We start from the raw sequence: 57,671 nt of genomic DNA, 5'->3' as shown, positions 1-57,671 counted from the left end.
ATATTATAAGACGTTTAACAAGGAAATGCTTGGAATGACCGGAAAATTTCATAAGATGTGGGGAGATTTCGGAAGTTTGAAAAATCAAGCAGCATTAGAATATGAATGCTTTTCTATGCTTGCAAATGGAGCCAAATGTAGTATAGGCGACCAATTACACCCAAGAGGTAAACTAGATGAAAAAGCGTATGACCTAATAGGGAATGTGTATAAACAAATAGAAGAAAAAGAAGAATGGTGTGATGATGTAGTATCAATTGATGAAATAGGAATACTCACATCGATTGATTCAAAAGGGATAGCACATAATAATGATACAGAAGCAAACTTTAGCGATGAAGGTGCAATGAGGATGATGTTAGAATTACAACGTCCATTCAGAGTTTTAGATGAAGAATCAGATTTTTCAAAATTAGCATTAATAATTGTTCCTGATCACATCATTTTTGATGAAAAATTAACAAATAAAATCAATAATTATTTAGCACAAGGTGGTAAATTAATATTATCCCATCGCTCCGGATTGAATGAAAATGGTCAATTTTCTATTAATTTTGGTGCTGATTATCAAGGAGATTTAGATTATTCGCCAGATTTCATTACATTAAAAGATTCAAATACTGATTTTGTCGTTTATGAGAAAGGAAGTAAGGTCACTCAAAATAATCATTTTAATGGAAAACTAGATATTGTAGGGAATGTATCAAATCCTTATTTCAATAGAAGTTGGGAACATTATATTTCACATTTCCATACGCCAGTAGATAAAGAATCTAACTATCCTTCCATAATAAAAACAGAAAATATTGTATATTTAGCTCACCCATTGTTTAAAGCCTATCGAATTCATGGGAACAGAATTTACAAAGAAATTGTAGATGAGGGTATTAACAGTCTTATAAAAGAGCCAATGATTATTACGGATTTACCTTCTACAGCACAACTATCAATTATGGAACAACCTAATGAAAATAGGAGAATCATTCATATTTTACATTATATACATCAAAGAAGAGCTGAAAATTTAGATATAATAGAGGATATTATTCCATTGCATGATCATTCTATTAAAATTAAAACAGAGAATATTCCTGAAAGTGTATATTTAGCGCCATCTAAAGAAAAGTTAAGCTTTTCAAAGGAAGATGATTATATAAATGTGAAAATACCTAAAATAGATGGTCATGAAATGGTGGTAATTCAAGATTAACAACATAATATAGTGAAAGAAAAGGAGACAGAAGTTCTCTTTTTCTTTTACTAAAAAATTAATGTTCTTTACATGGAATAATCAGTGTAAAGAAAAAGTATCGATAAATTTTCATTAGAAAATTTAATTTGAGTAGATAAAAACTTTTATTTCAATTCTCACGTTATGATTATAAGATGTTATTGTTTTAAGAATGAATTAAGAAGTATTCATGACAATAACTATCTATGTAGTAAACATCAGAATACAGAAATTATTTATGTATTTATATAAAGAATTGTCTTAATCTTTTGCAATATCTAAATGATATCGGTATCATAATAATTGTTAAAAGTTTACTTAAAAAAGAGGGACTAAAATGGTTACAATTTATGATATTGCAAAGAAAGCAAATGTATCACCAATGACTGTATCAAGAGTTATTAACAACTCTGGAAACATTCGATTGACGACTAGAAAAAAAGTAGAAAAAGCAATTAAGGAGTTAGGATATGTACCTAATTCAGCTGCTAGAAGTTTAACATCCAATAAAACGAAAACATTAGGGTTGATTTTAACGGATATAGCCAACCCATTTTTTTCTAAAATTGCAAGAGGTGCAGAAGATGCGGCTTTGGATTTGGGGTATCGTGTTTTAATGAGTAATACCGATGAAGATAGTGAAAAAGAAATTAATTATATTGATATGATGATTTCTGCAAGAGTTGATGGTGTATTACTTGCACCTACAAGTGATAGAACAAGTTCCCAAATAGACCGTCTAAGGAAACATGATATACCTGTAGTATTGATAGACCGAACAATTGAACAATTTGAAGGTGATTATGTCGTAGGGGATAGCTATGATGGTAGTAGAAAATTAATTGAACATTTAATAATGTATGGTCATCAAAATATAGCACTTATTAATGGGCCCTCTAATGTATCTACAGCTCGAGATCGACAGCGTGGCTACCTAGAGACTTTAAAGTTGAATGATTTGCCTATATATGAACATTATATTTCAGAAATCGACTATAAAAATGTTCAAATTGGAAATACAAAGAATATAGTTCAACAACTATTACAACTTGAAGGAACTAAGCGTCCTACAGCTATATTTGCTGCTAATAACTTTATTGCTATTAGTGTTATCAGGGCTTTAAAAGAACTTGGTCTTAATGTTCCAAAAGATATTTCCGTAGTTTGTTTTGATGAAGTAGAGCCTGTGGTTTATTTTGATCCATTCTTTACAGTAGCTGCTCAACCGGCTAGTGAGTTAGGAAAAATCGGTGTGCAGTTTCTTGTGGAGAGAGTTGAACATAAAAATGTTGAAAAAGAAAGAAAGATAATATTGCCTCCAGATATTCTAATACGAAAATCAACAAGAAAAATATAAATGGTTAATAGGAGTGAATGGATTTGCTGAAAAATATACCTAGTATTTTACCTCCGGATTTACTGAAAACGCTTCAAGAAATGGGGCATGGTGACGAAATTGTGATAGGAGATGGTAATTTTCCTGCCGCAAATTATGCTAATCGTTTAATTCGGTGTGATGGGCATAATATACCTGATTTATTAGACGCAATATTGGAATTGTTTCCAGTAGATACTTTTGTGGAACATCCTGTTACATTGATGCAAGTAGTAGATGAAGAAAATGAAGATAAACCAAAAATATGGCAAACATATAAGGACTTGTTAAATAAACATCAAATAGCAAGAGATAAAATTCATCACGATGAACGGTTTGCTTTTTATGAGCGATCTAAGAAGGCTTATGCCATTATAGCTACTGGCGAAAAAGCCTTGTATGCCAATATTATATTGAAAAAGGGAGTTATTTCTTAATCACGGTTCTAAACGTTTTTAAGACCCTAACTTCAAATTTTAGTACCACAAGGAAACTAAGTGGGGATAAACAGACGATAGCACCCTGATAATTTTTGTTAATGATTAGTGTGATCAAAAACACGATTGATCATAGTCTCACTTTATATGAGGAGGTTAGATAGTGTTGAATGTTAGAAGGCAATTAAAAGAGTATGCTACAAAATTAGTTACTTCAGGATTAGTGGTTGGTGCTGGAGGTAATTTAAGTATGAGAGATGGGGCTTATATGTATATTTCTCCAAGTGGCTTTGACCTGCAAGAAATTGAAGAAGAACAATGGGTGAAAGTTGATATTGAAACAGGGAAGGTTTTAAGTGATTTGAAACCATCTTCAGAATTACTTATGCACCTCGAATGTTTTAGAAGAAGGTCAGATATTGATTCCGTATTACATGCGCATCCAAGTTATTCGGTTGGTGTCTCATCCGCGAGTAAGGATATCCCTAGTATGTTTCCAGACTTTCCAGCAATGATAAAAAACGTAAAATATTTAGATTATATGATTCCTACAACGCATGTATTAGCAGATGCTGTAGCAGAAGTAATTGAAGAGACCGATGTTGTGGTAATGCGTAATCATGGAGTATTAACAGTAGGTAAGACAATGAAAGAAGCTTACTTTTTTATGCAGTTAACAGAAGAGGCTGCAAAGGTATATACCATATCAAGTTCAGTAGGTATACCAAGACTACTAACAGAAGAAGAGTGTCAAGATCTGAAAAATCTGTCTAGTGAAAAATATCGAGCAAAACTATTAAAAAATTCACAATAAATAGATTTATTCTTTTATTGGGAGGGATTCAATGAAGAATGTTTTGGCATTTGATATAGGGGCGTCAAATGGAAGGTTAATGTTAAATAGCTTCGACGGAGAAAAGATGTACTTAAAAGAAATCTATCGCTTTCCTAACCAGCCAGTTCATGTCACAGGAAATTACTATTGGGACATTTTAAATCTATTTTCTGAAATGAAAAAAGCAATGCAATCTAGCATTCAACAAGGGCATACCAAAGTGGAGAGCATGGGGATTGATACGTGGGGAGTTGACTTTGGCTTACTTTCCAAAACAGGAGAGCTTTTAGCAAATCCTTATAGTTATCGAAATCCTCAAAATGCGAAAGGCATGGAGGATGCATTAAAAAAAGTCACTTCAGAGGAACTATTTACATTAACCGGAGTGGAGACAGCATCTATTAATACTATTTTTCAATTATATACCATAAAACAACTTAACCCAGAACTATTAGAAAGAGCAGAAACATTATTGCTTACGCCCAATTTATTAGCTTATTTTTTTAGTGGGGTAAAAAGAAATGAATTTACGATTAGCTCCACAACGCAAATGCTTGCTGCAGGCAAAAAAGAATGGGAAAGCAGCATACTAGATAGGTTAGACATATCGAGTGACTTATTGGCGCCTATCACTAATCCGCTTACGATTGCTGGTGATACATTGCCAGAGATAAATAAAGAGTTGCAGATGGATCCAGTTAAGGTAGTGCATGTTGCTGGGCATGATACAGCCAATGCATTAGCTGCACTTCCGTTAGAAGATGACCAATCCGTATTTATGAGTTGTGGTACATGGGTGTTGATCGGTGTACCAGTAGGTCAACCCGTAACGGCAAGTAATGCGATGAATTGGGGCTTCACAAATGAAGGTACGATGGAAGGTAAGTATCGCTTGCAGAAAAATAATATGGGAATGTGGTTACTACAACAATGCCGGGTCATTTGGGAAAGGGAAGGTATTGAAACTAATTTTGAGGAGGAAAATAATCTCTTTGAAAAGGCGGAACCCTTCCGTTCATTTATTAACCCTGATGATAGTAGGTTCTTTAACCCAGATAATATGGTGAGCGAGATTCAGAAGTATTGTCAAGAAACATCTCAACCGATCCCTGAATCTAGAGGAGAAATCATTAGGTGTATCCTTGAAAGTCTAGCATTGAAATACTATTGGGTGATTAATAGATTAGAAAGTTTGACAGGTGTAAACTTAAAACGCATTCATATGGGTGGTGGTGCAATACGTAATAAGATATTATGCCAGCTAACAGCAAATGCCACCAACCGAGAGGTAATAGCAGGTCCGATTGAAGCTAGTTCGATTGGAAATGCAATTGGTCAATGGATTGCATTAGGTGAGATAAAAAATATTAAAGAAGCAAGAGACATAGTGAACCGATCCTTTTCAGTCCAACATTATGAGCCTACAAATCGTTCTGGCTGGAAAGAAGCTTATGAACGTTTTGTACAATATATAGAATAATCTTAAATATTCATTAGAGGAGGAATTATGATGACAGCAAAGCAAAGGTTAATTGGGGATATGCCAAAGATTGGAATACGTCCAACAATAGATGGAAGAAGAAAAGGAGTACGCGAATCTCTAGAAGAAAAAACAATGAATATGGCAAAGTCTGTCGCAACGTTTCTATCAGAACAACTACACTATAACAATGGAGCACCTGTAGAGACTGTAATTGCAGATACATGTATTGGAGGAGTTGCTGAGGCAGCTCAGACAAAGGCAAAATTTGATAAAGAAAATGTAGGAGTGACGATTACGGTTACTCCGTGTTGGTGCTATGGATCTGAGACAATGGATATGGATCCAAATAGACCAAATGCGATTTGGGGATTCAATGGTACAGGGCGTCCGGGAGCTGTGTATTTAGCAGCTGTTTTAGCGGCACATAATCAAAAAGGAATCCCTGCATTTGGCATTTACGGTAGAGATGTACAGGATATCGATGATCATTCGATTCCAGATGATGTACAAGAAAAAATTCTTCGATTCGCAAAGTCAGGTCTAGCTGTAGCAATGCTTAAAGATAAGTCCTATTTATCCATAGGTTCTGTATCTATGGGTATTGCTGGCAGTATGGTTGATGAAGATTTTTTCCAAGATTATTTAGGTATGCGTAATGAGTACGTGGATATGACCGAGTTAACACGTCGTATTAATGAAGAAATTTATGATAAAGAAGAATTCGAGCAAGCTTATGCTTGGGTGAAAGAGAATTGTGCCATGGGATCTGATACAAATGCTCAGGATAATCAGCGTACAGATGAGCAAAAAGAAGAAGACCTTAAAATGAATATCAAGATGACAATGATTACAAGAGATTTAATGGAAGGAAATCCAAAGCTAAAAGAATTAGGTTATGAAGAAGAAGCAATGGGGCACAATGCGATTGCATCAGGTTTCCAAGGTCAAAGACAATGGACGGATCATTTACCAAATGGTGACTTTATGGAAGCGATTCTTAATTCTTCATTTGATTGGAATGGTATCCGTACTCCTTATATGGTGGCAACAGAGAATGATACGTTGAACGCTGCAACAATGCTATTTGGTCATTTATTGACGAATACAGCACAAGTCTTTGCAGATGTTCGAACTTATTGGAGCCCAAGTGCTGTAAAACGAGTAACCGATCATCAACTAGAAGGGAAAGCAAGTAATGGAATCATTCACTTGTTAAATTCAGGTTCAGCTGCTTTGGATGGCACAGGTGAACAAGAAAAAGATGGAAAACCAGCGATGAAACCATTCTGGGAGATTAGTGAACAAGAAGCAGATAAATGTCTTCAAGCTACGAAATGGCGTCCAGCTAATACAGAATATTTCCGTGGTGGAGGCTTTTCTAGCAACTTTAAATCTAAAGGGGATATGCCTGTTACTATCGCACGTGTTAACTTAATTAAAGGACTAGGACCAGTGTTGCAAATAGCAGAAGGGTATACAGTGGAGTTACCAGAAAATGTGCACGAAATATTAAACAATCGAACTGATCCAACATGGCCTACGACATGGTTTGTACCTAATTTAACTGGAAAAGGCGCATTTCGTGATGTATATTCCGTAATGAATAATTGGGGAGCTAATCATTGTTCGATGAGTTATGGTCACATTGGAGCAGATTTAATTACACTTGCATCCATGCTACGTATTCCAATCAATATGCATAATGTGGAAGATGAAAAAATCTTTAGACCTAGTGCATGGAATATGTTTGGAACTACTGATCCAGAAGGTGCTGACTATAGAGCTTGCCAGATATATGGAGCGTTGTATAAATAAGTATTTAGAACATGAATAACGCTGAAATCCTCTTTAACACCCCCTATTTTCTAGCTTCGAGAACCATATAGAACCTGAGTAGGGGGAGTATACACATGTGATAACATCCTAATAGATAATAATAACGAACAGCAGGTAACATTAAGCATTTTGTTTTTTGGAATATGTAATATTTTTCACTCTAACGCACAAAAACACTAGATGTATGAAATCTTTTATAGCTATTATGCTACAATTTGAAAGGAGAAAAAGTATGGTTAATACTTTTAACCCAAAACAATATTTAAAAGAAATAGATAAGGTGATTAAAAAAGGAAAATATGAAGACAATTGGGATTCTTTATCTCAACATAAATTAGCTGAATGGTATAGAGATGCAAAATTTGGTATCTTCATTCATTGGGGATTATATTCAGTGCCTGCATATGGAAATGAATGGTATTCAAGAAATATGTATATTCAAGGTTCTAAAGAATATGAGCATCATATCAAAACATATGGAAAACACACCGAATTTGGTTATAAGGATTTCATTCCCATGTTCCAAGCAGAAAAGTTTAATCCTGAGAACTGGGCACAACTCTTTGAAGATGCTGGTGCACGATATGTAATGCCTGTAGCAGAACATCATGATGGTTTTCAAATGTATCGTAGTGATGTGTCTAATTATAATGCCTATCAAATGGGACCCAAAAGAGACATATTAGGAGAATTAGGTGAGGCATTAGAAAATAGAAATATTCCTCTTTGTGCTTCCTCGCATCGGATTGAACATTGGTTCTTTATGGGACATGGAAAGGAGTTTGATAGTGATATTCAAGATCCCCTTACACGTGGAGATTTCTATTGGGCTGCTATGCCAGAACCTCATCATCATGATTTATATAGTCCATCACCTTCAAGTGATTATTTAGAAGATTGGTTAATTAGAACATGTGAAATTGTTGATCGATATCGTCCTAAAATTGTTTTTTTTGATTGGTGGATTCAACACAGTTCGATGAAACCATATCTAAAAAAATTTGCTGCCTATTATTACAATCGTGCGGAAGAATGGGGAATGGAAGTAGCCATCAATTATAAACATGATGCGTTTATGTTTGGTACTGCGGTAGTTGATATTGAAAGAGGTCAATTTGCTGATCAGAAACCATATTTTTGGCAAACAGATACCTCCGTTGCCAAAAATTCTTGGTGCTATACCGAAAACAATGATTATAAAACAGCGAAAGAGATAATTTGTGATCTTGTCGATATCGTTAGTAAGAATGGCACCTTGTTATTAAATATTGGGCCGAAAGCGAATGGTATGGTTCCAGAGGAAGATAAAAAAATATTATTAGAGATCGGTAAGTGGTTGAAGATAAATGGTGAAGCGATTTATGGTAGTAAGGTATGGCGTAAATCAGAAGAAGGTCCAACAATGATTGAAGAAGGACAATTCACGGATAGTAAATCAAAATCATTTACGTCAGAAGATATTCGTTTTACGGTAAATGGCTCTTGTTTATATGCAACGGTGTTAGAATTTCCGGAAGATGGAAAAGTAAAAATAAAATCATTGGCAGAACAAGTTGCTTCTAAACTACCGAATTTTCACGGAATAGTGAAAGATGTATCCATCTTAGGATTCGAAGAAAAACCAAGCTGGAATCGAACATCACAAGCTCTGGAAATAACCACAAGTAAAGTTAATAGTGATAAACCTGTTGTTTTTAAAATACTAATAGATTAATAATGAAAATATAGATTCATAAATAGATATTTTCAAAGAAACTTATAGTAATTACTTATTTTTGACTAAGCTGAAATTGCATTTCAGATAGATCTAGCTAGTAGAAATATGAATAATTTAGATGAATTGCTTTTACTCTGAAAAATGAGAATCTTATATTTTTCTGTTGCCATAAGCTATAAACTTTTAATTAGGCTTTTTATTAGAAATTGAACTGATAGTTAATCTATGGCAACAATAATAAGTTCGGTATGCTATTCAAAGTTTATTAAGTATTATATAAAACGCATTGGAGAACACTTTTTACGCTTACTTATAGAGGATGTTTGAAAAACTCTTAAACTAACGAGATTATGGTGTAACCGTCTTTAGTACTCCTGCTACAAGTTTAAGATATTTACAAATAATAGAATTAAATAGTAACTCAACGATAACTTTATTATAAGTATCCCTAGTAATCAGTAGGAGTCTATTTTGAAAATCACGAAGCAGAGGAACATATTGATTTACATGGAAAATTAGGTGTTTTTTGAATGAATAAAATACTGTGTTGATGAAACGGAAAATACAGCTGTCTTATAAACAAAAAAGCTTAGTGTTATAGTGCAATATAATGTGTTAGTATTAGAAAAAAATAAGTAGGTCGATTAACATGTACACAATTGGTTTGGATATAGGTGGTACAAAAATATATGGAATCATATCGGATCAAAATGACAAGATCGTTTATGAAGAAAAAGTACGTACATACGCTGAAGTAGATGACTTGATCGGATGGATATCTACTTTTATTGATCATTCACCTGTCTCTTTAAATGATATTATCGGAATGGGAGTAGGTGTGCCAAGTATTGTAGATCGTGAAAATGGTGTGGTCTTGGATGCTTATTCCTTGAAATGGACCAATCTACCTTTAAAAGAAATGTTAGCGAAGGCATTCCGTTTTCCAATTTGGGTGGACAATGATGTCAATTTTGCAACACTAGGAGAAAGTACTGCGCTTGATCAAAAAAGTGACAATATCTTATTTATCGCGATCGGTACTGGTTTAGGTTGTGGAATTATCATAAATGGCCATCTTGTAACAGGTGCGAGAGGCTTTGCTGGTGAGATCGGATTCAATATTTCGTCCTTGTCTGATCGTCGAAATATAAATGGTTTCGGTGCACTGGAAAATCAGCTATCAGGGACAGCTCTAAGTGAATACGGTGATCCTTATCAATTGTTTCAAGATTATTGGAATAGGAAAGAGCCCGGTTTTACGGTGATTCATCAATTTATCGATTTATTGACAGTGCAAATTGTGAATATGGTGAATTTATTAAATCCAGAATACGTTATTCTTGGTGGTGGCGTCTCAGAATCTATGGAACCTTTTATAAAGAAAATTAATAAAAGTGTCAACGAAAAAGCGGCATCACAAACAAAGATAAAACTAGCACAATTGCGAAATAAAGCAGGAGCAATCGGTGCTGCTTATTTTGCTATGAAACAAAGTAATTAATGGATTTTCGAAATTTATTTGAGCGGTAGTGGTCTTCTTCACGGGAATAAACTCTCTGCTCACGGGAAATAATGCTGGCTTGACGGGATTTAACGTTAATTCCCGTCAAGGTGCAGGTAATTCCCGTCAAGCGAAGATCCATTCCAGTGAAGACGAGGTTAATTCCTGTTAAGCGAGGTACTTTTCCCGTTAAGAGAATCTCACCCTAAAATTAGCACTTCCCTTTTTTCTAATTATCCCAATTCCATGGCTTCATGTCGCCGAGATAGAAGCTATGGAATTCTTCTACATCTTTTAGCTTTAATAATTCTTTAACAGGGCCGGTGACGACAGCTCCATAGACATTAAATCCATTTTCAGTAAGGTATTGAGATCGTTCCTCTAGGTATTGCGTGCCTAATAATTGTTCAGCAAGGCTTTTATGATTGTTGAGTAACTTATTCATATTCTTTAGCATGATATCCTGACTTTCTTGAACTGAATCATTATCTAATACTCTTGCTAAACTTCCACTTTGAAAATCATCGGAAACTTCTCGATAACCAGCTAATCCCCACGGGTAACTTAACGTTTGAGAATTTCCACTACCACTCCAACCATATTCCTCAAAGGTATCGTATTCTCCCATGTATAATGGCATCCATAACACTTCTATATCAAAGGGTTCGATTCGCGCCAATAGCTCTTCCGGTGTAAAGTAATCTGAAGTGGAAAAAGCGAAGTCGGCGACATAACCGTCATCGATCTTTTCTAATGTTTCCCATACACCGGGTGGTTGATTTCCTTCCAACTTTGCACCGGTTTCTGGATTGGTCGGCAAATAGAAAGAAAATTCGTCACTAGTACTTTCATATGGATAAGGTTTCTCCAATTGGAAATCGGTAAAGCGCGTAAATAATGGTTTTGTTAATGTCGCATCTGCTACAATATAGTCGGTTTTTCCGATTCTTCGTTCTATTGGTATTTCAATCGTTTGGGTTAAAAATGCATTGATCTCATCATTGCTTACTGAACTGAGAGACGTCGAATATTCTGGAATGGTCCAGTCGATCGCCAGTTGTTGAATATGTGTTATTCGTTCTCCAATTTTACTTGTGTCATAAATTATTGATACGATCATCATATATTACATAAAGAAAGAAGATGGCAGCGAGTACTCGTATCATTTTTAAGGTTAATCTTAAAGAAAATCGCTTTTTATGTTTTGTTAAAATTTGTTGTGCCTTTTCCTCGTTCCAATCCATGTATAGTCACACTCCTTATTTAAAAATCCTTTCCGATTCGTTCTGAAATTTGCATGAATCGTTGTCTTGCCCTGTATAACGTTACTTTCACCTGATCAACCGACATCTCCAGCGTTTGAGCAAGTTGTTCATAGGAAAATTCATGATGTTCTCTCAAAAAAAGAATGGTACGGTATTGTTCTGGTAGTAGCTGGATGACATCATCGATTTCTTTTGTTTTTTCTTTTGTTGAAAGTTCTTCTTCTGGAATTCCATAGGGACTTTGAAAATCCTTATTTTAATATTTGGAACGATTCACCTGAAGTTTTATCAAATCGATAAAATTTCAGGTGATTTTTTTCCGTTTTAATAAGTAAAAACAATCTCCATATAAATCATATATTTATTAACTTGTAAGTGTAACCTGCCATAAAAGTAAAAACATATAAAAATAGTTATTAAATATTTACTATTGGTAATATGTAGTATATTATTAATAGGTAAATAGATTTATTTGATATGACATTGAGACTACTGGTATTTTTGTTTTCTGTAGTAAATATCAAGAGCATAATTTATTATTTGTAAAATGATTTTCAATTTCATATAAAAATGTCTTAGGGTTTCTTTAATCACAGCGAAAATCGTCTGTATTTAATACCACACTTTAAGTTCGAGTATAAAGAAGAAAGTAAGTGGGGGATCACAGTCGATAAGCATCCTGATAAGTTTAGCTAAAGATAAGTGGGGGGCAAAACCCCACTTATCAAAGTATCACTTTATAAAAAATAAACTGACATAGAGAAGGCAGTGATAGTGTTGAAAAGAGGGGAATTTTTTGTAGCGCTTGTTAAGCAAAAGGGCTTCAGTATCAAGGAAATATCAGAGAAAATCGAAGTACCTTATTCTACATTACTTTCGATGATCAAAAGAGATTTTGAGAATGCCTCCATAAATAAAATGATAGATATATGTAATGTTTTAGATATAAAAGTTGAGGACTTATTTACTAAAGAGCTTAGTCACGCTCATTTAAGTGAATTAATAAAAAAACCTAAGGCAGAAACGTTTATATCGGAGCAAGTTATAATAGAATTTATAGAAAAAGATCTTAATGGACTTCTATCATTTTTAAATAATGATGCAAGATTTACGAGTCAATTATTTTACCAATCAAATAATATTCCAGAAGAAGATAAAAAAATGCTACTTATCTATATAGAACAAGCATTAAAAGTGGCGAAAAAAATGAAAAATGACAGATATTAAATTCTATTAATTAAAACATGTAGAGGTATTTCCAATGCTTTTGGAAATACCTTTTTTATGGGATCTCCCAATTTGAGATTCGTTACACTTTTTACTAAGAGAAAATGAAGCTACTCCTTTCATCATTACCATTATCTAGGCGTTAACCTCAACCAAATTTACTAACTTTTCAGAAAATTATTTGTAGTATTTTTATACTAGTTAAATAATGCTATAATTTACTTTGTATCATATTTTGGGGAGGGTTAAAATGCCTAATTACAAACGGATTTTTGCGCAATTATCTATTTTTATGTTGCTACTAACAACGGTATTAACTCCAATTGGTTCTTTGCAGTTAAATGCAACGACTACAGGAGATTTTGAGTTGTTTGTAGAAAAAGCAGAGGAAGGTTTTATTGTAGATTTTCCGATTAATGACATTTCGAGCGAAGATGTCGACCAAATTCATCTAATTAAAAATGGTGTAGAGCAAAATATAACACCCACCATCTTAGAAGAATTTGCAGAGAGTAATCCAGACACAGGAATGCCGTTTGTGCATTACCAATACGTGGACGAGGATGCTCAAAGAGATCAAGATAATCAATACACGGTGTCAGTAACTTTAACGGATGGTTCATCGCTTTCTAGTGCTGAAGTAATGGTGCCAGCAGAAGAAACATCTGTTAGGGATGACGTGTATGACTCAGTAAGAGATGATGTATATGAAGAAGAAGAGATTGTTGAGGAAACGAACCATTTAGCACTAACCAGTTCAGAAGTGACTGAAAATACAATCTCGATCGAATGGGAAGAAAGTTCAGACATATCACATGTACGTTTATATTTGGATGGAGAATTAGTGGACACGATAGAGCCAGGGGTTCGTAGTTACCTGTTTGAAAATTTAACTACGAATACAATGTATGATGTTAAGGTGGAAGCTAGTACGGATACAGCGGAATTAGCGGATGGCGATATGATTTCTACTGAGATCGACCCGGAACAAAAATCAGATGTTACATTTGAAGTTGTAGATCAAAAAGGTAATCCACTTGACGGCTCTTATGAAGTGAGTATAAGTGGAACATCACAAAACAATGAAACCATTAATTATCAAGGTTCAATTGAAGATGGTATTGTTTCTTTTTGGGACGAGGTTGCATTTGTTTCAGGAAATTATGAGATAGTTGTTTTTGACTGGGATTCACCTAATCGTTATCAAACCTTTGATATCGTGCTTGAAGCAGGTGAAGGAATAGTTAAAACGATTACAGTAAATGAAGATCAGTTGCCAGAACCGATCGATTTTAACATAACGGTTAACGAAGTAACTGAAAATCAAATTTCAGTATCATGGCCAGAAGTAGCTAATAGTTTAGAGTATCGTGTGGATCTTTATACTGAAAATGGTGAGTATGGATATTGGGAGAACGTAGAAAGTACTACATTAGAACCAAGCAAAAATATGTACACCTTTGAAGGTCTTCAAGAAGATGTACAGTATGAAGTACAAGTTAGAGTAGAGTATGAGCATAATAACTCTACATATGAAACCCTTAATATTATTACAAATGATACTAATGATTCATCTGAAATAGTGTCGTTTGAATCTGAGACATTAGAAAATAAGGTAAAACAAGAAATTGGTGTTTATAATCGAGACCTAACAGTAAATGACATGAAACGTCTAACAGATTTATATTTCTATTCTAATGATGAAGTTGTTTCACTAGTTGGGCTAGAACATGCAGAGAATTTGCAATATTTGAGTTTATATGGAACAACGGTTGACGATCTAACACCAATTAAAAATCTGACGAATATATCTAGTTTAGAATTAAATCAAGTAGAAGAAGACGATTGGTCATTCCTAAGTTCATTTTCCAATTTAGAATATTTATATTTGCATGATAGTAACTTATCGGATCTTACTATTATTAGTGAACTGGAACAATTAAGAAATCTAGAATTAAGTAATAATGGTATAACCGATATTAGCAGTCTAGAAAATTTAACAAATCTCGAATATTTATATCTATATGGTAATGAAATTGAGGATATAAGTGTATTGACTAATTTGACAGCATTACAATCTCTAGATATTAGTAGTAACCCAATTACATCATTAGATTCACTGCAAGATTTAACGAATTTGGATTGGATTACTATATATGACATTGAATTAGACAATTATGAATTAGTCGATCAATTAATCGAATCAGGAGTAGACGTCAATTATGACACCTATGAGCGTTATGATTTAGCAATCACTGATTCAGCAAATGGTGAAGCTTCGATTGCGATTGACTGGTCGTTGGCTGGTGATAAAGAGCCTACTCATTACACTTTACAGATCAATTATGGGGAAGAAATTGAATTAGCTGGTAGTGAAACAACTTACGTGTTAGAAAACTTGATGCCTAACGAATATTATGACGTGGAATTAACAGCTCATTTTGAAAATGGCGATAGTGTAACGGGATGGCATTATGTTGCTACCGATTCTGTTGATTTCTATGAAGGGGACGTTATTGAAGTTTCTGATCCACAACTAGAAATGGCGATTCGAGATCAACTTGGTATTTATGAAAGAGACTTACATGAAAGTGATTTTGAAAACCTATATTCTTTAGATGCTAGTGACTATGGCATTGAAGATATTAGTAGTTTAGCGCATGCTCCGAATTTAATAGATTTGTCATTAAATTTTAATGATATTACAGATATATCAGTAATCGCGAATATGACAAACCTTAATTATTTAAGTTTATGGGATAATAATATTTCAGACCTATCTGCACTAGAGGGGTTAACTAACTTAAGAACGTTAGATTTGGAGAATAATAATATAGAAGACGCATCAAGTTTAACAGCTCTTGAGAACCTTGAGACATTGTGGTTATCTAATAATCCGATTACAGACATTTCCTTTTTAAAGAATATGTCTAATCTATATGATGTGTACCTATATGACATCGATATTGATGTGGAAGATGAAGAAGTTCTTGCTATTGTTCAAGATTTGATTAATGATCGTGTTATGGTTAATGGTGATTTCGAGAGCCTTTATCCATCACTTGAATTGTATGTAGATGATATTACCGATGATTCTGCGACACTTTCGTTGGTAGCAGAGAATTTAGATGATTTGGATCATTATAAGCTTTACGTAAACGGTGAAGAAATTACGATAGGTAATGATGTAACAACTTATCAATTAGAAGAGCTTGAATCTAATAAGGGTTATTATTTAGAAATGTACGCTTTTGACAGTGACGGAGAAAATATATTCGCTACTGGAAACCAATTTTATACAGAAGTGAAACCTGAAGATAAAACGGCAATCGAGATTATTGTTGACAATCAAGATGTTGGCAACCTTGAATTCTCAATCGAAGGTGTCAGTGAAGAGAGACAATCTTTCTTTGATTATGGCTTTATTAATAATGATGGAAAGCTGGAGTCTTATAATTATCAAGAATCCTACCTTTTACCTGAGGGCGAGTATGAAGTAATTGTCTATGGTACAGGTAAATTCAAAGAGACAATCAAAACAATCAACGTAACAGAAGAATCTAAAACATTTAATCTAGAATTAGAAGAAATAGAAGAGTCCTTCGAAGATATTACGTTGACGATCACCGATCAAAATGGAGATCCGGTCAATAATGTAGAATATCTATCATTATATGACTATAACATTATGCAAGCTTTTGATTATCAGCAAGGTGACTATTATTTCTATGAAGTAGATGGAGATAATGGTGAGTATATTATTGAAGATGTACTATGGACAGATAATGCAAATTATTCATTATCCGTTAAAGCAGACGGTTTTACAACGGTCAATACTACGTTAACTGGAACGGAAGCAAACATTGAGTTAGAACCAGCAGCAAGTATTAAAGGGCAAATTGTCGACCAAAACGGTGATTTAATCATTGGAGCAAATTTAAGCATTTTTGGTGATAATACCTATGCATATGGTACTTCCGAGGATTCTGGTTTTGTGATTGATAATGTTAAAGAAGAGGATCTTACATTAGAGGTCTCGATGCAGAATTATCAAACAAAAGAGATTACAATTGATGCTGAAGAATTTGTTGATAAAAAAGTGGACGTAGGTGAGATCACATTACAACCAGAACAGTATGTAGATGGGTATGTGACAGATGCAGATGGAAATCCAGTCAAGCATGCCTATGTTGATCTTTTTGAAAAAGGCAATCGTTATAGCAGCTATTGGACAAGAACAGATGCTGAAGGGTACTTCAAAATTTATAGTGTGCCTGATGGTACTTATAACTTAAAAGTAGAGAAATACGGACTTCCAACAGTAGAAAAAACAGACGTTGAACCAAGTGAAGAAGCCCATGATATTGTCTTAAAGGTAGAAGGTGAAGGCAACTTTACTGGTGAAGGTAATAATTTATCAACCGACGTAAAAACAGTGGTTCCAGGAGATACTGTCCAATATCGTCTTAACTATCAAAACAATGGCGATGCTGCAGCTGAAGAAGTAACCGTAGCATTTAATATTCCGGATGAATTAGCTTTTATCCCGGAATCTGTTCAAGTAAACGGTGAACCGTTAGAAGTATCACGTAGCAATACAATTACATTAGAAGAAGTTGCTGCAGGTGAACAAGGTGTTATTAATTTTGAGGCAACAGTAGAGGAAACGGACAGTACAAGAATCAATACATCTGTTAACTTAACAGCAGATGATCAAGAAACGATCACTAATACGACCAATATCAATGTACTATATGTAACATTAGAAGCACCAAGTGTTACGGCAACATCTGATGTAAAAGTTTATGGTAATGCGAAAAGTGGTGCAAAGGTAGAAATTTATGATGGTGATCTTTTATTAGCTACCGTAGAAAAAGTTGATAGTAAATGGTGGTATGCAGATGTTACGTTACCAACAGATATAGAGGTAGGAAGCACCCACCAATTAGTTGCTAAAGTGACTGATGGTGCTGGAAGTGTCAATTATTCGAATGAGAAAGATGTAGAATATTCTCCTTCATTACCTGAAGTGACAGGTGTCACGGTATCATCTGGTTGGAATCAAAACATTTCGATCAATCCTAATGTAGGTATGGTTACCGCTGCATTAGTGGAGCTTACACCTATTGATATTGAAGTTGGTTTTGAAGGAGAGGTTGAAAATCCTCGAATTAGCTTCTTAGACGAAGAATACGATTTAGAAAACAACGAAAATGGTTATCAAGCAAATATACCTGGTACATGGAGCTCTTATGGTGAGCAATTAATGGAACTCGTATATGAGGTGGATGGAAAAGATATCCGTATCCCGATTATGCAAGTTATCGTATTGATTGACCCATCTGGATATGTATTTGAAGGAAGTATGGATAATCGTTTAGAAGGTGTAACAGCAGTTGTTCAAGAGCAGCAATTTAATGGCGCTTGGAAAAATTGGGACGCAGAAAACTTTGGTCAAGTGAACCCACAAGTAACTGATGAAGATGGTCGTTACGGCTGGGACGTTATTGAAGGTAATTGGCGCGTTCTATTCTCGAAAGAAGGCTATGACAACTATGAAAGTCGTGTCGTTGTAGTACCACCACCTGAGACGAAACTTGATGTTCCATTGGTAAGATCAAGTGAACCAGTTGTAGAGAATGTTTCATATGAGGATGCTTCGATTGAAATTTCATTTGATCGCTTAATGAATGAAGAAAATATCGAAGAAGAAATTGATGTAGAATTGGATGGCCAGTTAATTGAAGGAACATTTGAGTTTGAAGAATATGTTGGTTATAAAGAAGTTGATGGAAAACCAGGATACTATGAAGATGATCCATCTAAATCTTTATCACAATATGTGGTCTTCCAACCTTCTGAAGAACTGGAGCCTAGTAAAGAGTACGAAGTGAAAATTGGAGAAGGAATCGTTGATTATCAAGATCGTGGATTAACGAAGGATTATACATTTACTTTTACAACTCCAGAAGCAACAGATGAAAACGATGATTCAACTGGATCTAAGGATTCAAATAATGAAGAAGACAACGATAACGAATCGGATCAACAAACCGATTCTGAAGAGGAAGAGGGTAAAGAAGATAATACCAGCTCGGATCAATCGGATCGTGACGAAAATGAGTCTTCGAATAACAAAGATGATTCAAGTGATAGTAAAGATTCCGTAAACAAAGAAGATCAGATCGAAGTGATTGATGAGATTAAAGAAGTGAAGCAACAAGAAATAATCACATATCAAATGGGCAGCAATAAATTAGCATTTGAGAAAGAAGTCATCAACGAATTAGTTGAGAACGATGCTACGATTAACTTGAAGAAAGAACGCGTTATTCTAGATGTTCCAGCATCGATTTTTGCAAATGCTAAGGAATATAGCATCATTCAGGTGGATAAAAAAGCTGCTGTAGAAGATGCAGTCAGTGATGTTTATGACTTTACAATAATGATTGATGGTGAAGTTGTGAGTTCGTTTGACACGCCAATTACCTTAACATTTGAGGTAGATGAGTCAAACGTAAATGATACGAGTCATTTAAAAGTATTCTATCTAAACGAAGATACTGGTGTATGGGAATTAATTGGTGGCGATTATCAAGATGGTAAAGTGATCGCACAAACCGATCATTTTAGTACATTTGCTGTCTTCGAAACGACTGCCATGGATAATACGGCAACAGATGATAACAATGAATTACCTGAAACGGCTACAAATCAATATAACTGGTTAGTAGCGAGTGTACTATTCTTGTTATTAGGTGCTGTGATCTTGTTCTTCAACTATCGCAAACAAAAACAATAAACAATGTAATGGTGCCAGAGTAATCTGGCGCCATTATCATTTTAAATGAAGGAGGATCATATATGAAAAAAATTATTTTGCTGTTTATTCTGCTCGCTTTTCTAACAGCTTGTTCCAGCTCAGAGACATCAACTGAAAATAATCAAGATGAACTTTTAAGAGATAAAATAACCCAACTTGAAGCTGAAATAGATAGCTTAAAAGTGCAAAATGGCGAACTGAAAATTGAAAATAAAAAGCTTGAAAAAAACTTGGAAAGAATGAAAAGAAACTAATCGGGAGGGATATGAATATTCTCTCTCTTTTTTTGTTGGATAAATAAGATGATGGCATTAGAAGTCCGTTTCTTTATGATATGATTAATTTACTGTAGCGAAAATCTATAACCAAAAAAGGAGTGATTAATATGGCGAAAGAAATTTTTTCAAAAACACCTCTGTGCAAGGAAAATGGAAGGTTGAATTCAGATGCCATAGGCTGGGCACGAAATAATTGGATCATGCCTAACGTCTCCGGATCTTTTGGACGGAAGAAAAAGTGGAATTATTGGTGTGTCACCAGTGATCAGTTATTATTCTCGGCAACGATTTCAGATATTGATTATGCTGCTAGTTTATTTATATATATGTATGATCGAGAAACACAAGCATTTGCCGAAGAAACGGTGTTAATTCCACTGAGTAAGGGAGTCGAGATGCCAGACAATGTGTTAGAATCGGTGCAATTTCAAAGTGGTAAAATATCCATCATTTTTGAAGAGGAAAGCAATCAAACAAAAATAAATGTAACATGCACTAGTTTCGGTGATCAGAATGAAACGTTAACGGCAGATCTAACGATACAAAGGCAACAGCAATTAGAAGCGTTACATGTTGTTATCCCATGGAGTGATAAGCACTTTCAATATACTGCCAAACAACCTGCATTGCCAACCCGAGGCAACATTAATTGGGGGGAAAAGACATATACGCTAGAAAATGATGCTAGTTTTGCCTGCTTGGATTTTGGTCGAGGAAAATGGCCATACAACTCTAAATGGAATTGGGGTTCTGCTTCCGGCTATAGTATAGACGGTGCTTTAATTGGGCTTAATATTGGTGGCCAATGGACAGATGGAACAGGACAAAATGAGAACGGTATCATCGTTAATGGTCAGTTACATAAAATTCATGATGACATTGATTGGGAATATGACAAAACCAACTGGATGCATCCCTGGAAAATGAAAACTAGACACACCAATCAGGTGAATCTTATTTTTACACCAGAATATGAACGAGTTGCCGCTACCAATGCTATCATCATTCGATCGGAGGTACACCAGCTATTTGGTACTTATTCTGGCAATATCAAATTGGACGGCGGGCAATACATGCAATTAGAAAATGTATTTGGTTGGGCTGAAGATCATATGGCAAGATGGTAAATGATGCGAAGAATATAGTATGGGCCAACAATTGCAGTATTGATTACTAGCTTATCTGGATTTCGTTTCAAACAGATGGTGAAACATATGATTAGAGTCCATCTCATCGGCATAATGCAAGAAAAAAGAGCTTGAAATGCAGACGAGAATCCATCTCATCGGCATAATGTTAGAAAAAGGTGCCTGAAATGTCGACGAATTCCCCTCTCGTCGATATTTCAATAGTAACTAGTGCTAAAAAATGAGAAGAGATATTTCAACTTAAGTACAAAATGTTGTAAAAGTGGTAAAAAAAGTTTTATAAATTGTTTTTTATAATTAAGTATAGTTGGTATATTGGTACATCAAAATAGAAAGCCAATAAAGGAGGGAATTTATGATAAAAACAAAATATAAAAATGTATCATTCCGTTCAACGTCTTCTTAGAATCTTCATTCCTTTTAGCAACTTCACCTCAGAAAATTCCAATCACAGTTTCAAATTCACTTCGAAAGTGTATGTATCATTACTTCTTTTAAGCGAAAAAGTATTTCATAACCCTTAAAAATGTAAGCGATTTCTGTAGAGTGTAATCAACCATAGGAGGGGAAAAATTGATAGATTTTCAAAAGAATATAGGTATCAAAAAAACAATGATCTTCTTGATGATTGCTTCTTTAATATTGCCAGCTGCTCCAACGCGTACGAATGCAAATGAAGTCCCAGCTTATGATTCTATCAAACCAGGAGCCGACTGGAAGGATACAGACGGTAACCTGATTGAAGCTCACGGTGGTTCTGTCCAACGACTGAACGAAAATGAAATTGGCTATGATGTAGACGGTGACGGGAATTTATCGAAGGATTTTTGGTTTTGGTATGGTGAAGAAAAGACGAGTGCAACCAGACCTGTAGAAGGTGTAAAGGCTTATGTCTCTGAAGATCTGTATAACTGGACAGACATGGGGACTGTTTTACCTACGCATGATAAACTTCCGGTAAAAGTTAATGAAAGTGAGGATGAGCTAGAATATGATGCTTCTAGTTTAGAAGAATTAAAAGAGTGGGCAAATCTAACGGAACCTAGTGCAGATATTACGGAAGATCAAATGTTGATGGCTAAAAATTTTATTGAAGCCTATGCTACCAAATGGACGGACGAGGAGAACAGGATTGCGGAAGAATATGATGAAGAAAACTTGAGGTTGGCGTTTGAAAATCTTTATGGCCGTTATAATATTGTCGAACGTCCTAAAATGATTTATAACAAGCAAATCGACAAATTCGTGATTATCTTTCATTCTGATGGGCCGCAATATAATAACGAATCATTGATCGATTGGGTGGAAAGTGGGGCAGACCCAGATGACCATGATACCGGCAGTCGATACGGCAAAGCACAATTAGGTTATGCGGTATCGGATACACCGTTTGGGCCTTTTAAATTGGTCAATGCAACCAGAATGAATTGGACAGAGGGTGTAACTCCAGCTAATCGATATGGGGAAGCACGTGATTTTACTGTTTTTGTTGATGAAGGAAAAGATGTCAACAATGACGGGGTGGACGATGCCTATGCGATATATTCTAGTGAAATGAATGCAGAGATGTATGTTTCCTTGTTGAATAGTGATTACACTGGTCCAGCAGTTGAAGGTGGGGGTGCAACTCCTGGTGTGGATTATAATTACCGAGCTTTACCTGACCAGCATCGAGAGGCATCATCGGTGTTTTATTATGATGGATACTATTACATGATTACCTCTGGAACAGATGGCTGGAATTCAACAGATGTGATCTATTATCGATCACAAACGATGATCGTACCAGAGGGAGAACATTGGGAAAGAGTAGGTGATCCATTCGCTGAAGCCGGAACCAAGGGATACGATTCACAGCCAACCTATGTTATCCCAGTCGATTCAGAAAAAGGTCAATTCATCTATATGGGGGATCGGTGGGAACTTAGCAGCAATGGTTCAGCTGGACCGGACTCCAGATATGTTTGGCTACCGATTGAATTTGGTGAGGAACATGACATTACGATCAGATGGTATGATGAGTGGAATTTGAGTGATTTAGAGAATAAAGGGAAATTAGAGATTATCACGGAATTACCAGCTGTTGCAGATGTTGGCGAATTACCAGCATTACCAGATGAAATAGAGGTTTCCATCGGTAACGAACAACAGACCGTTTCTGTTGAATGGCAAGTGGATGAGGATGCTTTTGCAACACCAAGTACTGCAACCATAACAGGTGAATTACCAAGCATAGATAGACAAATTTCTCATGAGATCCAAGTCATTCCGGCGAATGTCGTCTATTTTGTTAACCCAAGTCACGAACCAACCGCTGATTATCAGCAAATGGTTCCGCACATTGCAGAAACCTTGCTTAACAAGGACGTAAATGACCAAGCGTATGATCCAGAAAACGGAACAACATGGGGTTACTCTGGAGGTAATACAGCAGTAAGAGAAAACACAACTAATATGTTCGAGTCCTTAAGATACATTGATGATGATCAAAAAGATTTCAGCTATACTTTTGAAGTGGAAGACGGTACCTACAAAATTTTTGCTGGATTTTTTGATCCATGGGCACAGTGGGCTGGAGAGAACCGTAAAGCAGATATTAGTGTCAATGGAAAGGTAGTAGATTACGAATATCAAATTCCAGAGAGTTATCAAACGAGAGAATATAAAAATATAGAGCCAGTGGATGGTAAGATTGATTTTACGATTCAAACATCAGATAGTGTAGCTGGAAGAGAGAACTCTGATCCGCAAATGAGTTGGCTGATGGTCGTAAAGACGGATCAAACAGAACTGGATGAGCCTGAATGGAATAATAACCCCGAAATTTTTGAAGTGAACAGAGAACCGGCACACGCAACATTGATGCCCTATGATACGGTTGAATTAGCACTGGACGGTGTGCGAGAAAATTCTCCTTATTATGAGTCGCTAAATGGAGATTGGCATTTTAATTGGTCGGAGAATCCTGCTGCACGACCTGTCGATTTTTATAAAAACGATTATGATGTGAGTGATTGGGATAAAATCAAGGTTCCAAGTAATTGGCAGATGGAAGGATATGGAGCACCAATCTATACGAATATTACTTATCCTTGGACAGGTGTTGAGAATCCAGAACCACCGAACGCACCGACTGAATTTAATTCTGTTGGTTCCTACCGACAGACATTTACCGTTCCTGAAAATTGGGATGAACGTCAAGTTTTTATCTCGTTACAAGGTGTTGAATCCGCCTTTTATATTTGGATCAACGGTGAGAAGGTAGGCTATAGTGAGGACAGCTTTACACCGGCTGAGTTTGACCTAACGGAATATTTGCAAGAAGGTGAGAACACAGTAGCAATTGAGGTATATCGCTGGTCAGATGGCAGTTGGTTAGAAGACCAGGATTTTATTCGTCTAAGTGGCATTTTCCGAGACGTCTATTTGTATTCGACACCAAAAGTCCATATCCGAGATTTCACGGTTACGACAGACCTTGATGATCAGTATCAGGATGCAACGCTTGGTGTTGAAGTAGATGTAACGAATTATTGGGAAAGTGCAGCAGAGACACATCAGGTAGAAGCGATGCTTTATGATCAAGAGCAAAACTCTGTTCTAAATGAACCAATTACGCTTGATGCAGCTTTTGATGGTGAACATGAAGTTACGATAAAGGAAGAACAACTTATACAAGATCCATTAAAATGGTCTGCAGAAAAACCTCATTTATATACACTCGTATTAAGCTTAAAAGACGACACAGGAGCGTTAATAGAAACGGAAAGTACGAGAGTTGGTTTCCGAGAGTTCGAAATTATCGATGGACAAATGGCAATTAATGGCGAGCCAATTATGTTCAAAGGATTTAATCGACATGAGATTGATCCAGACAGAGGCAGAGTCATTAGTGAAGAAAGCATGCTCGAAGACATTCAATTAATGAAACAGTTCAATGTTAATGCTGTTAGGACATCACATTATCCGAACGATAGTAGGTTTTATGAACTGGCAGATGAGTATGGTTTATATATTGTAGATGAAGCAAACTTAGAGTCACACGGTGTAAGAGACACACTACCAGCAAGTGATCCGCAGTGGGCAGAAGCTTCACTTGATCGAATGAAAAGTATGGTAGAAAGGGATAAAAATCACCCTTCTGTTCTGATTTGGTCACTGGGAAATGAAGCGGGAACAGGTGACAATTTCAGTCGGATGGCTGATTGGACAAGAGCGAATGATCCTACAAGGTTAGTAAGCTATGAAGGTGACAACAGATGGACAGATGTGGAAAGTCGGATGTATGCCAGTGTTGATTTTGTAGAGGAATACGGTGAATCTGGTAATCAGAAGCCGTTTTATCTGGTAGAGTATGCACACGCTATGGGTAACAGTGTCGGTAATTTGCAAGAATACATGGACGCATTTGAAGCCTATCCCAATCTCCAGGGTGGATTTATTTGGGATTGGGTCGATCAAGGGCTTAGATGGCCGGTTCCTATACTTTATTCGGTCAAGGATCAGAGTCAGACCGCATTAACCGGTGATTTACAAGGAGCAATTGTTAATGGTGTTGATAGCCAAGCGATCGATGGTTATCTTACGCTTCCACATGCACCGGCATTAGAACTAACGAACGAGGTAACGGTGGAAGCATGGGTCAAGCCAGAACAAACAGATACACACAGTCCTTTTGTAGGAAAAGGTGATACCCAATATGCGATTAAACAGAATGGTGATGAATTAGAATTCTATGTGTACACAGATACTTGGCAAACCGCCAGCGCCTCACTCCCTAGTGACTGGTATGATGGTAATTGGCATCATGTTGCGGGGGTGTATGACCAAAATGCGATTAAGCTATATGTTGATGGTGAGCTTTTGGAAGAGGTCAATGTAACAGGTGAACTAAACAATAATAGCTATCCTGTTAACATAGGTCGGAACGCTCAACATCCAGATCGTTTGTTAAGTGGATCAATTGATCAAGTTCGCATCTATGATCGGGCATTGTCGGTGTCTGAGTTAAATGATCAACAACGAGAGCCAGATGAAGACACGGTTTTGTGGATCGATTTTGACGAATTTGATGAAAAAGAATTTGCTCAAGATGAATTCTTTGCTTATGGTGGTGATTGGGGAGATCAGCCGAATGATGGAAATTTCAGTGCTAATGGGGTTGTTTTCCCTGACCGTACATTACAACCAGAGATTTGGGAAGTGAAAAAGGTCTACCAAAATATCGATATTACTCCTGTTGACCTTGAACAAGGTACGATTGAGATTGACAATAAGTTCTTATTTACCAATTTAAATGAGTTTCAGGCAGAATGGAGTCTGCAGAAAAATGGAAAAGTCATTGAAACAAAACAGCTGGAAGACCTGAGTATCGCTCCTGGTGAGAGTAAGGAAGTAACGATACCTTTTGAAAAGAGTGAATTTGAGGCAGATGCTGAATATTTTGTTAATGTAAGCTTTACTTTATCTGAATCTACCTCTTGGGCAGAAAGTGGACATGAGGTAGCAAGGGAACAAATTCAACTTACAGATCGAAAAACGGAAACGATTGATACCTCTAACATGAAAGAGATTGAAGTCACAGAAAGTGATGATTTGGTAAACCTAAAAGGAGACGAATTTGAAATTGTTTTTGATAAGCAAGAGGGAACCATTTCTAACTACGATTTTAAAGGTGTAGAGATTATAAAAGATGGGCCGACCCCGAATTTCTGGCGGGCACCTAATGACAATGACAAAGGAAATGGAATGCCAGAAAGGACAAGTACTTGGAGAGAAGCAGGACAAAATTGGCAGATACAAAATGTGACATTTAATGAATTGAGTGGTACTGCTGTTGAATTTATAGTGGAAGCAAGCTTGCCGACTTCAACTGCTTCTGATTATCTTGTGACCTACACGGTTTATGGAAGCGGCGAAGTAGAAGTGGATACTACCCTTCAGCCAGGAGCGAATCTTCCGGAAATTCCAGAGATCGGTATGATGCTAACGATTCCTGAAGGCTTCGAAACAATGACTTGGTTTGGACGTGGACCACACGAGAACTACTGGGACCGAAAGACGGGTGCATTTGTTGGGCAATATAGTGGAACTGTCGACGAACAGTTTATTCCGTATTTGGAACCACAAGAAACAGGAAATAAAACAGATGTCCGTTGGGTGACATTAACAAATGATGATGGTATCGGTCTAAAAGCGGAGGGACTACCATTACTTGAAGTCAACGCATTACACTATACACCACATGATTTAGATCGTGTATCCCACCCATATAAGTTAGTGAGACGTGATGATATTACCTTGAGACTAAATTATAAGCAAATGGGACTTGGTGGAGATGATAGCTGGGGCGCGAGACCACATGATGAATATATGCTTCACGCTGATCAAGCGTATTCTTACAGTTATAAACTTAGTCCTGTAGCTAATAGTGAGATTGAAGAACCGTTAGATAAAGCGGAGTTAGAAAACCTAATTAAAGAGGCAAAAACCTATACAAATGAGAATGGCTTATATACGGATGTGTCTTTTGAAGCATTACAAGCAGCGATAAAAACAGCAGAAGATTCATTAGAGACAGTTGAAACCGAGGAAGAACTTAGAAATGCTATTAATGCATTACAACAAGCGATTGATGGTCTGGTTGAAAAAGAGCCAGATGCAAATGATGATACAGGAAAGCAAGATGGCGATAATGATCAAGACGATCAAACGGATGATTCAGGTACAGGTGATCAGACGGACGATGCTGATAAAGATGGTTACCGAAAAGACGAAAATGTCGATGCAAGTGACGATGATCAAGTCAGTGGAGCCGACCTAAATGAACAGGATGCTAAAGGCGACCAAAAAGAAGGATTACCTGATACAGCAACGAACCTTTTGAACTACTTACTGATAGGGCTACTGTTTATTGCCATAGGATTTACCTTTGTTATGTTAAAAAGAATCAGAAAGATATGAAACACCAGGGACGGTTCTTCTGTTTCACTCATAATAATGAGGTGAAATGAAACAGGAGAACCGTCCCTATGTTGCATTCCTCAAGCACTTCAATTAATCTTTTTCGCTTTTCATGATAGGCTTGTATTGTGGAATTTTATTGAAAAAGGGAGTGTCTTGAAATGGTGAATGCTATTACATTGGGAAAGTCGGATATTTCAGTTTATCCTATTGGATTAGGAACGAATGCTGTTGGTGGTCATAATATTTATCCAAATATGCTGGATGAAGAACAAGGTAAAGATGTCGTACGTAAAGCATTGGATAATGGGATAAATATGCTAGATACAGCATTTATTTACGGACCAGAGCGTTCAGAAGAATTAATTGGGGAAGTAATCAAGGAATACAAACGTGAGGATATTGTGCTTGCAACAAAGGGGGCACATAAATTTGCTGGAAATGATATTGTGTTAGATAATTCACCAGCCTTTCTCAAAAAAGCGGTGGACGATAGTTTGAAAAGGTTACAAACAGATTATATTGATCTATTCTACATTCATTTCCCTGATAAAGACACACCTAAAGATGAAGCTGTAGGTGCTTTAAAGGAATTAAAGGATCAAGGGAAAATTCGATCGATTGGTGTTTCCAACTTTACGATCGATCAGCTAAAAGAAGCAAATAAAGATGGCTATGTAGATGTATTACAGGCAGAATATAATTTATTGAAACGTGATGCAGAGACGGAATTTCTTCCTTATACAGAGAAAGAAAATATTACATTTATCCCATACTTCCCTCTGGAATCAGGACTGTTGGCTGGAAAATATGACGTGAATTCAACATTTTCTGATTTACGAGCAGATAATCCAAACTTTAAAGGTGATAAATTCAAAGAGAATCTTGCTAAAGTAGATAAACTGCGGGACATTGCTGACAAATACGGCGAAGAAATCGTGCATATAGTACTAGCTTGGTACTTTACTCGTCCTTCGGTAGATGTTATTATCCCGGGTGCTAAACGACCAGAACAGGTACTTCATAATAAGAGAGCAGCTGAGATTACTCTTTCAGATACAGATGTACAACAAATCAGCGATATATTTGCTTAACGTATTCGGATGGAATTCGGTGTATTATGCTTGCATGAAAAATAACGAGGATGAGGAGTGGAACCTCATCTTCGTTATTTTTAGCTATGTTATTGATACTGGTTTCCAGTTCTCTTATATATTTAAACTGAGGCAGAAAATTCAGAGTATATTTATGCGACGCTAATGATTTGATTTTTTCTATTTGTCGTATCTATCAATTTGAGATAATCACAGATACCTTTACACTCCTGGCTTGATCACATGCTTTCGCGTAAAAAATACAAGCAACAATGCAACAAGCATTTCCGCAAGCGGTAGCGCGAGCCAAACACCAATGATGCCAAAAAACTTCGGCAACAGCCATAGTAGAAGCAACATAAAAATAAAACTTCGTAAAAGAATAATGATAATCGATGGACGTATTTTGCCTATCGATTGAAAATACGTCATGTAAACGAAATTAAACCCAAGGAAAAGGTAAGCTATAAAAAATAATTGAATTCCTTCTATAGCTAGATCGCGAATATTATCCGACTCCAAACCGAAGAATGAAACGAGCAAAGGAGCTGCTAATAGCCCAATCAGAAGCAAAATAACACCTAGTAGGATAGATGCCTTCTCGCCAATTTTTACACTTTCTCTAATACGGATCTTTTCCTTTGCCCCATGATAATAACTAATCATCGGCTGTAGGGCAGACTCAATGCCAAAGAAGGACAGGAACATGAAGCCGTGTAGATAATTGATAACTGAAAAAGCGGCAACTCCTTCCGTTCCAAGTAAACTGACTACCGCCAAGTTATAGCTGGCGACAAAAACTAGGACTCCTGCTTCGGTAAGGAAGCTTGGAAATCCAATTGAAAATATGTCTCTGAGCATTCGCCAAGACCAGTTGAAGGAAAAGTAACGCAAATTTGAATTCTTTTTTAAAAAATGAAGTAAAAGTATAAGTAATCCGCCAAAGCTTGCTAGTACTGTTGCGAGTGCAGCACCGAGAACACCTAACTGTAAAATGAAAATCATATAGTAGTTTAAGCCGATATTGACGATTGCCGTTGTTCCTAAAGCTACCATCGATAAGGTAGGGCTCCCATCATTACGTACAAACACACTGAGAAGATGCTCCAAAGCAATTAGCCATCCGAGCAGGAATAGAATTTTTAAATAATCCATGGTATGAGCAATCGTATCTGGGTTTGCTCCAAGTACATTTGCAAATTTCTCTAAGTTAAAGAAACCAACACTGCCAATTATTAATAACAGCACAACTGTACTGGTAACTGCCAGTGAAAATATATTCCTCGCTTTATTTATTTCCTCTTTGCCAATATAGATCGAGTAAATAGTACCCCCACCGATGCCAATCCAAAGTGCAACCGAAAAGATTAGTGAAAATACTGGCATGGCAAGGTTGACGCCTGCCAGTCCTTTTGAACCGACCCCATTACCAACAAAGACGCCATCGATCAGGATATTTACTGACATTAGCATCATTCCTAATAGTGATGGAAAGAAATATTTCAAGAACACTTTTTTTACTGAATCGCGTTTCAAACTTTGATGTGTTTGATTCATTTTTATTCCTCCTGCAATTTCATACAAGAGAAAGTATAAACCTTCAAGTTACTTTAATGTCAATTGTTTTTTTCTACTGGTATTTGAATCCAGTTTAAATAAGCTGTTTCATCTTGAATGACCGACTCGTCAAGCAAGGCTATTTCGATCGGGGGACCAGAAACGCGATAGCCATCTTGTTCCAACTTTTTCAATGCAGAAATATAACTTGATTTAATGGTTTCATATGATCCAAGGTGTGGATAACACGCGTATTTGCCAGCGTTCAAATACGATGTTTTTAAACCATCTTTTTCCTCATGAAGTACTTCAAAAACAGCTTGATACTTAACAGGTCCTTCGTTAAAAAGACTATCTAGTTCCACGATCGATCCAAAATCGCCTGTGAAAAATCCGGGATAATCAATTCCAGTTAATGAGAGTTCTTCTAAATCATTTAAATACAACATATCTGCTTCTTTCATTAAATCAATCGGTTCATCATTATAGAGATAAGAAATTGCTCGCGCTGGAAAGGAACGATAAATTAAGGTAGGGTTTGCAGAAAGAGAAAGTCCCTCATCAATCGTGGCAATTTTGCCTTTGATTTTTTCAGAAACCTTCTTTAGTCTTTCTGTTTCTGCCTCTACCTCTATCAGTTTTTGTTCAAGAAGCTCTTTTGTATTTTCTGGAGTTCTTTGCTCTAAATGGCTCTGTATATCTTTGATTGAAAATCCATTCTTCTTTAAGAAAATAATGGTATCCAATACGATGAATTGATCAATAGTATAGTAACGATACCGGCTGTTTGGATCCGTATATTTAGGTTGAAATATGCCGATCTCATCATAGTACCGAAGCTTTGAGGTCGAAAGTTGAAATAACTTTGCTAATTCTCCAACCCGGAAATGTTGCTTCATCACCTTACCTCCCATATTTTTAGGACAGCTTCCTGGGTGAGTTTCGCTAATGATCAATGGAAAGTCAGTTTATGAAAAAAAGATCATTCGAAATCCATCAACCCTTGCTTATAAGCATAGCTGGTAAGCTGTACCCGATTTTCGAGATGAAGTTTACTTAATATATTTTTTAAATGGCTTTTTACTGTGTGTTCTGATAAATAGAGACTATCTGAAATAGTACGATTAGATAGTCCTTTTGCTACTAATTGCAGTACTTCTAATTCCCTGTTGGATAAGGGAATGTTTTTATCTTTTTTAGTCTGGTTTTGAGGGAATTCTTTTAAGATTTGCAATGCGATTTCTTTTGACATCGGTACCTCATCCAGTGCAAAAGCTTTTAGATGCTCTATCCAAGTTTCTGACTGAATATTTTTTAATAAATATCCTTGTGCCCCATTTTTTAAGGCGTCGAATAAATCCGTTATGTCATCAGATACAGTTATGATTACGATTTTCACAAACGGAAATTGCAGTTTGATTCTCTTGGTTGCTTCCATTCCATTCATTACAGGCATATTAATATCCATTAAAATAACATCAGGCATTAATTCCTTTGTGAGTTGGAAGGCTTCCAGCCCATTTTTCGCCTCACCAACTATAATGAAATCTTTATATTCTTCTAATATTTCTCTAATACCTTCTCTTGCATGTGTGTGATCGTCAACAATAAGTACACGAAACGGCTGCATTTAGCTTTGCTCCTTTTTTAGAGTAATGGTTGTTTCGTTCTCTTTTCGTTCAAGGGAAAAATGCCAGTTCATATCAATAGCACGATTTTTTAGAATATGTAGGCCATAACCTTTGCTATTTCGTAAGGCTGTATCTGAAAATCCAATTCCACGATCTTTGATTTGACATATCCAACCATTTTGTTGTTCAAATGCGTTGATCCACATTTCATTGGTATTTGCATGCTTGATCACATTCATGACCGCTTCTTTCATACAAGCAAATAACTCTACTTTTTCTTTAGCAGTTAGCATATCCTCACTGATATGCCATTGAAGATGAATGTTGATCGAGTGATTTGATTTAATTTCATCGAGAAATTGGTTGATCGTTTCTCTCCAGCTTATTGGTGTTTGATTTGGAGTATATTTCAAATTCGTAATAGCTTGACGTGTATCATCATGGATATGTTGTAACGTTTGCTTCATTTTTTGAAAGTCTTGATCATGCTCTAATTGATTCTTTCTGTTGAATTTATTCATTTTTACGGAAAGCAGAAATAGCGATTGGGCAATGCCATCATGTAATTCTTTTGCTAACTTGTCTCTCTCTATTAGTTCAATTTTTTTTGTTTTTTCTTGTCTTAATTCATTTTGCATGTGTTCTAATCTAGTAAACAAGTGACGGAGAAAAACGAGTGTCACAACAAAGACAAGGAAGGGGGAAAGGTAATTTCCAACTTCCATTGAAATATAGGGCAGTAAAAATTCATGTCTTATATATTCCCATAGTGCGATGGTGATCGTAGGTGTAAGCAAAATCAGCCATTTAATTTGATTGTATGTCAAGTTTTCACCTTTTTCTATTTCAAATATGTCTATATTTTAACATTAAATGATCAGGATGAGTATTTGAGCATTTAAAATCACTCTTAAGGGGTATTATCTTCATTTCTTTTTCACCTTATAATATTTTAGAGATTGAATTTGTGTAGGAAATATTAGGAGGAATAAATATATGAAACGTGTCATTATTATGATCATAGGAATTCTATTGATCAGTCCATTAGCTATAAGTGTACCGGCTCTTTCCCATTTAGAGGAGTCTAATCCGTCAGATGGGGAAGAGGTCATGGAACAAGTGGAAGATATTGTTCTTATTTTTGACGGTGCAATTGAAGAAGGAAGCACATTAGCGATAGCTAATACCAGTGGAGAAGCGATTGACGTACAAGATACCATTATAGATGAAAGTACTCTTACAGCTACTCTTAGTCAGCCGCTTCCTAATGATGAGTATGAAGTGAATTGGAGTATTATTAGTACTGATGGTCATCCGCTAGAAGGGAACTTTATGTTTACTGTTAATGCGCCTGTCACCGAAGAGACGCAAGAGGAAGAAGCATCCGAGCAATCTGAGGTGGAGACGAGTGAAGATGAAACTCTGGAAGAAGAGACAACAGATACTACTGAAAGTGAAACTTCTGCTGCGGATAACGAAGAAACGGAAAGCACAGATAATATGTTTTTTATTACCCTTTTTATAGTTGTTGTCATTTTTGCAGTGGTTGGTATGATTCTTATGATAAAAAGAAGGAAATAACAAATGATTCTGCTTCTTGTTGTTAGTCAATTATTATTATATTTATGTTTAGCAGTGCTAACAGGCAGTTTTATATTAATGATAGTGCCTGAGCGTTATCGACCGGATATAAAAATGAAAAAGTCGTATTTGATAGTTGCGGCGATTGTGATACCTATTGTTTCCTTTGTTCCAGTTCTTGAGACTATTCTGTTTGTTTCAGATAGAATAGGTCTCTGGCAAGCTTTGCAAATGGTACCTGCAACTTATACTGTCGGGAATGCTTGGATCTTTACTTGTATAGGTACTTTTTTGTTACTGGTGTTTTTGTTGGTGGCTCGCCTATCTGAAAAAAGGATACTTGGTGTAGTCGGTCTGTGCTTATCCTTTTGGTTGATGCTGACGATCGCTTTATCAAGTCATGCTGCAACTGTTGATGCTACTATAGGTGTTGTAGCTGATTTTGTGCACTTAGCGGCAGCTTCTATTTGGGTAGGTGTTATTTTTATTATCGGCTGGTGTTCGACGAATCATCATAATTGGAAGGCATTTCTCAAGTGGTTTACTATCGTGGCTGTTGGTTGCCTATTCTCGATTGTCATTAGTGGTTTACTATTAATGGGTACACTTGTCGATGATTATATGAAGGCTTGGCTTGTTTCCTATGGACAAGGCTTGCTAATTAAGCATTTATTTTTACTGCCGTTGTTTTTATATGCCCTCATAAATGGATTTCTGATGAAGTATTTGGTATCCAAAAATGATTCGTTTAATCCGCTCCCATGGTTGCGTTTAGAAGGGATTATTCTATTTATTATTTTTACTATTACGGCCATATACTCTCAACAATCACCAGCATATGGTAACTATCTTTCTAGTGACATGGTATCGCCATTGTTTCAGTTTTTTCATGATGCCGATCAAATAAATGCGAATAGCATGGTTTATTTTGCCCCCGGTGAAAATAGTATTTATTTTTTCTTTCTCAATATTGTTGTAATAGGTTTAACGATAGGGTCATTTTTAAAGAAACTACCATTGTCTATTTCATTTCTTTGTAGTTGTTTGGTTGTTCTTTGTATATATATCACATTAATGATTTCGATTGCTGTATGAGTGAAACACCGGGGACGGTTCTCCTGTTTCACTCATAATAAAGAGATGAAACAGAAGAACCGTCCCTATGTTGCAAAAAGGGCTAAAGATCTGCTTCCCTTTTATCAAGTTGATACATAGAATACGTTAACGATGTATCAAAAAGTAGGTGACCGATATTGAATCCTGAATTATGTGAACTGCTTGAAAACGGTGGAGTGGTCTCATGTTTTCTGAGTGATGAAAGTGGTAATCGGCTTGATCCTTTTGCCCCTTCGTCTCATTTATGTGAAGAAATAAATAATAAAACAAGAGAGAATGTAACAACCCGGTTAGCTAGTGGAGAAGAAGTTGAGCTCCAACGAGTGGTATTGCGAAAATCTGGTTTTATCGTTGTAGAGGTATCCAATAATATCGACACGTGTACTTCGGCGCCTATTCCTTTTTGTCAGATAGAAGAGGTATTATTATGTGCACCAGAAGGCGTCGACGTTCGCTGCACGATTACGGATTTTACTTGTAACGCATTTATCCATTGTCAAAATGGAAGCTATCAATCAATAGATATATTGCTTACCATTTGCCAAGACATTAAAGCGATCCATCCTGCTACGATAGAGATAAATGCCGATTTTTGTCAGCCTAGACAACCTTTTGTTCGCCCCTCATGTCCAACAATCGTACCACCTCCTTTATGTGAGGATGAACCATCACTAGAAAAAAAGGAGCTTGTTCAATTTAATGAAAGTCCTGCATTGCAACAAACAGAAGCAATTTGTATGCGAACAGAAAAAGTGTATGATTGGATCTCACAGCAAGCGACTATTGAGATTCACAAAACGGCTGATGCAGTGCCGATTATTTGTGATGTATGTTCGATTGGTTTATTTGTTCCTGCTGTCATTGTTTGTGAACGAACGATTTCAGGTACGGTAACTTGTGATGGTGAGCCTGTTGCGAATGCACCAATTACATTTACAGCGTCACCTGATATTGTAACTATTGCTCCTGAACCTGCCTTTACAAATGAATTTGGCCATTTTGAAGCAGTGGTAACTGTTCCAGAAGGTACTGAGCCAACGGATATAACAATAACCGCACATACTGTTGTTGAAGGGCAATCACTTTCGATCACATTACCGACGATTGTTCGCTGTTTAGCAGAGCCGTGTATACTATTATTATTTGGGCCAGAATCAATGGAGTGTAATGATGTTGTTTCAGGTCGCGTCCGTTGTGGAAATGATTTTATTCCTGAAGTAGAAGTAACACTTACGGCAAATCCTGCAATCGTAAATTTTAATCCAAATCCAACGTTCACAGGATTAAATGGTAACTATTTCTCAGGGATTTCAGTGCCACCAGGAACACCACCAACAGATGTCGAGATCACAGCTTCTGCGGAAGTAGACGGGCAAGCCTTGGCTGACTCGATTACAGTCAATGTAGCATGTGACAGTGATTGTGAATTAACACTAACAGCTGATCCACTTATAACGTGTGAAGGTGAAATATCAGGAACCTTATTATGTGATGGCGCACCTGTAGATGGTGCAGAAGTGACATTCAGTAATTTCCCTGTGATTGGTACATTTGCTCCGAACCCTGTCACAACTGCAGCAGATGGTACCTTTTCTACTACACTAACGGTCCCAGAAGGAACACCATTATTATCAACAACTATAACCGCATTTGCGACAGTCAACGGTGACATCGTCTCTGACACAATCTGTATTCAAGTAGAATGCCCGGAAGAGGAGTGCCCTTGCAAATTTAGAATCGGTGTTCAAGGAGGATCTGCACCTGCTACGGCAGATATTACCGTAAATGGTGCCCCGTCGACGTTATCTGGAACTATTAATGTTACAGCCGTACAATGCTTTGTAGCTGCACCAATGTGTAATCCTGCTGTTGATAATTTCAATGTTGCATTTGGTAGTGGTGGTAATACGATTAATTTCATCCTTGGTAGAAGAATTGAGATCGAATGTGATGGTAACACGTTTGCCAGAGTGAGAGGTACAGCACGTGCTTCGGGAAATGTCTTTCCAAATGCAATTTATGAAGTCACGATTACGTTAATGATTGGCCCTAGTAATATTGGCTCGTGGACAGTAAATGCAACAGACTTTCATGGCAATACATTTGCAACTGCTTTTACGGCGGCGACTAGTCCGATAACCTTTATTGGCGATTGTGAGGATACACCTTAAATAGAAGAATAGTACTGTTTATTAATCTATGAAGTTACTAAATGGATAGTCCCTAAAACTAGCATTATCAATAAAATTAATCTATGATAAAATGAGACTTTCATCAGTGGGAGTATAAGACTCCCACTGATTGCTAGTAAAACTTATCCGGGATCATATTTAGGGGCGTGTTCATCATGAAAATAAAGAAAGCGGATTCAAACAGTCAACAAGTTTCCTTTCGTACGCTTTTATATTTTTTTATTCCGCTCGGCTTATCCGCAAGCTTGGTAACCATTTCACATGTAATTATCAATAGTACACTGGCCCGTGCGCCAGAGCCAGCGGTTGTCATTGCCAGCTATTCTGTTGCAATGAGTCTTTTTGCTTTATTAGAACGTTGTGCCGTCATATTACGACAAACGTGCTCGACATTAGTACGAGACCGTATTTCTTATAAATTAATGAAAAATGCGACATTTTATGTGTTAGCAGCTATTTTTTTGTTAAGTCTTATCCTAGCTTATTCCCCTTTGGGAGAGGTTTTCTTTTCTGGATTGCTAGGTGTTAGTGATCGAATGCTTCAGCCAACAATAGATGCTTATCGCGTTCTGATGTTTGTTACGATTTTTTCAGGGGTTCGTTGCTTGTATCAAGGTGTGATTATCTCCAATCTAAAAACAAAATGGCTGACGATTGGGATGGTTATACGTTTGATAGCTATGGCTTCTTTAGCTTGGATTTTACTTGAGAATAATTTGGTGAATCATGGTTATATTGGAGCATATATCTTTTTAGCTGGTATGGCGGTCGAGGCACTTGTGAGTGTTCTGGAAGGAAGGTTGATTGTTAGGGAGTTACCGCAAAAAAAGGACAAGCATCGTATAAGGCAACAATCACAGATCTTTCGTTTTTATAGCCCATTGATGGTGGCATCTCTGATCGCGGTCAGTGTCACACCCACCATTAATGCAGTTCTTGGCTGGAGTACGAAAGCTGAAATTGCGATTGCTTCTTATGCAGTTGCGTTATCTGTTGTGCATTTATTGAATAGTATTGCTTCCTATGTACATCAGATCGTGATCAATTTTTATCCAAAAGATCAGGGTGCAGTGCTTCGTTTCACGGCAATAATGAGTCTGATCCCGAGCATTATGTTAATGATTATTGGCTATTCGCCTCTGGGAATATGGATTTTCGAAAATATCATTGGGGTATCTGGAGAATTACTTGATCATAGTATTCTGGCATTACGCTTTTTCGTACTATTCACACTCTGTTTCCCTTGGATTGATTTCGCCAATGGGATCTTGATGATTCGAAATAAAACAAAGATCATGTCCTTTTCGCAAACAGGAAACGTGGTGGCAGCAGTCGCTTCCTTGTTCATTCTTATTTTCGTTTATCCGGATGGGGGAGGATCGATTGGCGCTTTGGCCCAGTCCATCGGTTTTCTGTTCGAATTAATTATTCTTTCGATATTTTTAAAAACTGCTGCAACGGTAAAAAATAGATGATGTTAACGGGAATTAACTCGCTGTAGACGGGAATTCTCCGTCTCTTCACGGGAATCGCTGCTTATTCCTGTCAAGATGAACTTAATTCCCGTGAAGAACAAGATGATTCCCGTCAAGAGGAGGTGAATTCCCGTGAAGCCGATTTTAGAATCATCGGTAAAGCAGTTAAATTCTCTTTTAAAGACATTACCGTATTAAATACGTCTTTCCATTGTCTTGTTTGATTTTTCTTTCCTTCATCAATTTTCCGAGCGCTCGTTTGAATGCCGCTTTACTTATATGAAACGTATCTCGGATTGCTTCTGGATCACTTTTGTCAGAAAAGTGAATAATGCCATCATTTTCTTCGAGATATGTTAATATTGCTTCCGCATCCTCACCGATACTATCCTTTTTTAACGGTCTTAACGACATATTGATTGTGCCATCCTCTTTGACATCAATCACTCGACCTTCCACTCGTTCGCCTAAGCGTGGCTCTTCTTTTTGTTCGCTATGATGGATAAAACCGCGATACCCTTCTTCCGTTATACATACAGAACCTTCTCGACCTGTACGATAAATACGTCCACTGATTTTTTTGTTAAATAAGTCCTCTGGTGCTGCTTCAAATTCTCTCTCAAATATGCTTTCTGTTGCAGGAAGTGCGAGTAGACGTCCTTTTTGATCATTGCCTAACGTGACATAGAGCTGATCGCCTGCTATTGGCCATACATCTTCAAATAGTGGAAGATCATCTTTTGAAACAAGAATTTCCTTAGTTGTACCAATGTTTACAAAAACACCTATGTGTGGCAAAACTGCAACGACTTCCGACCAACCGTAGTGATCAACTTGAACGCGTGGTAATTGAGTCGTCGCAATCGTTTGGGCTTTTTTATTTTGATAAAGAAAAACTTCGACAAATTGTCCTTCTTCAAGATCGGAGTCTGCTTCATTATGGTGCAAAAGAATATCGTCTTCCAGCACATAACCTGTATCCATTTCTCTTACTACTTCCAACGTTTGAATCGTTCCTATACGTTTATTCATATCAAGACCTTCTTTCTTCATATGTATTGGAAAAGGGGCACTCTTACAATAAGAGTACCCCTTTGATTGATAAAGTAACACATAAGATTTATTATTTTTAATCCCGATAAACTCGGGTGGGAAATTTCATAATTGGAATTTCACTTAACCGCGGTACGTGTTCCACTGGAATTTTCTAACTTAAGCAACGTAAGCCCTACCTGCTCTTACGTCCTTGCGACCCCTTAGTCGCGCCAGTGTGAATAAGCATCTTCAAAAAACTTCATGTAGAATGCCAGATACTCTTATTTGTTACCTCACATTTGTTAACTGATGAATTATCTCACATAAGTAAAAAGATGTCAAGTGATTATTTATTTTAGCCATTTTTTTGCAAGTGGGAGTATATAAAAATTTAAGTTCTAAATATGAGAAAATTCTTCATATTTTAATAAGACAAACTATCCGTCTTTTAGTAAAATTAATAGAACTATCAAGGAAATTTCAATTGGTTGAGCAATTTCAGTCAAATGAAGAGCAATAAGCTTTAAGCATCGAATGAAAAAAATTGATACTATTTGAATAAGGATTAAAGAAAACGTTTACAAAAAGGGGTAATAATTATGAAATATTCTGTATTTTCCGTAATGGCTCATGATCAATCACCTGAAGAGTTATTGCCAATTATGAAAGAAGCGGGTTATCAAGCAGTCGAATGGCGATTTAAAGAAACACCAGAAAGTGTAAAGCAAGAACAGACAAGTTTTTGGGGGAACAATAAATGTACCATTGATCCAGGAGCTTCAGACGATCAATTAGCAAAACTCAAACAATTAACCGCTGAATATGGAATCGAAACATTAAGTGTGACACCTTATTTAACAGATGACTTAGAAGAGACAGAGCGAGTCTTAAAAGTGGCAAGCAAACTTGATGCGTCGTTTATCCGTTTAGGCGTTCCAAAGTATAATCGAGAGGAAAATTTCCAAGAGTTATTCGAAAATGCAAGACAATATATGAAAGAAGCTGAAAAACTGTGTAGCAAATATGGGGTGAAGGGACTTATTGAAACACACCACAACACGATTGCGACAAGCGCTTCTGCAGCTTTTCGTTTATTAGAAGGATTGGATTCTAAGTATGTGGGTGTTCTTTATGATCCAGGTAATATGGTGCATGAAGGATATGAGAATCACCTTCTCGGTATGCAATTGTTAGGAGATTATTTAGCACATATCCATATGAAAAACGCAATATGGGTCAAAGATGCTGAAACAGACTCGGGAGAAGTAAAATGGCAAGTGGATTGGGCGCCAGTAGAAAAAGGAATCGTGGATTGGCAACAAGTTATCAAGGACCTTAAATCTGTTGGTTATGATGGATATATCGGAATTGAGGATTTTAGTAACCAATACGACACTGCAACTGCTCTGGGTCACAATTATAAATGGTTGGAAAAATGGACACAGCAATTCTAAAAAAAACAGGAAAGGAATGGTCGTCATCAAGATAGGTGTATGCGGAAGTATAGAGGATGCAGTACTAGTGAAAGAAGCAGGTTATGATTTCCTTGAATGTACGGTTGTATCATTAGTTCCAGACAATGACCAAGATTTCGAGAAATTGTACGAAAAGTATAAACAAAGTCCCATTCCAATTGAAACATGTAATATTTTGCTTCCAGGTCATTTACGTGTTACAGGTCCGAATGTAGATTTTGTGCAATTAGAAACGTATATTAACAAGGCTCTGTATCGAGTCAATGCAATAGGGGCTGATACAGTAGTATTTGGTAGTGGTGGTGCACGAAGCTATCCGGATGGTTTTTCAAAAGAAGAGGCAGAAAAACAAATCATCCAATTCCTGAAAATGGTTGCAGGTGTTGCTGAACCTCTAGGGATAACGATTGTGATCGAACCATTGAACCAGAAGGAAAGCAATATCATTACAAGTGTACCTGAAGCCATTGCCCTTGCCGAAAAAGTAAACCGACCGTCGATTCAGGTGTTAGCCGATTTATATCATATGATGGAAGAAGCTGAACCTATTGAAAACATCAAACCAGCTGGTCACCTTTTACAGCATGTCCATGTAGCCGACAGTAGTCGATTGGCACCGGGGACAGGGGATTATCCTTATGATTATTTACGAGAGCAGCTAAAAAGTATAGGATATGATAAAAGAATTTCCATTGAATGTGATTGGCAGGATTTTTCGATTGAAGTTAAACAAGCCAAGAAATGTTTAGATCGCATCTTTACATGATCTAAATGCATCTACAATGAGGGGGATCGGATGGTGAAAAGAGTGTGATTATAAAAGTTAACGCACTTTCGACTTAAGTTTCCTTCTTCAAGCGTATGAAATGTTATCCGGATGGAAAGAAGCCTATGACAACATAAAAGATGATAAATAAATATTGAAAAAGGTGAAACATATTATGCCTGCTAAATACAAACCAAACAATAAAATAGATGAAGAGGAGTTGAGAAAATGGAAACTCGCAACTATTGGCTAAAAACCATGCAACAGATAGCGGAACCAGTAATCGACGCTTCATCTGTTGGGAAATTAAAAAGGCGTATGCCTGTAGAGGAAATCGAGGGGGCTGATCGTGATCAGTTTTCACATTTAGAGGCATTTGCTCGTACTTTAAATGGCATCAGTGCCTGGCTTGAAGGAAAAGCCATTGATAAAGAAGAAGCCAATTTGCAAGCAAGGTTTGCTGAAAAAACTCGCCAAGGGATTGCACATGCAGTTGATCCAGCATCACCTGATTATATGAATTTTGCAGATGAAGGTCAGCCATTAGTTGATACCGCTTTCCTAGCTCAGGCGATATTACGTGCACCGACACAGCTATGGGAGAAATTAGATGCATCGACAAAAAAACAGGTGATTACTGCTTTAAAACAGACGCGCATCTTCAAACCACACTTTTCTAATTGGTTGTTATTTTCTGCAATCATTGAGGCTTGCTTATATCGTATAGGGGAAAAAGATTGGGATCCAATGCGAATAGATTACGCTCTAAAACAATTCGATCAATGGTATGTAGGTGATGGACATTACAGTGATGGGCCTGCTTATCATGCCGATTATTATAATAGTTATGTGATCCAGCCGATGCTTCTAGACATTATTGATGTGGTTGGTGCTACTTATGCAGATTGGCAGTCCAGAAGAGACGATTACATTGAAAGAGCCAAGCAATATGCGCTTTATCAAGAACGATTGATTTCACCAGAAGGTACATTTCCGCCAATTGGACGTTCTCTTGCTTATCGTTTTGGTGCTTTTCATCATTTAGCCAATCAAGCACTGCGTAACGAATTACCAGCCTCTCTTCAAGAAACTCAAGTGAGAGAAGGCTTAACAGCAGTAATTAAGCGTACTTTTCAATCTAATCATATGTTTGATGAAAATGGTTGGTTGACAATTGGATTAGCAGGACATCAAAAAAGTACTGGAGAGCATTACATATCAACAGGAAGTCTCTATTTGGCAACGTTTATTTATTTGCCGCTCGGTCTTGATGCTAAAGCAACTTTTTGGGAAGCACCTGCTCAAGATTGGACAGGTAAAAAGGCGTGGACGGATCAAGAGTTTCCGATTTATAAGTCTATCAAATAATAAAAGGAGGTGGGTTGTTTGAAAGGTATCTATATTATGAATCAAGCACCTTTTTCACTTGTGTACCCTGAATATATTAGAAATGAAATTGATCAGCTAGTGGATATCCATCATGACGTAATGAGTACTGAAGAAGTGAAGAGAGACCCCTCTGTTTTAAAGGAAGTAGATCTGATTTTGTCTGGATGGGGAGGTCCGACATTAGATGAAACGTTTCTTCAACATGCACCAAATCTCAAAGCTTTCTTTTATGCAGCCGGTTCCTTAAAGACGATTGTCACAGATGCTGCATGGGAAAGAAATATTACTATTACGAATGCGGTACATGCTAATTCTGTTCCAGTAGTTGAGTTTACATTGACACAACTATTATTTTGCTTGAAGCGAGGCTGGCATTTTGTAAGGATGATTGAAGAGAATCGAACTTACCCTTCCAAACCATATCAGTTAAGTGGTGGATTTCGCAGCAAGGTTGGCATTATATCCATGAGCACTGTTGGCAGGGGTGTTTGTGAATTACTAAAACACTTTGATCTGGATGTCTATGCATATGATCCTTTCATGACCAAAGAAGAAGCAGAGTATTATCAAGTAACACCGACTTCTATTGACGCTATTTTTGAACAATGTGATATTGTGTCCCTACATGCCCCGCTGTTAGAAGAAACAAGAAATCTTATAGAGGGCAAACATTTTCAAAGTATGAAGGAGAATTCTAGTTTTATTAATACTGCTCGTGGTGCTATTGTAAATCAGGAAGAAATGACCAAAGCCCTGCAAAGACGTCCTGATATAACAGCCGTACTGGATGTAACCAACCCAGAACCACCACCAGCAGATTCTGTATTGTACGATATGAAAAACGTCATCCTCACCCCCCACCTAGCAGGAAGTGAAGGAGCAGAATGCGGCCGAATGGGACACTATATGCTAGAAGAATTAACAAGATTTCTAAATAATGAACCACTTAAATGGCAAATCAACCAAGAACGCTTTTCCAGCTTAGCTTGAAGTGAAACAGGGGGACGGTTCTCCTGTTTCATTATCTTATTTTTGTTTAAGAAAAAGTGTAACACGACCATCGTACTTATGTTTCATGATATAATAATGGTAGTCCAAGAGGTTGAGTATAACTATTACTCGACCTCTTATTATGTTAGAAAGAGGGAGTAAACATGTTAGAGGCTGTGCATCGGCGTTTTTATATAATCTATGGATTGTTATTTTTGGTGTTTCTGTTTGCGCTTGCAATAGGAAGTGTGCAATTTGAAATTGTGGTAGCAATTTTTGCTTTTTTAGTTTTTATGCTTTCCTGGATATGGGCGAGTAATCTATTTAAAACAATCAGTATTCTTTTTTTTATAATTGGAGCGAGCTTAAGTGTAGGAAGTGGTGTGTCCTTTGATGAGATTATCCGTCATATTCTCACTTCTTTACCAATTTTAATCTTTCTAAGTTTATTGCCGTGGATTCGGACTGTATTTAAATTGGGTACATATGATCAATACTTAGCCCAGTTATTAGTTAGTAAAAATGGTGACTTAGCCCAACTTTATAGTAAAAGTATCGCCACGACGTATTCCTTATTAATTTTTCTTAATATATCCGCGATTTACTTAGCCCAAGAGTTATTGCGTGAGAAATTAGTTTCTTTACCAGAGAAAATAAGAAACTCATTTATTATCGAAACGACATTACGTGCATTTTCGGTTGCGATTATTTGGAGTCCTATGGAGATTGTTGTTGGATTGACCGTCGATGGAACGGGTGTTAGTTATTTGGTGTATTTGCCATGGCTTTTGCTTAGCTCCTTTTTAATCGCCTTATTGGACATCCTAATGTCGAAAAATCGCTACAAAGGATGGGAGATTAAGTCCGCCTCAGAGAGCATTGCTTGGTCCGTTTTATGGCCGCATCTACTGAAAATGTTTGGGATGTTAACCATCTTTTTAGCACTTATTTTAACGGTAAATAAATTAACTAATATGAGTTTTATTTTAAGTGTTACATTGGTGATTTTACCATTTTCGTTTTTATGGTCGATTTTAATAGGAGCAGCGGGTACTTTTCTAAAGGATGGCTGGTATTCTTGGAAAAATTATACGAACCATCTTCAAAATTTTGCTGTTTTATTTTTGTCATTAGGTTTCTTTTCGGGAGGGTTTAATCATAGTGCCATTCCTTCTTTGCTTCAGCAGTTGATGGGTTCGATGCAGGATTACCTCATTGTGGTTTTTGTGTTTATTACGGTCATCTATTTTGTCATGGCAATGGTTGGTGTTCATCCGATTGCAACGGTAGCGATATTGTTAGAGGTCTTACAGCCAATGTTTGCCTATGTTAATCCATTAAGTGTCGGGATTGTCTTAATCATATCAGCACTAGCCACCTCGGCATCATCACCATATGGTATAAACGCAACGATGACATCGCAAAGTATGAAAATAAACCCATACACCATCACCAAACAAAATATTCTGTTTTCACTGATGATGAGTGTAGTTGGGATTGTAATAGCGTTGGTTGTTAACGGGTGATGAAACATGGGGACGGTTCTGCTGTTTCACTTTCTCTTTATTGTATTAATCCCCTATTTAGGAAGAACATGAAACAACAAGAACCGTCCCTGTGTTTCAATAGCAGTATAGATAATATGAACAAGATTATAAGTAATGGCAATATAAATTAACATTCCAACTGTGCCAAAATCAGGTACGGTGAAGAGCATTATCGCAGCGATTACAAAAGGAATAGCTAACCATAACAACCAAAGGCGTGCTTTCCCATGTTTAGAATTCGTTTTATCTACCACCACCCCCATGCCGATATCGGTAATACCATCTAAAAATCGTGACAGTAATATGATGGTACCTACTGCAGCAGCAGATGCTCCAGCTACATCGGTGTAATAAAATACGAGAAATGAAGATACTGCAGCGAAAATCAGGTTACTGGCAAAGTCACCTGCCCCGTATCCTAATTTTTCTCCAAAGCTTATTTTTGTTCCTTGTGATGTCTTACTATCTGCACTTGTCTTTACTGTTTCCACTTTTTTAGAAACTTCCATTAATACTCCCCCTAGCGTAATTGAGTGGTTTTAATATCTTGTATTATAGTTGTTAATGAGGTATATTTTTGGTAATATACTTACTTTTTTTGTATATACCTAATTGAAAATAAAGCGTTTACAAAGAATGTTAGGAGGTAGTTTGTGATGAATTTTCGTAGTAAAGAAGATATCATTTATTTCAGTAAGCTTATTTTTGAAATGAATAATATTCCAATATTTTATATTCATCAAAAAGGAGAAGTGGATATATCTTTTCCATCAACCTTTGTATGTAATCCGATATATTCTTCCTTAAATGACCTTATAACACAGTTAGGAGTGGATAATGATTCAATTAATATCCCCGTATTACGGAATACTAATTTTATGGAGCATTTTATCACTATAAAAATCGAAGAAGATCATGGAAATTTTGGGATATGGATGTTGGGGCCATGTCTACATAATAAAGTAGATGAGGAAACAATTATTGGAATTGTGAATGATTGTCAATTAATCAAGAAAAAAGAGGCGATAATGGCTTATTATGATTCATTATCAATTATTAATAGAATGTCGTTAATGAACACGGGGATTTTAGCGACTTATTTAGTAAGTTTTAATCAATTATCTATTACCGATGTGATTCAAAAAAATAGCTATCTTACAATCAATCAAACTACTGACATTAATCCTGATCTTTATCTGATCAGAAACAGGCAGGATATTTCTTTTCATCATTCGTTTGAAATGGAAAAAGCTATTTTTCAATGTGTGAAAGAAGGAAGAAAAGATGCTTTAATTGAACAATTGAAGGTGTCGGCACAAGGTGGTAAATTTGGCGTATTGTCTAAAAAAAGTCATATTCGAAGTGAGAAGAACTTATCTGTTGCCTGTATAACACTTGCGACTAGATATGCTATTGAAGGGGGACTTCATCCTGAATTAGCTTATACTATGAGCGACCTGTATATTCAATTAATAGAGGATTTACATAAGATAGAGGAGGTTCGAACTGCTACAAATGAGGCATTGTGTGATTTTGCCGACCGTGTACATAGAGTAAAATTTTATCATTATTCAAAGCCCATTAACGATTGCCTTGCATATATATTTCAACACTTATATGAAGATTTTTCGATATCAAAGCTAGCTGATGTAACTAACTTACATCCTAATTATTTATCGAAATTATTTAAAAAAGAAGTCGGTATAACACTAAGTGAGTACATAATAAACCAAAAAATAGAAGAAGCAATGAAGCTACTCACCAACACCAAACACACCCTATCAGAAATCTACACATGGCTAAACTTCCATGACCAAAGCCACTTCACCAAAGTATTCAAAAAACACACCGGCACAACCCCAAAGCAATACCGCGTGAAACATGGGTGAATGAAACATGGGGACGGTTCTACTGTTTCATTTTTTGCTTACTCTACTCGCGAAATGAAACAAAAGAACCGTCCGGGACCAGTGAAAAAGTCACCGAATTCCCCTGTATTTTAAAAAAGTCATTAAATAATAGATTTTTGTGACATTTTAATAAGATATGTCACTATAAAAACCCCCTAAATGGTATAATTAGTACGTCCAAATACCAAACCATTAGGGGGTTTTTCTTCATGCTTCGAAATCATTCAAAGCAATCTAGTTTTCACTCTGTATTATACGATAAAATTCCAGAAAATCATATACTAAAAGTCATTTCTTCTGTCATTGATTTTAGCTTTATTAATATATTGCTAGAAGACACCTATTGTAAAGATTTTGGGCGTCCAGCAAAAGAACCGGAAATGATGTGTAAGCTACTTTTTCTTCAACACTTATACAATTTATCGGACGAAAAAGTACAAGTAGAAGCTCGTTTAAATTTAGCTTTCATGTACTTTATAGGCATTTATCCTGAAGATGAATTACCCGACAAGAGTCTTCTTTCCAAATTTAGAACACATCGTCTTGGAGAGGATACACTTGATGGTATCCTCACAGAAATGGTACGTCAATGTGTGGAAAACGGCATATTACAAGGGAGTAGTGTGAGCATAGATGCCACGCACATTATGGCAAATACAATTAAGAAAACGCCTGAGCGTTTAATGAAGCATTTAGCACGAATGATTGTTCATGCATATGAAACAGAAACTGGAAAACAAATTGATGGTTTACCTGAAATACCAAATTATGAAGAATTATCCGATCACCGAGAAGCAAAAGCACGTATGAAATCTTACTTGGAAGAAGTGATCGATCATGTGGAAAAGCAAATGACAGACGATCATGAGCTTACCAGCTCCTGGATTCAGAAGGCGAAGGACATTCTTTATGACCCTAAATTTATAAATCAAAAAGGGGTTCGCTCCATTGTGGATGAAGATGCAAGGGTAGGTCGCAAAAGTAAAACAGAATCGTTTTATGGATTTAAAGCAGAATTTATGATGACTACTGTGGAACGCATTATTACGGCCGTTCGTACGGGACACGGTGCTTATTTGGATGGTAGCTTCATGAACGAGATATTGGAATTAACACTTAAAAGCGGAATGACTATCGAAGAAGTATATGGAGACAAAGCTTACTTTAGAAAACCAATATTAGAAGCAATTGAAGCCATAGAGGCACAACCTTTTATTCCAGTTAGTTCTACCGTATATCGTATAGATGAATCTAATTTTACTTATAACAAAGATTCGGATGAATGGTCCTGTAGCCAAGGTAATACCACGGTCAAAAAGAAATATTTCACATCAAAAAACAAGGACGGGGAAAGGCAAGGATATAAGTATTATTTTGATATCGAGCAGTGTAAAGCATGTCCGTTACATGATTTGTGCGCTAAAAAAGCAGCACGTAGAATTCTAACAGTTGGTTTAAATACGGCAGAGTTCTACGACATATCTCAATATCAAAAGAGAGAAGAATTTAAAGAAAAATATAAAAAAAGAGCTTCTATTGAAGGGAAAAATGCGGAGCTTAAACGATTCCATGGCCTATCTCGAGCAAGGGGATATGGTCTATTCAGCGTGTCTCAACAATCAAAGTTAGCAGCAATAGCAACAAACATTAAGCGGATAGCAGCAATAGCATCCGCCTAATAGCCTCAAATACCCCTAAAAAATTACCGAAAATTCATACAAAAACAATTTTTGGCTTTGTTTAGAATCCCTTCTTTACTATCTCCAATAAAAAACATTACTTTTTCACTGATCCCGAACCGTCCCGGTGTTTCACGTTTGACAGGGCTTACATAATTTGCTATGTTGATAGTAAGTTAATAGATTGTGATGAGATATGGAGACACACTAAATTTTTCGGGCGAGTAGGAGGATTTGGTGTGTTTTTTTATTTTTTTCGCAGTCTTTTTGCTAATAGAAAGAGGAGGAGATATGACATGGCATTACAAGAAGTTCAATTTGTTTCCGTTAATAAAAAAGATACGATTAAGGCGTGGATTTATTCACCGGTTGGTAAACCAAAAGGAATCGTTCAACTTGTTCATGGGTTTGGAGAACATTCTCGGCGTTATTTTCATATGATACTCGCTCTTAATGAAGCAGGTTATATCGTAGCGGCAGATGACCATGTGGGACATGGCAAAACAGCGTATGATTCGGGCAATTGGAGTGACTGGGGTGACAAGGGTTATACCACTATGGCCGAAGACGAATATCAACTAAGAAAAATAGTACAAGAACAATATAGTGATCTTCCTTATTTTATGTTTGGTCACAGCATGGGATCGATGATTGTAAGAATTCATGCAGCAAAATATGGAGATGGTATTTCTGGATTGATTTTATGCGGTACATCTGGAGAATTTCCACATGCAAAAGAGATTGCTAACAAGCTTAGTGAAGAAATTGACAACGGTAATGGGGAGAAAGTGGATGCCGAATACTTGCAGCAATTGCTGGGTTGGATGACGGATCGAATTGACAATCCATTAACACCAAATGATTGGATAAGTGGCGATCCTGAAGTGGTAGCAGATCATGCGAATGATCCATTTAATAACTTCACTTCACCACCTAATATCCGCTCCTTATATAATTTTGTACAAATGATGGAAAATATCGTTGGAAAGGAATGGGCGGAAAAAATACCTCAAAATGTACCGGTATATAACATTGCCGGTGATCAGGATCCAGTAGGTCTCTATGGCGAAGGCGTGTATGCCGTTTCCAACTGGCTTGCAGAGACAAACCATCAAGTCAAAACAAAAATCTACTCCGGTTATCGCCACGAAATCCACAACTATCGAGACATTCGTGACGAAGTGGAAGAGGGAATTATTGAATTTATCAACGATATTGTTAATTGAATCATGACAGATAAGTAGAAGTCATAACGCGTAATGAAATTATACTCGTTGTGGCTTTTTTATTACGAATAACTTATGATTACATTCTTTGTATGTGACTTTCCAGTATTCAAATGGATATATTTTAGAATGACTAGATAGTAATAATTGATAGTAGGATTAATGGATTGTATATGTTAAAATATGTAATATCTATTTTTATCATGGGGTAAAGGTCATTGATCGGTTGAACGAACGCTAACTGGTAGTGAAAAAATGATGGACTGAATTCTCACTATATATGAGACATCAAATATTGCAAAGGTATATCCATTTTTATATGGAATTAAAGTCAGATATTTTTAAAGAGTGTTAATTCTTAGATGAAAGGCACATTACGACTGTTTAATTTCTGCCTGATTAACCATAAACGAAACACAAGAACCGTCCCTGTGTTTCGTAGTTTTGAGGTGATACTATTGGAAGAAGTAAACCATGAACCTATACGTTATGATAGTAAACAAAAAACAGTAACGAATGTTGCAAATATTATTGGAGTTATTCTGTTGGGTGTACCTGCAATTGCGCTATTTATTTTCGGTTTAATTGTCTTATTTACTGGGAACTACGCTATATTTGTGTATTTGTTTTTTATGAGCTTTATTCTGGGATGGGGATGTTGGAAGCTATCTCGCTTTATTATTGGATCAAAGCGTAACAGGTATTTGATGGATCTAAACGAAGATGGGATTCGGGAAAAACATTACAAAAATAATAAAGAAATATCTGATAGATTAATCCTTTTTAAGGAAATGGAATACATACTCATCACTAATTATATCCGACGATCGAATATATACCGGCAACGTGATGTCTTCCACTTGGATAAGATAATCTTCATTAAATATGGGGATAACTATTTTATAAAACGGTTTGAAGATCCGAATGAATTAGCAGAGTGGATGATACGTCTTCAAGATAAAGGAAAGGAAATTCATTATTCTGACTATGATTTATCCGAGGTCTATAAACTAACTTATGAGTATCAAATATCTTATCCTTTTGATAAAGTAGATGGATTCAAGTTAAACGATTGGGATGTTTTTTTCGAGAAGATGGGAATGTGGTCTTATAATCCTTTCCTAGCTGAGAAATGGCTGGATGATTCTCTGGCTGAACAAGTGAAACAAATAAAAAAGAAAAAAACTAAAAAATGGGAATGGAGAACAGCATCTATACTTGTTTTGTATAGTATTGTTATATTACCAATTGTGCTCCCTCTAGTTCCTGTAGAACAGGTTGAGTTTCTATTTGAAGAGGAAATCTATACATCTTTTGTTTTCGTCATTTATATCTTTCTTCCCTTTATTATGACTTTTTGGCGAAGTTATACGAAATGGTATCTCCCATTTCTTTATTTAGGGAGTCTCATCTTAGGGAGCTTTCCTATATTAGGTGTACTTTTGATGTTTGACATCCCCCCTTTGTTTGACTTAATGTTCGTGGATTTTATTCTTATTTTTATGTTTTGGTATGTGCTGTTATTAGCTACAAAGGTATTAAAAATAATTCACCATTTTATTTATAAACGTAACTTATTTTAAATGAATGATATTAGGAGTCAACAAAACTAAATTAGAAGTAAAACATGAAACACAAGAACCGTCCCTATGTTTCATGTCCTATCGTCCATTCTTGTATGTTTTCGATTTTGAGTGGTTTGCTGTAGTAGTAGCCTTGCATGACATAGCAGCCTAGTTTTGTTAAATGGTCGATGTCTTTTTCTAGTTCGACTCCTTCGGCGATGACATCTAATTCTAATGATTCGGCTAATACGATGATTGCTTGTATGATCGCTCGTTTACTTGGATTGTCGATGTCCATTGTAAAAATTCGATCTAACTTGACTGCATTAATCGGTAAGACATCCAATAACCCTAATGATGAATAACCTGTTCCAAAGTCGTCCATTGATACTTTTACACCAAGTGCCTGAATCGCTTCAAGTTGCTTTATAATATCGTTTAGATCATGTAACATCATTGATTCCGTGATTTCAAGCTCTAAATATTTAGGGTCTAAATTTATCTTTTCTAAAATGAATGAGACTTGTCCATATAATGTGCCAGTATGAAAAAGGCTTGGAGATATATTGACAGCTACTGTCTGCATGATATTTTGGGAGTGCCAGTGTTTGCACTGTTGACATGCTTCTTCAATGGTCCATCTAGTCAAAGGTACAATTAAACCCGTTTCTTCTGCTATCGGAATAAATTCACTTGGTGCAATAATCCCCAAACGAGGGTGCTCCCAACGGATCAAGGCCTCAAACCCGTATAATGTATTTGTTTTGACATTCCATTTTGGTTGATATTCCATATAAAATTGATTTTCCTTTAGCGCTCTTTGCAGATCCTTCTCTAACTCCATTTTTCGTACTTCTTTTAAACCCATTTCTGTTGTGTAGACAGAATATTGATTTTTTCCTTGCTTTTTGGCCACATACATAGCAGTATCAGCCGCTCTCAGTAATTTAGTATGATCTGCTTCGTCTACGGTATCAATTACAATCCCAATACTTCCTGTAACATAAAGCTCATTACCATTAATGTGAAAAGGTTGTTTAATTTCTTCTAGTAGTGAGTTGGCTAACTGTTCCAAATCTTCTAACTCACTATCTTTTGTTATAATTAGAAATTCGTCCCCACCAATTCGATAGGTATTAATCTGATCATTTTGGAGTTTTTTCAATAGTTCGCCCATTTTTATTAATAGTAAATCTCCTGTATCATGTCCTAATGTATCGTTAATTGCTTTAAAATGATCAAGATCTAAGTATAATACGCCTAATTTTTCACCTGTTGGCTGTTTATTCAAAAAACGGTTCATTTCATTTCTATTGGATAAGTCTGTTATCGAATCCTGATAGGCCATTTTTTCTAGCACATAGCGATCAAAAAACATGGTAATCCATGAAACAACAATAATTAGGAAGATGGTAACAATGACACTATACAATAGAAATAGATTGATAGAAGTGCTACCCTGCATGGATTCACTATTCATATTTGGAATCGTAGTAGCACTCATCCCGGTGTAGTGCATCCCACAAATAGCAAATCCCATGATAATAGCTGATAACCACTTCGTCCAACTCATATTGCTATGATTCCGAAAACGAGTAAATAGGAATAGGGCTGCATATGATGCGACAAAGGCAATAATGATTGATAAGAGTACTTTAGATGCTTGATAGGAAATGTCTGCTTCCATGATCATGGCTTCCATACCTAAGTAATGCATGATCACAATGCCGCTACCCATACATAATCCACCTAATAATATCTTTTTACGGTTGATTATTTTAGGCATGGTGATGTAAAAGGCAATAAATGAAGAAGCTATACTGGCAAACATGGAAAGTAACGTAATAAACACATTATATTCCACCGTTACATGCATGTGATAGGCAAGCATTCCAATAAAATGCATCGACCACACACCAGCTCCCATAACAATTGCTCCAGATGTTAACCAGAAAATTCGATTTTTACCTGTTGCATTTGAAATTTTCGAAGTAATGCTAAGCGCTGAATAGGAGGAAATAATCGCAATGATTATCGATAGTGTAACTAAATAAAAGTTATAGTCTGCTTCCAACGGTATCTAACTCCTCTCTGGATAGACAATGATCGTGATGCGTAAATAACGCTAGCAAATCTATCTTTTCTCTACCTTAGGATTAAAATTATAATCGATTATTCTCAACAAATTATAAACAAAAAGTTGAATCGTTTAGGCATATTTAACCATAAAATATATCGTTTATTAGACTTTATAATAACATAATTAGTGTTGAAAGGTGACAAAATTGTTTGAAGATAAATAATGATTCCAAGAAAAACATGGAAGAATTAAAAAAGGAGCAGATTATAGGAAAAGGTTAGCAAAGTTTTTTAAAACTAAAAAACTACATAGATAAGTGTAATATTGAAAACCTATCTATGTAGGGGGCGTATATTTCGATTTATATGAATATGTTAACCTAGGATAATTCATCGTGATTCTTGCTTAATGTTAGTGGTGGACCAATTGTTATACCAACTTGTAATCTCTGGATTCATATTTAAGTTTAATTCGTCCAAGCTCTTTTTTAATTCCTTATATTGAAAGTCTACTAACATTCGATATTGAAGGATTGCATATATTCTCATTAAAGAAAAAGCAGCTTGTTCATCTTCAGGTCTATTTTCCAATATAATAGTATACCAAGCTACAGCTTTTTCGAATAAACTGTTCTGCTGGTAACAATCAGCCATTAACTTTGCATAGCGTAACCAAGTCTCCTCTAATTTAAAGCGATCTGCTTGAAGCCAAAGATAATCATGAGAATTCAAATAACTACCACGATATAAACCCATTATTTCTTCGTACTTACTTAAGTTATCTATGTTCAAGTCTGGTCGATGAAATAATTGCTTTTTCCATTCCTTAATATCCAAACTTACATTTTTAAAATTTAATAAATATCCGCCGTTCTGATTCGTAATCTCAATATAATCATGCATCTCTCTTAGTGATTGACGAATATTGTAGATACTCACATATAAATGAGAGAAGGCTTTATCAATATCCACTTCCTCCCATAATGCTTCAATTATCTCTGACTTTAAAACTACTTTTCCTTCATATTGTAACAAATATAAAAATAATTCTTTTGATTTTGCTGTTCGCCAATTAATAGTTTGTGGTGCTTCTTTATCATTAAATTGAAATTCCAGATCTCCCAAAACTTTTATGAGAAGTTGTGGAGATGATGCTTTGTTATTACTTGCAATGTCACTGTTCGCTTTATTAATTCTCTGCAACGTTTTTTTTAACCTTGCTACTGTTACTGGCTTCAGGAGATAATCCAGTGCATGCATCTCAAATGCTTCTAGCGCATATTGACTATGCGCTGTCACGAACACGATTTGGATATTAGGATTGTACATTGTTATTTGTTCAGCTAATTCCAACCCATTTATCTCAGGCATTTCAATATCGAGAAAGACTAGATCAATATCTCGAAACAAGTTACTTGTTTTGTCAGGCAATGACTCAGTAAAGGTGAATAGTACGTTGATATCATTAAAATTATGTAATTGATGCTTAAGAAACTCTGCAGCTAAAGGTTCATCATCAAATATACAAACGTTCATGCGTTATAACCTCCAAAAATTTTAAAACAAAAGATAGTTCAAACGGTGCACGATGGTTTAATTAGGTGTGAACCATTTATTCGTAAAAAAGAATTGTGTATCTGTTTATGGAATATTTTACATGTATTTCTAATATAAATCAAAAGTGGTGAGCCATGTAAATGAAACTTTAGACTTGGTGATATTTTGTTATTAGTGGTAATTGTTTAAGAATTTGTTTAGCAGCTACCTATATAATCCAAAAAGAATGGTATGCGTAAACTAAATCTTTTTAAACTCCAAAAGTCATGAAATTCTTTACGTTTAGATATATGGCAAATATCCCATAGGTAAAGTAACAACTAGATGCTCTAAATAGAATTTATAGGTTGTAATAAACTTCCTGTAAATTCTGTTGTGTAATGAGTTATCACAATACACTAGCATGTCTTTTAAGGAAAATAGGCTGATAGTTTTCGCTACTACCAAGTGTGTAGGGATAAATATACTCAATATTTATCTTAATTAGCATCAAATCTAATTTTGAAAGGAGTTTAAAATTTTAATGACAAGAAAAGTAAGTATTGCTTTATTAGTAGTGTTATTGTTTCAAACATTTACAAGTAGTTTGACATTGCCTTCACAAGCTATCACGACTGCAGACAAGAGTATATTCAAGAATATAAGTATTGTGGATGAAGAAGGTAATCCAGTTGATGACGAAACAATACCAGGAAGTAATGTAGAAGTAAGTATCGATTGGTCTGTAGCTGACCTAGAGGTAGAAGCAGGCAGCACAGAAACCACAAAACTTGATACTGGCATTGTTTTAGAGCAAGAACAATCCGGAGAGCTACTATTTGAGGAACAACAAGTAGGTGAATTTACAGCATCTTCGGATAATACGGTAACAATAAATTTAAATGAAGCGATCGAAGAATATCCGAAAGCAAGTGGTGATTTTGTTATTTCCGCTGTCACTTCAGACCAGCAACAACTAGCTAATACGGAGGAAGAGGTTGTTGAGTCAAAAGAAGCGACAACTGATGATGAAGTTAGTGACGAGAAAGATAATACTGCGAATGTGAAAACAGAGGAGACTATAGAAGAGGCAACGGGCACTTCCACTTTTGCAACTTCCGATGTTGAAGCTTTTGCTGACTTAGGTAATATCTTTACTTTTGATTATCTAAAAATTAATGATGAAGACATTACTGACGGAGATATTATCGAAATAAACGAAGATACTCTAGCGCAATTAGGGTTCATATGGGATACAGAGGGACTTAATGCACAAGCTGGCGACAAAGCTGAAATTGCTCTTTCCGACGTTTTTGAAATGGTCAATTCTCCAAGTCAATCCATCATGGTTGATGGAACGGATGTAGGAACTTACTCTATCGATAATGGTGTACTAAAATTTGAATTCAATGAAAATATTGAAAATGATGATGTTCATAACGGGTTTGTAGATCTTGGATTAGAATTCAATCTGAATAAATTCAAAGAAAACATTGAACAAGAGATTGAATTTAATGATCGTGAAGACCATTCGTTAACAGTCATCGCAAAACCAAACGGAGACATTAGTGGTATTGATAAGGAAGGACATCCTGATAGTCAAAATGATGCAAGAGAAATCAAGTGGACGGTTGATGTTATTAATACAAATGAAGAGGAGATAACCAATGCAACACTAACTGATAGCCTTCCTGCTGGATTAGGCGAAG

38 protein-coding genes and 1 pseudogene (2 of these 39 only partly in view) are annotated in these 57,671 nt (G+C 36.2%); 28 read left to right on the top strand and 11 right to left on the bottom strand.

The genetic code is table 11. The features are described 5' to 3' along the window. From BN3107_RS15555 to BN3107_RS15520, 8 genes are all read left to right on the top strand, one after another. Positions 1 to 1,210: the 3' portion of an alpha-amylase family protein gene (locus BN3107_RS15555; RefSeq protein ID WP_058308543.1), read on the top strand. 803 nt of this gene lie to the left of the window's left edge; 1,210 of the gene's 2,013 nt are visible here — the last part of the coding sequence; its start codon lies off the left edge, out of view; it ends in the stop codon at positions 1,208 to 1,210. Between the two features lie 358 nt (positions 1,211 to 1,568). After that, positions 1,569 to 2,588, top strand: coding sequence for a LacI family DNA-binding transcriptional regulator (locus tag BN3107_RS15550; RefSeq protein ID WP_058308542.1), 1,020 nt, complete (start codon positions 1,569 to 1,571; stop codon positions 2,586 to 2,588). 23 nt (positions 2,589 to 2,611) lie between these two features. Further along, on the top strand, positions 2,612 to 3,043 hold the full coding sequence (locus BN3107_RS15545; RefSeq protein WP_058308541.1) for an RbsD/FucU family protein: 432 nt from the start codon (positions 2,612 to 2,614) through the stop codon (positions 3,041 to 3,043). 163 nt (positions 3,044 to 3,206) lie between these two features. Further along, positions 3,207 to 3,857 carry a class II aldolase/adducin family protein gene (locus BN3107_RS15540; RefSeq protein WP_058308540.1) on the top strand — a complete coding sequence of 217 codons (651 nt, stop codon included), beginning with the start codon at positions 3,207 to 3,209 and terminating at the stop codon, positions 3,855 to 3,857. Positions 3,858 to 3,888: 31 nt separating this feature from the next. After that, positions 3,889 to 5,358, top strand: a complete 1,470-nt coding sequence (locus tag BN3107_RS15535) for a rhamnulokinase (protein WP_058308539.1) — start codon at positions 3,889 to 3,891, stop codon at positions 5,356 to 5,358. A 30-nt stretch (positions 5,359 to 5,388) separates the two neighbouring features. Continuing rightward, positions 5,389 to 7,176, top strand: a complete 1,788-nt coding sequence (locus tag BN3107_RS15530) for an L-fucose isomerase (RefSeq protein WP_058308538.1) — start codon at positions 5,389 to 5,391, stop codon at positions 7,174 to 7,176. Between the two features lie 253 nt (positions 7,177 to 7,429). Next, complete coding sequence (locus BN3107_RS15525; RefSeq protein WP_058308537.1) at positions 7,430 to 8,911, top strand: alpha-L-fucosidase; 1,482 nt, start codon at positions 7,430 to 7,432, stop codon at positions 8,909 to 8,911. A gap of 652 nt (positions 8,912 to 9,563) precedes the next feature. Further along, on the top strand, positions 9,564 to 10,415 hold the full coding sequence (locus BN3107_RS15520) for an ROK family protein (protein WP_058308536.1): 852 nt from the start codon (positions 9,564 to 9,566) through the stop codon (positions 10,413 to 10,415). Positions 10,416 to 10,644: 229 nt separating this feature from the next. Here the strand turns inward: BN3107_RS15520 and BN3107_RS15515 are convergent, their stop codons facing one another. Genes BN3107_RS15515 through BN3107_RS20350 form a run of 3 tightly spaced genes read right to left on the bottom strand, consistent with a single transcriptional unit; the run spans position 10,645 to position 11,909 of the window. After that, complete coding sequence (locus tag BN3107_RS15515; protein ID WP_058308535.1) at positions 10,645 to 11,535, bottom strand: anti-sigma factor; 891 nt, start codon at positions 11,533 to 11,535, stop codon at positions 10,645 to 10,647. Further along, positions 11,513 to 11,659 (bottom strand): hypothetical protein, encoded by a 147-nt coding sequence (locus BN3107_RS19890; RefSeq protein WP_156416122.1) that lies wholly within the window; start codon positions 11,657 to 11,659, stop codon positions 11,513 to 11,515. Before BN3107_RS19890 ends, BN3107_RS15515 begins: the two co-directional genes overlap by 23 nt. Before the next feature lie 19 nt (positions 11,660 to 11,678). Next, on the bottom strand, positions 11,679 to 11,909 hold the full coding sequence (locus BN3107_RS20350) for a sigma-70 family RNA polymerase sigma factor (RefSeq protein ID WP_082631332.1): 231 nt from the start codon (positions 11,907 to 11,909) through the stop codon (positions 11,679 to 11,681). A 545-nt stretch (positions 11,910 to 12,454) separates the two neighbouring features. Between BN3107_RS20350 and BN3107_RS15510 the strand changes: the two genes are divergently transcribed. From BN3107_RS15510 to BN3107_RS15485, 6 genes are all read left to right on the top strand, one after another. Then, on the top strand, positions 12,455 to 12,907 hold the full coding sequence (locus BN3107_RS15510; protein ID WP_058308534.1) for a helix-turn-helix domain-containing protein: 453 nt from the start codon (positions 12,455 to 12,457) through the stop codon (positions 12,905 to 12,907). Positions 12,908 to 13,157: 250 nt separating this feature from the next. Then, on the top strand, positions 13,158 to 19,709 hold the full coding sequence (locus BN3107_RS15505) for a leucine-rich repeat domain-containing protein (RefSeq protein WP_058308533.1): 6,552 nt from the start codon (positions 13,158 to 13,160) through the stop codon (positions 19,707 to 19,709). 62 nt (positions 19,710 to 19,771) lie between these two features. Further along, positions 19,772 to 19,984 carry a lipoprotein gene (locus BN3107_RS15500; RefSeq protein ID WP_058308532.1) on the top strand — a complete coding sequence of 71 codons (213 nt, stop codon included), beginning with the start codon at positions 19,772 to 19,774 and terminating at the stop codon, positions 19,982 to 19,984. Between the two features lie 131 nt (positions 19,985 to 20,115). Continuing rightward, on the top strand, positions 20,116 to 21,135 hold the full coding sequence (locus BN3107_RS15495; protein ID WP_058308531.1) for a DUF2804 domain-containing protein: 1,020 nt from the start codon (positions 20,116 to 20,118) through the stop codon (positions 21,133 to 21,135). Positions 21,136 to 21,729: 594 nt separating this feature from the next. Further along, a complete protein-coding gene (locus tag BN3107_RS15490) occupies positions 21,730 to 28,119 on the top strand; it encodes a glycoside hydrolase family 2 TIM barrel-domain containing protein (protein WP_058308530.1) in 6,390 nt (2,129 codons plus the stop codon). A 161-nt stretch (positions 28,120 to 28,280) separates the two neighbouring features. Continuing rightward, on the top strand, positions 28,281 to 29,213 hold the full coding sequence (locus tag BN3107_RS15485; protein ID WP_058308529.1) for an aldo/keto reductase: 933 nt from the start codon (positions 28,281 to 28,283) through the stop codon (positions 29,211 to 29,213). A gap of 222 nt (positions 29,214 to 29,435) precedes the next feature. On the opposite strand, the gene BN3107_RS15480 is transcribed toward BN3107_RS15485, so the two are convergent. The 4 genes from BN3107_RS15480 to BN3107_RS15465 form a co-directional block, all read right to left on the bottom strand. Then, positions 29,436 to 30,770, bottom strand: a complete 1,335-nt coding sequence (locus BN3107_RS15480; RefSeq protein ID WP_058308528.1) for an MATE family efflux transporter — start codon at positions 30,768 to 30,770, stop codon at positions 29,436 to 29,438. Between the two features lie 59 nt (positions 30,771 to 30,829). After that, entirely contained in the window at positions 30,830 to 31,669 is an 840-nt protein-coding gene (locus BN3107_RS15475; RefSeq protein ID WP_058308527.1) for a MerR family transcriptional regulator, read from the bottom strand. An 83-nt stretch (positions 31,670 to 31,752) separates the two neighbouring features. After that, entirely contained in the window at positions 31,753 to 32,400 is a 648-nt protein-coding gene (locus BN3107_RS15470) for a response regulator (RefSeq protein WP_058308526.1), read from the bottom strand. Beyond that, positions 32,401 to 33,228: a sensor histidine kinase gene (locus BN3107_RS15465; protein WP_058308525.1), complete on the bottom strand. Its 828-nt coding sequence runs from the start codon at positions 33,226 to 33,228 to the stop codon at positions 32,401 to 32,403. A gap of 169 nt (positions 33,229 to 33,397) precedes the next feature. Between BN3107_RS15465 and BN3107_RS15460 the strand changes: the two genes are divergently transcribed. The 4 genes from BN3107_RS15460 (at position 33,398) to BN3107_RS15445 (ending at position 38,765) form a co-directional block, all read left to right on the top strand. Next, on the top strand, positions 33,398 to 33,982 hold the full coding sequence (locus BN3107_RS15460) for a copper resistance CopC family protein (protein ID WP_058308524.1): 585 nt from the start codon (positions 33,398 to 33,400) through the stop codon (positions 33,980 to 33,982). Positions 33,983 to 33,985: 3 nt separating this feature from the next. Beyond that, a complete protein-coding gene (locus tag BN3107_RS15455) occupies positions 33,986 to 35,077 on the top strand; it encodes a copper resistance D family protein (RefSeq protein ID WP_058308523.1) in 1,092 nt (363 codons plus the stop codon). Between the two features lie 158 nt (positions 35,078 to 35,235). Continuing rightward, the gene (locus BN3107_RS20165) at positions 35,236 to 37,269 is read left to right on the top strand and encodes a BMQ_0737 family morphogenetic spore coat protein (protein ID WP_231735357.1); all 2,034 of its coding nucleotides are present in this window, start codon (positions 35,236 to 35,238) and stop codon (positions 37,267 to 37,269) included. A 176-nt stretch (positions 37,270 to 37,445) separates the two neighbouring features. Beyond that, positions 37,446 to 38,765 (top strand): hypothetical protein, encoded by a 1,320-nt coding sequence (locus BN3107_RS15445; protein WP_058308522.1) that lies wholly within the window; start codon positions 37,446 to 37,448, stop codon positions 38,763 to 38,765. A gap of 186 nt (positions 38,766 to 38,951) precedes the next feature. On the opposite strand, the gene BN3107_RS15440 is transcribed toward BN3107_RS15445, so the two are convergent. Then, on the bottom strand, positions 38,952 to 39,797 hold the full coding sequence (locus BN3107_RS15440; RefSeq protein WP_058308521.1) for a CvfB family protein: 846 nt from the start codon (positions 39,795 to 39,797) through the stop codon (positions 38,952 to 38,954). A 602-nt stretch (positions 39,798 to 40,399) separates the two neighbouring features. Between BN3107_RS15440 and BN3107_RS15435 the strand changes: the two genes are divergently transcribed. The 5 genes from BN3107_RS15435 (at position 40,400) to BN3107_RS15415 (ending at position 45,946) form a co-directional block, all read left to right on the top strand. Then, the gene (locus BN3107_RS15435) at positions 40,400 to 41,254 is read left to right on the top strand and encodes a sugar phosphate isomerase/epimerase family protein (protein ID WP_058308520.1); all 855 of its coding nucleotides are present in this window, start codon (positions 40,400 to 40,402) and stop codon (positions 41,252 to 41,254) included. A 16-nt stretch (positions 41,255 to 41,270) separates the two neighbouring features. Further along, positions 41,271 to 42,041, top strand: coding sequence for a sugar phosphate isomerase/epimerase family protein (locus BN3107_RS15430; protein ID WP_231735355.1), 771 nt, complete (start codon positions 41,271 to 41,273; stop codon positions 42,039 to 42,041). Between the two features lie 228 nt (positions 42,042 to 42,269). Further along, positions 42,270 to 43,409 (top strand): DUF2264 domain-containing protein, encoded by a 1,140-nt coding sequence (locus tag BN3107_RS15425; RefSeq protein WP_058308519.1) that lies wholly within the window; start codon positions 42,270 to 42,272, stop codon positions 43,407 to 43,409. Between the two features lie 18 nt (positions 43,410 to 43,427). Next, a complete protein-coding gene (locus BN3107_RS15420) occupies positions 43,428 to 44,420 on the top strand; it encodes a hydroxyacid dehydrogenase (RefSeq protein ID WP_231735353.1) in 993 nt (330 codons plus the stop codon). A gap of 164 nt (positions 44,421 to 44,584) precedes the next feature. After that, positions 44,585 to 45,946, top strand: coding sequence for a hypothetical protein (locus tag BN3107_RS15415; RefSeq protein WP_058308518.1), 1,362 nt, complete (start codon positions 44,585 to 44,587; stop codon positions 45,944 to 45,946). 53 nt (positions 45,947 to 45,999) lie between these two features. Here the strand turns inward: BN3107_RS15415 and BN3107_RS15410 are convergent, their stop codons facing one another. Further along, positions 46,000 to 46,476: an MFS transporter gene (locus tag BN3107_RS15410; protein ID WP_058308517.1), complete on the bottom strand. Its 477-nt coding sequence runs from the start codon at positions 46,474 to 46,476 to the stop codon at positions 46,000 to 46,002. 147 nt (positions 46,477 to 46,623) lie between these two features. Here BN3107_RS15410 and BN3107_RS15405 point away from each other — a divergent pair, with 147 nt between their 5' ends. The 4 genes and pseudogenes from BN3107_RS15405 (at position 46,624) to BN3107_RS15390 (ending at position 52,365) form a co-directional block, all read left to right on the top strand. Next, positions 46,624 to 47,856 (top strand): helix-turn-helix domain-containing protein, encoded by a 1,233-nt coding sequence (locus BN3107_RS15405; protein ID WP_058308516.1) that lies wholly within the window; start codon positions 46,624 to 46,626, stop codon positions 47,854 to 47,856. A gap of 230 nt (positions 47,857 to 48,086) precedes the next feature. Then, positions 48,087 to 49,553 (top strand): annotated as a pseudogene (locus tag BN3107_RS15400) (IS1182 family transposase); the annotation flags it as partial. A gap of 299 nt (positions 49,554 to 49,852) precedes the next feature. Further along, positions 49,853 to 50,782, top strand: coding sequence for an alpha/beta fold hydrolase (locus tag BN3107_RS15395; protein ID WP_058308515.1), 930 nt, complete (start codon positions 49,853 to 49,855; stop codon positions 50,780 to 50,782). Positions 50,783 to 51,240: 458 nt separating this feature from the next. After that, positions 51,241 to 52,365 (top strand): hypothetical protein, encoded by a 1,125-nt coding sequence (locus BN3107_RS15390; RefSeq protein WP_058308514.1) that lies wholly within the window; start codon positions 51,241 to 51,243, stop codon positions 52,363 to 52,365. 64 nt (positions 52,366 to 52,429) lie between these two features. On the opposite strand, the gene BN3107_RS15385 is transcribed toward BN3107_RS15390, so the two are convergent. Continuing rightward, positions 52,430 to 54,421: a bifunctional diguanylate cyclase/phosphodiesterase gene (locus BN3107_RS15385; protein ID WP_058308513.1), complete on the bottom strand. Its 1,992-nt coding sequence runs from the start codon at positions 54,419 to 54,421 to the stop codon at positions 52,430 to 52,432. Positions 54,422 to 54,816: 395 nt separating this feature from the next. Beyond that, a complete protein-coding gene (locus BN3107_RS15380; protein ID WP_058308512.1) occupies positions 54,817 to 55,962 on the bottom strand; it encodes a response regulator in 1,146 nt (381 codons plus the stop codon). A 544-nt stretch (positions 55,963 to 56,506) separates the two neighbouring features. On the opposite strand from BN3107_RS15380, the gene BN3107_RS15375 reads away from it, so the two are divergent. Continuing rightward, positions 56,507 to 57,671, top strand: the 5' end (the start) of a protein-coding gene (locus tag BN3107_RS15375; RefSeq protein WP_058308511.1) for a Cna B-type domain-containing protein. Its footprint extends 6,122 nt past the window's final position; only the first 1,165 of its 7,287 coding nucleotides appear in the window; it begins with the start codon at positions 56,507 to 56,509; its stop codon lies off the right edge, out of view.

Source organism: Gracilibacillus massiliensis (assembly GCF_001458115.1).
Classification (GTDB): Bacteria; Bacillota; Bacilli; order Bacillales; family Amphibacillaceae; genus Gracilibacillus; species Gracilibacillus massiliensis.
This window is presented reverse-complemented; position numbering and strand designations above follow the sequence as displayed.

Coding starts and splice junctions, on each gene's coding strand:
- BN3107_RS15550 (WP_058308542.1), top strand. CDS start 1,569: ATGGTTACAATTTATGATATTGCAAAGAAAGCAAATGTATCACCAATG.
- BN3107_RS15535 (WP_058308539.1), top strand. CDS start 3,889: ATGAAGAATGTTTTGGCATTTGATATAGGGGCGTCAAATGGAAGGTTA.
- BN3107_RS15530 (WP_058308538.1), top strand. CDS start 5,389: ATGACAGCAAAGCAAAGGTTAATTGGGGATATGCCAAAGATTGGAATA.
- BN3107_RS15525 (WP_058308537.1), top strand. CDS start 7,430: ATGGTTAATACTTTTAACCCAAAACAATATTTAAAAGAAATAGATAAG.
- BN3107_RS15520 (WP_058308536.1), top strand. CDS start 9,564: ATGTACACAATTGGTTTGGATATAGGTGGTACAAAAATATATGGAATC.
- BN3107_RS15515 (WP_058308535.1), bottom strand. CDS start 11,535: ATGATCGTATCAATAATTTATGACACAAGTAAAATTGGAGAACGAATA.
- BN3107_RS19890 (WP_156416122.1), bottom strand. CDS start 11,659: ATGGATTGGAACGAGGAAAAGGCACAACAAATTTTAACAAAACATAAA.
- BN3107_RS15505 (WP_058308533.1), top strand. CDS start 13,158: ATGCCTAATTACAAACGGATTTTTGCGCAATTATCTATTTTTATGTTG.
- BN3107_RS15500 (WP_058308532.1), top strand. CDS start 19,772: ATGAAAAAAATTATTTTGCTGTTTATTCTGCTCGCTTTTCTAACAGCT.
- BN3107_RS15495 (WP_058308531.1), top strand. CDS start 20,116: ATGGCGAAAGAAATTTTTTCAAAAACACCTCTGTGCAAGGAAAATGGA.
- BN3107_RS15485 (WP_058308529.1), top strand. CDS start 28,281: ATGGTGAATGCTATTACATTGGGAAAGTCGGATATTTCAGTTTATCCT.
- BN3107_RS15480 (WP_058308528.1), bottom strand. CDS start 30,770: ATGAATCAAACACATCAAAGTTTGAAACGCGATTCAGTAAAAAAAGTG.
- BN3107_RS15475 (WP_058308527.1), bottom strand. CDS start 31,669: ATGAAGCAACATTTCCGGGTTGGAGAATTAGCAAAGTTATTTCAACTT.
- BN3107_RS15470 (WP_058308526.1), bottom strand. CDS start 32,400: ATGCAGCCGTTTCGTGTACTTATTGTTGACGATCACACACATGCAAGA.
- BN3107_RS15460 (WP_058308524.1), top strand. CDS start 33,398: ATGAAACGTGTCATTATTATGATCATAGGAATTCTATTGATCAGTCCA.
- BN3107_RS15455 (WP_058308523.1), top strand. CDS start 33,986: ATGATTCTGCTTCTTGTTGTTAGTCAATTATTATTATATTTATGTTTA.
- BN3107_RS15445 (WP_058308522.1), top strand. CDS start 37,446: ATGAAAATAAAGAAAGCGGATTCAAACAGTCAACAAGTTTCCTTTCGT.
- BN3107_RS15440 (WP_058308521.1), bottom strand. CDS start 39,797: ATGAATAAACGTATAGGAACGATTCAAACGTTGGAAGTAGTAAGAGAA.
- BN3107_RS15435 (WP_058308520.1), top strand. CDS start 40,400: ATGAAATATTCTGTATTTTCCGTAATGGCTCATGATCAATCACCTGAA.
- BN3107_RS15430 (WP_231735355.1), top strand. CDS start 41,271: ATGGTCGTCATCAAGATAGGTGTATGCGGAAGTATAGAGGATGCAGTA.
- BN3107_RS15425 (WP_058308519.1), top strand. CDS start 42,270: ATGGAAACTCGCAACTATTGGCTAAAAACCATGCAACAGATAGCGGAA.
- BN3107_RS15415 (WP_058308518.1), top strand. CDS start 44,585: ATGTTAGAGGCTGTGCATCGGCGTTTTTATATAATCTATGGATTGTTA.
- BN3107_RS15410 (WP_058308517.1), bottom strand. CDS start 46,476: ATGGAAGTTTCTAAAAAAGTGGAAACAGTAAAGACAAGTGCAGATAGT.
- BN3107_RS15405 (WP_058308516.1), top strand. CDS start 46,624: ATGAATTTTCGTAGTAAAGAAGATATCATTTATTTCAGTAAGCTTATT.
- BN3107_RS15395 (WP_058308515.1), top strand. CDS start 49,853: ATGGCATTACAAGAAGTTCAATTTGTTTCCGTTAATAAAAAAGATACG.
- BN3107_RS15380 (WP_058308512.1), bottom strand. CDS start 55,962: ATGAACGTTTGTATATTTGATGATGAACCTTTAGCTGCAGAGTTTCTT.